This is a genomic window from Enterococcus columbae DSM 7374 = ATCC 51263 (assembly GCF_000406925.1).
Classification (GTDB): domain Bacteria; phylum Bacillota; class Bacilli; order Lactobacillales; family Enterococcaceae; genus Enterococcus_E; species Enterococcus_E columbae.
This window is the reverse complement of sequence record NZ_KE136348.1, coordinates 60,172-117,842: the sequence shown is the minus strand read 5'-3', so window position 1 is coordinate 117,842 and position 57,671 is coordinate 60,172. Positions and strand designations below refer to the sequence as shown.

The following is a 57,671-nucleotide window of genomic DNA, read 5'->3' as shown; positions in this document are numbered from 1 at the left end:
CTGCTTTTTCTTTGACATCTGGTTCAATTCTTGCATATAAATTTGCTGATTTCGTAGCCATATAAACCATCTTCTTTCGTGAGTAGTATTTCAATCTACATATATTATACGCAAATGTCCGGACAATCGCAATGCTAATTACGTACATTAATAATTATATTGAATCCGTGATCAACGATTCTGTCTAGCGTATGTCGTCACGATACCTGGATAAAATGTCTTTTTGCTTGTGGTTGGGCACTATAACTTTTTCAAATAATGATTTTGAATACTTTATTTTGGGAGAGTGAGAGAGATGAAACATAAAGAAACGTTAATGGAAAAAATGATTAAGCGCTTTTATGGCATTTCTGGAGTACTTGATGAATATCGGTTACAAGAAATTAGACGCATTGGCAATAATGCTTTTATGTTTTTGTTTTGGTATTTGTTATTGTCGAATTTTATCGTAATCCATCTAATTGATAGACTGGATCCAGAAATCATTTTACTTGGCTACTGCACAATAAATATCCTTGTATTAGTTTTTGGAGTGTGTGGTTATGTGACGTATCAGGTCTTCAAATTGAAATTAGCTAAAATTGAAGCTAGTGATAGTCAACGTAAATCACTAAAAAGAAAGTCTGTTTTGAAATGTGCCTTATCTGGGATTTTTTTTGCAGCTATAGTGACTGTGATGAGTGCCTTTGATTCAAAAGGTAGCTTTATGGCAGAATTGTTTTCCCCTTATAGTCTATTCTCGTTTTTATTTGAAGCAATTTTTTTCGGTGGTGCGATGTATTTGCTAGTTCGTTATCAATTGAAAAATGAAAGAGAGAAAGAATAAATGATGAAAATATGGAAGAAGATGACTGTTCGATGGAAAATTGATTTTTTAATCGATTGCAATATACTTTTGCTAATCTTATTTTTATTGCTTTTACTCAAATTCTTAGGTATTTCCATTTCACCATTTTTACCAATTATCCCGCCGATGATTGTAGGTCCTAATTTGTTTCGTCGAGGAAGGATGTTTAAAGAGGTTGCCTTGATTATGGAATTACTAGACATCCCGCTTTCAGAATTACGTATGGTATTAAAGGCTGGCCGTTATGATATACTTGAATGGAATGAAAAAAAGACAAGCATCACTCTGTCTAAATTATATCAAGCGATCGCATACATGGAAGATCAATATTTCTTAACCTTTCATGAACATTACAACAAAGAAGCAGCTACAAAGAAATTAGCTGAAAAGAAAGCAGGCACAAAGGCATCGCTTGCTACCTATAACTAAAAACTAGAGAAAATTTTGTTTAGCGACAAGGTTTTCTCTTTTTTTGCGTATTTATAAAATAGAGGTGAGAAGGATGTTTTTGGCGATGAATGAACAGCATGAACTGATTAATGCTAAAGAGGCAACGCGTAACCAAAAATTTTATTGTCCTGCTTGTAAGCAAAGCGTTCAATTAAAGCGTGGGCGACATAAAATTGCTCACTTTGCCCATTTACAGAATCAAGCTTGTGATAGCTTTAGTGAAGGTGAGACTCTCGAACATTTGCATGCAAAAGAGCTATTATTTAATTGGCTGAAAAAGCAAAATTATCCAGTAGAATTAGAGGCTTATTTACCGAATTTAAAGCAAAGACCAGATTTATTAGTTGCTCATTTAGCTATAGAAATGCAATGCTCACCACTTACCATTAGTCGTTTTATAGAAAGAAACCAGGGCTATTTGTCCCACCATTATTCTCCTTGGTGGTTAATTGGTAGCAAGCTACAGCCAAAAAAGCACCAATTTCGCTCTTTGGTTAAGAGTATGATTTGCTATCATCCGTTAGCTGATTTTTATTTTTATGGCTTTGATGAAAAACAACAGGCCATTATTTATTATGGTAATATTTGCTGGCATTATCGTAAAGGATATTATTATCAGTCTTATTTATTTCCCCTTCAGTCATGTAGCTTGACGACTGTTCAACTGTTTTGTCCAAAGAAGCTTGCTCCATTTACTTGGAAAGAGATAGAGTATCGTTTTTATTTGCAGCATCAATTAGTGAATCAACGACCTTATTTTATTTCGTTACAAGAATTTTGTTACCTGCATCATCAAAATCTCCTTAATTTACCGGCATGGTGCTATCAAGCAAGCTGCTATCAGGTTTTATTTGGGCATGATTTGCTGATTTTACGTATGCTTTATTTACAAAGTGTGAATTTTAAACAGTGGCTACAGTTACTAAAATCATTTCCGTTTACTTGGGAATATATATTTTTAAACCAAGCGAAGTTTTTGGTAAGTATTTACGAAGAATGTAAAAAATTAAGTGAAAAAATCAGGGATTAGCTAAATAAAAAAGCTTACTCTAACCTAAAAGCAGTTAAAGTAAGCTAAAATCAAATCACTTAGAATATTTCTTGCATGGTGCTGATAATTAATTGAATGTTTAAAATAGTTAACACGATGGTACTAATCCAGCCTAACCAGGTAATAATTGGTTTATTTTTAAAGCGTTTGCCCATGATTTTTTCAGAGCTAGTAAAATAGACCAATGGAATCATTGAAATAGGTAAAGCGATACTTAGAAAGACCTGCGAATAGATTAATAATTGATCTAAGGTGGTTTCATTATCGCCAAATAGCAAGGCACAGATAATAACCGGTGTAACAGATAATAATCTTGTCAGCAAACGGCGCACCCAAGAAGGGAGTTTAATGTGCAGAAAGCCTTCCATGACAATTTGTCCAGCTAATGTACCAGTAATAGTTGAATTTTGCCCAGAAGCCAATAACGCAACAGCGAAAAGGACACTTAATACAGGACTAGCAACCTTGCCAGCAATGTTTGGATCTTGTAACGCATCATAAAGAGCAGTAAAGGTTCCCAAATCTCCTTGATGGCCAAAGAATAGGGCGCTTCCTAAGATTAGCAACAAGCAGTTGACTAAAAATGCCATGGATAGCTGTAAATTAGAATCCCAAGTGGCAAAACGAACGGCTTGCGCAATTTCCTCTTGATCCTTGCGACTATATTTTCTTGTTTGCGAAATAGAAGAGCCTAAGTATAAATTATGTGGCATGACCGTTGCTCCGACAATTCCTAAAGCCATAGTTAGTTGTCCATGATGTAAGATTTGTTTTTGCGGGATAAAGCCACCAAAAACATCGCGAATCACTGGATCAGCTTGGAAGACTTCATATAGAAAGACTCCTAAAATGACTAAGATTAACGTCATGACAATCGCTTCGATTTTGCGAAAGCCTAACTTCATCAAGAGCAACAATAAGAATACATCAAAAACAGTTAGTACGACACCATAAACTAATGGGATACCAAATAATAGGTTTAGCGCGATAGCACTCCCAATAACCTCGGCAATATCCGTTGCCATTACTGCAAGTTCGGTGATGATCCATAAACAAATGCCCATAGGCTTATTCGTGAATTTACGTGTTGCTTGGGCTAAGTCCATCTGAGTTACGATTCCTAATTTAGCAGCCATATATTGTAATAACATGGCGATGAGGCTAGATAGGAATACAACTGAAAGGAGCAGATAGCCATACTTGGCGCCACCACCAATTGAAGTAATCCAGTTACCTGGATCCATATAACCAACGGCAACCAGTGCGCCTGGACCTGAAAAAGCTAATAAATTTCGCCAAAAGCTTTTTGTTTTGGGTATAGCGACCGTTCCGTTAATTTCTTCTAAGCTTGCTGTATGTGTAGGAGTGATTACTGAATGTTGTCTTTTTTGCTTCATTCATCTCACCTCGTATATAATTTTTAGGTATGCCTAAATTTAATTTTATGGTACACTTATTTTGTTGAAAATTCAAGTGAAAAAACTGTTTTTTTAATAAAAAAAAGCTTGATGTCAAATTTTTTTGACATCAAGCTTAAGTTAGTCAATTTACCCTTTAACCGATCCAGCTGTAATTCCTTCGACATAGAATTTTTGCATGTAGATGAATAAAAGTGTAATTGGAATGGCAATCATTACACAGCCGGCTGTAAAGGACATAAATAATGAGTTGGCGGTTGTCTTGGTCATCATTGAGTAAAGACCAATCGCAACGGTGTAATTTTCCACCTTATCTCCCATGATGACCTTAGCAAAGATAAAGTCCATCCATGGAGCCATGAAGGCCATTAGAGAAGTATAGACAATGATTGGCTTGGATAAAGGCAAGGTAATTTGGGTAAAGATTTGCCATTTATTTGCACCATCAATCATCGCTGATTCATCCAAAGTCATTGGAATGGTATCAAAGAAACCTTTAGCGATATAAAAGCCAAGCGCAGCACCTGAAGAATAGACAATGATTAAGGCTAATAAACTTTCAGTTAGGTTCATTGCTTTTAGGATATAGTAGATGGCAATCATACTCATAAACCCAGGAAACATATTTAAAACTAAGGCTACCTTTAAGAATGGTTTGCGCATTTTGAAGCGTAATCTTGATAATGCATAAGCCATTGCAATGGTAATGAGTGTGGATAAAAGACAGCTAAAAATCGCAACGATTAAGGTATTAAAAAACCAACGAACGAAAGGATAAGTGCCACTTGAATTGGTTAATAACCGTGTGTAATTTTCTAAGGTAAATTGCTTAGGAATGATGTAAGGAACAAAGGCACCACCTTCTGAACGAAAGCTTGTAAGGACGATCCAAATAATCGGAAAGACCCAAATACAGGCTAAAATAGTAAGCGTTACATAGACTAAGCTTAAATTTAATTTGCGTTTTGTACGATAATTCATGATGTTTAGCCCTCCTTAAATGAATTGGTTCTGGTGTAGGCTGCTAAACTAAAGATAGCAGAAAGAATAAAGATTAAAATACCGATGACAGAAGCTAAGTTATAATCCATTGTATCAACGGTCAATTTATACAACCAAGTAACAAGTAAGTCTGTATTACCTGCACCATAGAAGTTAGAATTCGTTGGGCCACCACCAGTAAGTAGATAGATAACGTTAAAGTTATTAATATTGCCGACCAATTGTTGAATTAAAGATGGCATCATTACAAATAAAATTTGAGGGAAAGTGATACTTCTAAAGATTTGGAAACTGTTTGCACCATCAATTCTAGCGGCTTCAATTTGATCGGTTGGTAAGTTTTGTAAGATACCTGTTGTGATAATCATCGTTACCGGAATCCCAATCCACATATTCACAAAAATAATTGAGACCTTCGCCCAGGTAGGATCCGTTAAAAATGGAATTGCTGAGTGAATCCAACCTAGATTTAATAAGGTAGAGTTGATTGGGCCTGCATCGTTTAATAAATTACGCATGATTAATAGTGAAACGAATTGTGGCACAGCCATAGTTAAAACAAAAAGTGTACGCCAGATTTTTTTGCCTTTAATGCCTTTTGTATTAATCAATAAGGCTAGGATAACGCCAAAAATAAAACAAGTTACCGTAGCTAGCACTGCCCAGATCAAGGTCCAAATTAAGACCGGGAAGAAGGTTGATGCCATATCACCAGTAATTACATTCCCAAAATTTTTAAACGCCACCCAAGTAAATAATTGCTTAGGAGGTAAATGGTTATGATCATAGTTCGTAAAGGCGATTGAAATCATGTATAGTAACGGTAAAATAGTAAATAATAGCACACCAAGTAAAGGAATGGTCATCAATGTTGCATGAAAACGTTCATTTAGTAGGGATTTCAAATCGTCAAGGGTTGTAGGAATTGGTTTGTTCTCTTGTTTTAACACATAAAGTTTGCGTGCGCTCTTTAAATTGATTACGTATAAATAAATCATCAAGGCACAGGTAAGGATTGCAGCGATACCAAAAAGAAGGATGAGCATGGAATTGTCACCTTTTTGTAGGACCTCAATGCCAAGCTTTTCATCAAACATCAACCCTTGTTTTTTGGTACCAAGAGTTTGTAGCATTGCAAGAGCCGTCACTCCATTACGAATTAACCAAAAGAAGAAAAGCAATTCGGATAATAAAAAGATGAGTCCTTTTGGAATTTGTTTGTTGCATAGATTGGCTGTTCCCATCAGGAAGAACGATAATTTTGTTGGTAAGTCACCCTTAACAAACAATGTACGGAAGGTTATTTTGTTAGGATGAGTATTCGCTTTTTGAGCCATAATATTCACACCTTTAGAGAAAGTAGTTGGGAAAGTAATGTTAATTTTCCTTATAATATAAGGTTATCTGTGGGAAATTTTTTCCCACAGATAACACCGCATTTTTTATTTATTTTCTTTAGAAATATCAGCTACAAATTTATCTAATTTTGCTTGATATTGGTCAGCTTTGATATTTCCTTTGTAAGTATCGTTAATCAATGCATCCATTGCTGGCCAGAATGATACCATTTCAGGTAATTTAGGCATTACAACTGAATGTTCATCATCAGACATAGCTAAAACCGCTTTGGCAACTGCATCATCTTGCACTTCTTGCACCTCTTGATCGGCTTTGTTTGATGGGATGATTCCGTGATTTTCAAATAATGTTAATTGTGCTTTTTCACCAGTAATATAGTTGGCTAAAGCCATAGCAGCTAACGGATGTTTCGTTTGTTGGTTCACACCGATTAATTTCACACCTAAGAATGCTTTCATTGGGACTTCGCCGTTACCAAAGTCAACAGTAGGGTAAGCAGCTACCCCCATATTATCGCCTAATGCTTTTTTCACATCATTTTTAGACCATGGACCAGAAAGAAAGGCACTAGTTTCGCCAGAAGTAAGCTTAGCAATGGCAGTTGCACTAGATTGTACTACGCCTGGATTTGATTTTTGTTTAGCAATCCAATCTAATACTTGAATACCTTTTTCATTGTTAAAATCAGTTCCCTTTAAATCTTCGCCACTTTTACCGAATAACACATCACCGTTACTCATAAATAATGGGGCAAAGATATAGTTGGCACCTTCTTCAGCAAAGTTGGTTCCCATTTTGCCTTTAGTTGTAATACCAGTCCAAGATTTAACATCTTCTTCAGAAAGGACAGATTTATTGTAGTAAAGAACTTGAGTTTCAACACCGTATGGATAAGCGTATAAATCGCCTTTCCAAGTAGCCCCTTCAACGGCTGAAGGAATATTGTTTTTCTTCACTTCATCGGCATATTTGGTATTTTTATATAACAGTCCAGCTTCGGCCATTTGACCAACTTGATCGTGTGGTAACATAAAGACATCGGCCGCTTTTTCTGGATCTTTTGAAACGTCTTTTTTCGCATCGGCTGATTGACCAACTTTAACATCAACCTTGACATCTGGATATTCTTTTTCAAAGTCTTTCACAATTTTTGTGAAGGTATCCTTTTGTTCAGTATCAATCCATAATTTAATGTTTCCAGATACCTTAGCGCTAGAGTCGTCTTTTGCAGCGCTTTCATTTTTGCTTGAATTGCCACAACCTGCAAGTAATAGTGTGCTTGCTCCCATAACTACAGCCCCTAGAGCAAATTTTTTAAAATTTGTTTTCATTCTCAAGACCTCCAATTTTATTTGAGAAAAATAATTACATGTTCATTATGCAATCGTTTGCGCCTTTTGTCAAATGTTTTTTCGTGAAAAAAGAAAATTTTTCTTTAGTTCAAAATAAAATAAAATGTTTTAAGTTGCTTTATATTGCAGAAATGTTGATATATCAATGGATATTGGATGGTATTTTAAATTGTTCAAAATCAATGTTTTTTTAAAGTGCAACCGATTGCTGATGAGTGCTTGATTGCGTTTGCAAAATATGCCATAATAGGGGCAAAGAAAAAAGGAGTTGAGTAATTGATGAATACTTCTGCAATCTATCATCGACCTGAAAGTGAATTTGCTTATCTATATAATGAATCGACAATGCATATTCGCTTACAAACGGCTAGAGAAGATGTTTTAGCTGTCTATCTTATTCATGGGGACCCTTATTTGGTGAATAAAGAAAACTGGTATCAAAAGAGAGTGCCTATGCAAAAATTATTGACCACTCAATTACATGATTATTGGCAAATTAGTGTGGGGGCAAAATTTCGACGAATCGCCTATGGTTTTATTGTCGAAGGAATTGATGGAACAGTAGCGTTTTATGGTGATCAAGGGATTTTTCCAGCAACTGAAGAATATCTCGCTTCGCCAAATCTTTACTATCGTTTACCTTATTTCCATGAAACAGATCGAGTGAAGGTTCCTGAATGGGTAAAGCAAACTGTATGGTATCAAATTTTCCCAGAACGCTTTGCCAATGGGGATCCAACTAATGATCCTAAAGGTACACTTGCCTGGGGGAGTGAAGAACCGACCCCGTTTAATTTCTTTGGTGGTGATTTACAAGGCGTACGCGACCACCTAGATCATCTCGTTGATTTAGGGGTGAACGGTTTGTATTTTTGTCCTATTTTTAAGGCGACTTCTAATCATAAGTACGATACCGAAGATTACTTTATGATTGATCCAGCTTTTGGTACGGCTGAAACTTTTAAAGCTTTGGTTCAAGAATGCCATGAACGTGGGATTAAAGTGATGTTAGATGCGGTGTTCAATCATATTGGCGACAATTCTCCGCAATGGCAAGATGTCATTAAAAATGGCGAAAAATCAAAATATGCTGATTGGTTCCATATTCATGAATTTCCAGTTAGCTATACAGAAGGCGAACACTTTGAAGATGCCAAAGATTTAACTTTTGATACATTTGCTTTTACGCCACATATGCCCAAACTAAATACTGCTAATCCAGAGGTACAAGAATACTTACTTTCGATTGCAAAATACTGGATTGAAGAATTTGATATTGATGCTTGGCGTTTGGATGTTGCCAATGAAGTAGACCATGCATTTTGGAAGAAATTTAGACAAACGTGTGATGCAGTGAAAAAAGACTTCTACATTTTAGGAGAAATTTGGCATTCTTCACAACGTTGGTTACAAGGCGATGAGTTCGATGCAGTGATGAACTATGCCTTCACGGATGCAATTAAAGCCTATTTTGTAAAAAATGAAATTTCATTATCCAAAATGGTTGCTCAAATGAATCGACAATTGATGTTATATCGAATGCAGACTAACCAAGTACAATTTAATGTTTTGGATTCACATGATACACCAAGACTTTTAACTGAGGTGAAAGGTGACAAGGACTTAGTTCGTCAAATCATGGCCTTTACTTATCTACAAATGGGGGTTCCTTGCATTTATTATGGTACGGAATATGCTATGGAGGGTGAATTTGACCCTGGTTGTCGTAAATGTATGGTTTGGGATGAAGCGGACCAAGACTTAGAAATGTATGCATTCATGAAATTATTGGTTAGCTTTAGAAAAGAATATCAACCGATTTTAAGTGAAGGTAGTGTGGAATGGTTAGCTGCAGATGACCATACAGGAATTCTTTCGCTTGCTCGACAATTAGGCGATAAGTTATTAGTTGCCACCTTTAATACTGGTGAGCAGCCTATCACGATGCCAGTAAGTGAAAAAATCGTATTAAGTCAAAAAACACAAGCCAATCAAATTTTACCTAAAGGATTTGTGATTACTTATTGGGAGGGTGTTGAATAATGCGTCAAAAACATTGGTGGCAAGAAGTCGTTGTATATCAAATTTATCCAAGGAGCTTCAAAGATAGTAATGGTGATGGCATTGGCGATTTACCAGGAATTATTGAAAAACTAGATTATCTTGAAAAGTTAGGAATTGGTGCGATTTGGCTATCACCGGTTTATCAATCTCCAAACGATGATAATGGTTATGATATTTCAGATTATGAAGCAATCATGACAGAGTTCGGGACAATGGAGGATATGGATCGGTTAATTCAAGAAGCGGATAAACGACAGATCAAGATTGTGATGGATTTGGTTGTTAATCATACCTCTGATGAACATGCTTGGTTTGTGGAAGCAAAGAAATCCAAGGATAATCCTTATCGCGATTATTATGTATGGGCCAATCCTAGCGCAGATGGCGGGGTTCCTAATGGTTTACGTTCTGCATTTTCAGGTTCAGCCTGGCAATTAGATGAAACAACGGGTCAATATTACTTGCACTTATTTAGTAAGAAACAGCCAGATTTAAATTGGCAAAATGAAAAAGTCCGTCAGGCTGTCTATCAAATGATGAATTTCTGGATTGATAAAGGAATTGGCGGTTTTCGTATGGACGTGATTGACTTAATCGGGAAGGTACCAGAACAAGAGATTACCGGGAATGGCCCACGTTTGCATGAATTTTTACAAGAGATGAATCAAGCCACTTTTGGTAAGCATGATTTATTAACGGTTGGCGAAACGTGGGGAGCCACCCCGGAAATTGCTAAATTATATTCTAATCCAGACCGGCATGAACTTTCGATGGTTTTCCAATTTGAACATATCGGCTTAGATCAACAAGCTGGTGGTGAAAAATGGGACTTGGCACCTGTTGACTTAGGCCAATTGAAACAGATTTTTGCAAAATGGCAGACTGAATTGGATAATCAAGGTTGGAATTCACTTTTTTGGAATAATCATGACCTGCCACGAATGATTTCACGTTGGGGCAATGACACTAACTATCGAGTAGAAAGTGCGAAAATGTTGGCTATCCTTTTACATATGCAAAAAGGTACGCCTTATATCTATCAGGGAGAAGAAATCGGCATGACCAATACGGCGATTACTGATATTACCCAAGCTAAAGATATCGAAACAATCAATATGTATCAGGAACGTTTAGCCAATGGGTTTACCAAAGAAGCAATTATTCAATCCATCAATGTCAAAGGGCGTGATAATGCACGTCGGCCAGTTCAGTGGAGCAATCAAGCCTATGCTGGTTTTTCAACTGTAGAACCATGGATTGCTGTTAATGAAAATTATTCAAGTATCAATGTAGAACAAGCTTTAGCAGATCCTGATTCCATTTTTTACACTTATCAAAAATTAATTGCTTTGCGTAAAGCCAATCCAATTATGATTTGGGGCGATTTCGAATTACTTGATACCAAAGAGGCCGTTTTTGCCTATTTACGTAAATATCAAGGAGAAACCTGGTTAGTGGTAACGAATTTTTCTGATGATTGTCATGAATTTCATTATTCTAATCCACAAGCTAAAGCAACTGAGTTAGTGATTGCCAACATGCCCATTGAATTAAGTGAAAGTCTTGACTTACAGTTAAAACCATGGCAAGCCTTTGTGGTGAAATTGGAGGAGTAACATGGAGAGAAAATGGTGGGAAACAGCAGTTGGGTATCAAATTTATCCACGCAGCTTTTATGATAGTAACAATGATGGAATCGGTGATCTTCAAGGCATCATCGCCAAATTGCCTTATATCAAAGCGTTAGGCGTAGATTTTATCTGGCTTAATCCGATTTACGCTTCACCAAATGTGGATAACGGGTATGATATTTCTGATTATCAGGCCATTCATCCAGATTTTGGAACGATGGCCGATTTTAAGGAATTACTCGCCAAGGCTCATGCTTTAGATTTAAAAATAATTATGGACTTGGTAGTCAATCATACGAGTGATCAACATCCCTGGTTTCAAGAGGCGTTGAAGGGGAAGGATAATCCATATCGTGATTATTATCTATGGGCAGATGCTACACCAGAGAGAATGCCTAATGATTGGCAAAGCTTTTTTGGTGGCTCAACTTGGCAATATGACGAAAAATCAAAACAAGCCTATTTTCATATCTTTGCGCCTGAGCAGCCTGATTTAAACTGGCAAAATCCAAAGCTAAGAGCAGAAATCTATCAAATGATTCGTTGGTGGTTAGATTTAGGGATTGATGGCTTTCGTTTAGATGCAATTAGTCATATTCAAAAAGCACCTTGGGATTTTAAAATTACGGACAATCCTTGGGCGCCATTTATGAATGTTGCTGGGATTGACGCGTACATGCAAGATTTGAAAGAAATTTTTGCTGAATATCCAATCGTAACCGTTGGTGAAGCAAGTGGCGTAACGAGTAAAAAAGCCGTGAATTGGACCAATCGTGATGGTTATTTAGATATGATTTTTGAACTAGAGCATCAGGTTAGAGAAGGAAAGCCCGGTCATGAACGAATCAATGTTTTAGGCTGGAAAAAGGTGGTTAGTCGTTGGCAAAAAGATTTAAATCAACATGGCTGGAATGCTTTATACGTTGAAAATCACGATAATCCACGAATCAATTCAATTTTAGGAAACGAAAGTGAACATTCAGCTAAAGCCATTGCTACTGCTTTCATGTTTATGAAGGGAACACCATTTATTTATCAAGGTCAGGAAATTGGTATGACGAATTTTCCTTTTACCTCGGTGGACCAATTAGATGCTAAAGATAGCTATAATCACTATCAAGAATTGCTTAAACAAGGCATCACCCCTGATGAAGCCTTGCAACAAATTTGCCATTGGACTAGAGATCATTCACGAACCCCTATGCAATGGGAAGCAAGTCATGCAGCAGGCTTTAGCCAAACGAAGCCTTGGTTAGCGGTTCATCCAAATTATCAAGAAATCAATGTTTCAGAGCAAGAAAAACGCCCAGATTCCTTACTAAATTTCTATAAACAGGCCATTGCCTTAAGAAAAACGGCGCTGTTTGTAGAGGGAAATTATGAGCTACATTTGCCAAAGCATCCACAAGTGATTGCTTACACTAGAAACACAACCAATCAAAGTGCGTTGGTCTTGGTCAATTTAAGTGATAAAGAGGTGGTAGTTGATTTACCTAATCGTGTAGTTCAATCAGAGGCTAAAGTTCTTTTAACTAATACAAGTTCTCAGCCTTTAGTAAAAAGGATGCACCTACAACCTTTCGCTGCATTTATTTACCAGTTGAATTGAGGCATAAAAAATACGTATATTTAGGGATTTTTCTATTGATTAGAAGGATCCCTATTTTTAGAAAGTGGGAAGAAAATGATTTTCACACAGGGTTCATTTAACGTGGTCATTCAAAATAGCAAAGTCTTAATGGTCAAACGTCGTGATTTACCACTATGGGATTTACCAGGTGGCAAGATTGAGCACTATGAAACGCCACAACAAGCGGCTATTCGAGAAATGCATGAGGAAACAGGGTATCAAATAAAGCTTATTTGTTGTTATGGACAGTATTACGATATAAAAAGAAAAGATTGCCAGCATCTATTTTTAAGCGAGATTATCTCAGGCAGTCCTCAAAATCAAACAACAGAAACTACGCAGCTTAAATGGTTTCCTGTCAATCGTTTGCCAATTAATACTGTTCCTTTTCGTAAACGACAAATTCGTACCGCTTTCAATGCACCACGTTATCAAACGTACGAAATTAGAGAAAATTTTTTGATTAGCTTATTGCGAAAAATTTTAGGGAAATAGGATTTGACAATGGATGGTTGATTCGTATATATTTTAAGTGAATAATCGTTCAATGAATATGTGTTCATTTAAAATGTGGAGGCGACTAATGAATAAACGAGAAAATGAAAAACTGAGAAAAATTCAATTGATTGAGCAATCAGCACTCGATTTATTTGTCACTAGAGGCTATTCAGCAACAAAAATTTCAGATATTGCACAAAAGGCGGATGTTAGTGTGGGGTTAGTGATGAAATATTTTCATTCAAAGGAATTTTTATATGAGCATCTGATAGAAAAGGGGGTACAATCTATCAATTTTTCTTTAGAGATTCCACATACTAACATGCTTGAATTATTTGAGAAAATTACACGATATATTTTTTCACAATTAGATACTAATCCAGTTGTGGCTAAAATGTTTATGCTATTGTCAGAAGCTAGAAAAAATGATCATGTATCTGAGAAAGTTAAAGCACTACTTGAAGCAATAACCATTATCGAGGATTGTTGTGAGTGGATTGTTACTGGTCAAGATGAAGGGAGTATAAGGGAAGGCAATCCGCATACCTTATCTTATACATATTGGTGTTGTATCCAAGGGATGGCAGAAGCAAAAGTGATCTTTGCTGATTTTAAATTACCAGAAGTATCTTGGATTCTTGCTATCTTAAGAAGGGAAGAAAATAATGGTTAAAGTTGCAATTATTGGTGGGGGCATAGCTGGCTTGACTGCTGGGATATATTTGCAAAAAGCTGGCTTTGAAACTGAAATTTATGAGAAAAATCAAAATGCGGGAGGTTTGTGTACAGGCTGGTATAAAAAAGAGGTATTGATTGATAACTGTATTCATTGGATTACGGGAACCAAACCTAAGTCTGATTTGAATCAATTGTGGCTAGAAATTGGTTTAATAAAGCAAGCGGATGATTTTGAAACAGCCGATTATCTATTTTTATCGAAATTTAAAAATGGTCAAATTACTTTTTGGAAAGACTGGCAAAGAACACAAAAGGAGATGCTTACACTTTTTCCGGAAGATAGTGAGTCCATTCTTCAATTTTTTTCAAACGTTTTATTGTTGACTAAGCTACAAATTCCAGCAAAAAAACCATTTCAGTTTTATCATCTATTTGATTTTTTATGTTTAATACCGACATTGGCTATTCAAAAAAAGATTCAATCCCTATACGGTGACCAGACCATAGCGGACTTTGCCAATCATTTTAAAAATTCCTATTTGCGACATGCTTTCTTAGACCATTTTCCATCGGTCTATCCAGCTTATATGTTGCTATCTACGTACGCTTCGTTTATTTCGGGAAATGCTGCAATCGCTCCATGCTCATCGCTTGAGTTAAGTAATCGAGTAGTGGATAAATATTTGAGCTTAGGTGGAAAAATCCATTATAGAAAAAAGTTAAAGCATTTAACAATCGTTGATGAAAATATTGCTTCTATATCTTTTGAAGATAATTATCAAATGACTGCGGATAAATATATCTTGGCCTATGATATTAATCAGATTTACCAAAAGTTGTTGTCTCCAGCTTATTTTTCTAAAAAAATAAATGATAAATTATCAAAATTAACGAATACTACTCATACTAGTTCTTTTCAAGTAGCCTATCAACTGGATAGCAAAGTTGACTTTCTCACTAATGCTACTTTTCCGATTCGTGAATTAAGCATTGCGACAAAATCAATTTCTAGAATAAGTGTCAAAATTAAAAAGGCAAAAAATTCTGAGCAAACAATTGTTTATGTGAGTATTTTTCAAGATCAAGATGATTATCAGTTTTGGCATAGCTTATCAAAAGAAGATTATAAACGATTAAAATTAGCATACGCCAATCAAATCAAACAATTAATATTTGCCGATTATACACATTTGATCAATGAACTATCGATTTTAGATATTTGGACTCCACTCACTTATTATCGTTACTGTAATGTTGTTGATGGTTCGTTTATGGGAGCGATTCCTAAAGAGCGTACGAATTCGCTTGTTTTACCGAACAAATTATCAAAAATAAAAAATTTATGGTTTGCTAATCAATGGCTGATGTCACCAGGTGGCTTACCCATAGCTGGCATAGTAGGAAAATTTGCTGCTTACGAAATAAGTAAAGAAAAACTGAGGTAGGATATGCTGAAATAAACAATGCACCAAAATTGGTGCATTGTTTGCTTTTGTGGTACAATGGAAGTACTAAACAGGAGGATTTGATCATGATTGGAGAAAATATCAAGACACTGCGCCATTCACTTCATTTAACGCAACTAGAGTTTGCTCAAATGATTGGCGTTTCTCGCAATAGTCTAAGTCGCTATGAAAATGAAACGAGTATGATTTCAACAGAATTAATTGATCGTATTTGTCAGAAATTTAATGTTTCTTATCTCGATATTGTGGGTGAAGAAAAACTGTTAACGCCAATTGAAGATTATCAATTAACTTTAACGATAGAAGTACTTAAAGAACGAGGGGCAGCGATTTTATCTCGCCTTTATCATTATCAAGATACACAAGGTATTGCTTTTGATGATGTTAGTAATCCTTGGATTTTGATGAGTGATGATTTGGCCAATTTGATTAATACTAAGCTTTATTTAGTAGACAGTTTTGGTGAGCTAGAACGATACAATGGTTATTTGGATGGTATTGAGAGAATGTTAATGATGGTCAGCCATCAAGGGGTTGCTTAATGGGAATCGAAGAATACAGTGAAGCTGAATTTCAAAGAGCGTTGAAAAGAAATATTCGCGCATTAACTCTAGGAAAACAAACTTCAAAACAGCCGCAAGCAATTATTTTAGGTGGGCAAAGTGGTGCTGGTAAGACAACGATTCATCGGATTAAACAAAGAGAATTTCAAGGCAATATCATTATTATTGATGGAGATAGTTATCGTTCATTACATCCTAATTATTTTGCATTACAAGAAAAATATGGTAAGGATAGTGTAGAATATACGAAGGACTTTGCTGGAAAAATGGTAGAATCGTTGGTAAACGAATTAAGCAACCAAGGGTACCACCTACTGATTGAAGGTACTTTACGAACCGTTCAAGTACCAAAAAAGACTGCAAATCTTTTAAAAGCTAAAGGTTATCAGGTTGCTTTAGCTTTAATTGCAACCAAACCAGAATTATCCTATTTAAGTACTTTGCTTCGCTATGAAGAGCTTTATGCACTTGATCCAACCAAGGCGAGAGCTACCCCAAAAGAACATCATGATTTGATTGTAGAGCATCTAGTTGCTCATTTACGTGAGCTGGAAACAGAACAAATATTTAATCGAATTCAAATTTATCAAAGAGATAGAAGTTGTAAGTATGATTCAAAAATAAATGCGGGATTAGCTGCTGATATATTACAAAATCTTTTGTTTGGCAAATGGACGATGGTAGAAAAAATTATGCTTAAGGAAGGACAAGAAAAACTAGCGCAGTTAAGGGCGAAAAATCAAGCGCATTCTTAATTGATGCGAAAAAATTTTGTTAAACAGCTCGTTTAAAAGTGAATACGCCAAAAATAAACCAGCAGTCTTTTAATAAGAGTTAAAGACTACTGGTTTTTCAGATATTCATACAGGTGTATTGCCAAGAAAGTGGCTATTTTATAGCTTTCTTTCAAATGGATCGCTACTGATGCCTTGATCTAATACTTGTTTGGCATATTCTTTGGCAGCGAATAATGAATGATCACGGTAATTCCCACATTCCTTAGCTGAAACAGCTGGGACAAAGTCTGTACCGATCACATGTTTTTCTAAAACCGTTTTTAATGCATCACGAATTTCTTCGGTAGAATGTTCGCCCCATACGATTAAATAAAAGCCAGTACGGCAGCCCATTGGTGATAAATCGATGACACCATCGATATAGTCACGTAAATTCACAGCTAATAAATGCTCTAAAGTGTGCAATGCAGCTGTTGGTAGGGCATCATGATTTGGTTGTAAGAAACGTAAATCAAATTTTTGAATAGTGACTCCTTCATTAGTTTCCAATCCAGCCATACGTACGTAAGGTGCTTTTACCTTATTATGATCTAAACTAAAGCTTTCAACTTTTGCCATTGCTTTCGCCTCCTTGCATTGACAACTATAACAAATAATGAGAATTGTTGCAATTATATCAACAAATAAATCTGCGAAAAATCAAGATTACTACTAGAAAAAAACAAGAAATATGGTAAAATGATTAAAAAATCTTAATCTTTAGTTACTCATTGCTCTTAGTCTAATTAAGGCGAGTGATGAGTGCGAATAAATAATCAATGAAGGATTGATTATTTGATTATGAAGAATTAAAGGAGTGTTCATGTTGGCAAAATCCTATACAGTAGCTGTCGTCGGTGCAACCGGTGCGGTAGGAACAAAAATGATTGAAATGTTGGAGCAATCGACTTTACCAATTAAGGCGGTAAAATTATTAGCTTCAAAGCGTTCAGCAGGTAAAAAAGCTTATTTTAAAGAGGAAGAATTGACCATTGAAGAATTGGTGCCAGAATCTTTTGAAGGCGTTGATATTGCCTTGTTTAGTGCAGGTGGTAGTATTTCTAAGGTCTTTGCTCCTGAAGCGGTGAAACGTGGTGCTGTAGTTGTCGATAATACGAGTTATTTTAGAATGCATGAAGGAATTCCATTGGTTGTGCCTGAGGTGAATAAAGAAGCCTTGAAGGAGCATAAAGGAATTATTGCAAATCCAAACTGTTCAACGATTCAAATGATGGTTGCTTTAGAGCCAATCCGTCAAAAAGCTGGGTTAGATCGCGTGATTGTTTCGACTTATCAAGCGGTATCTGGTGCAGGTGCTCGTGCGATTGAAGAATTGAGCAATCAAGTGAAGGCTTTCGCTAATGGCACACCATTAAACGAATTGACTGCCGAAATTTTACCTTGTGGTGGCGATAAAAAGCACTATCCATTAGCCTTCAATGCTTTAGCGCAAATCGATGTTTTTGCTGATGAAGGTTATACTTATGAAGAATGGAAAATGGTCAACGAAACGAAAAAGATTATGTCTGATAGCAGCATTAAGGTTTCTGCAACCTGCGTGCGTGTGCCAGTATTAAGTGGCCATTCTGAATCAGTCTATATCGAAACAAAGACTCCATTAACTGTAGATGAAGTTCGTAGCTTACTAAAAGAGGCACCTGGTGTTGTTTTAGAAGACGATCCAAGTCAACAAATTTATCCTCAAGCGCTAAATGCAGTGGGTAAGAAGGAAACCTTTGTTGGTCGTATCCGTAAAGACTTAGATGTCGAAACCGGGTTACATCTATGGGTTGTTTCAGATAATTTATTAAAAGGAGCGGCTTGGAATTCCGTGCAAATTGCTGAAACCTTGCATGAAATGGATTTAGTCCGCGTACCAAGTAAATAGTTAGGCAAAAAGATTACAATTCTCTTCAATGAGATTTGTAATCTTTTTTAGATAAAAAACTTCTTAATTCTTTTGGCTTTATCTAAAATTCATGTATAATAGGAATGTAATCATTCATATGTTTTGAATAAAAAAGAACGATATATACATAAAAAATGAATTTAGAGGTGAATTTTTTGACTAAAATAAATATTATTCCACTGAGCGGAATTCGTGAAAGTGGTAAAAATCTATTTGTTGTCGAGGTAGACAATGATATTTTTGTGCTGGATTGCGGGCTGCGTTATCCAGAAAACGAGTTACTAGGAATTGATACCATCATTCCTGACTTTACTTATTTGAAGGAAAATGCCAATCGAGTAGCTGGAGTCTTTTTAACGCACGGACATCCAGATGCGATTGGCGCGTTACCTTACTTCTTAGAGGAGATTCAAGCGCCGGTTTTTGGAACGAAATTAACGATTGAATTAGCCAAGTTGAATGTTCATCGTTATGAAGCAACCAAACGTTTCAAGGAATTTCATGTTATTGATGAATTTACTGAAATTGATTTTGGTTCAACTGTGATTTCTTTCTTTAGAACGACACATTCTATCCCAGATTCAGTAGGGATTAGTCTAAAAACAGCTGAAGGGAATATTGTTTATACGGGTGATTTTAAATTTGACCAATCGGCCAGTGCTTCGTATAAAACCGACTTTGCTCGTTTAGCTGAAATTGGTCGTGAAGGTGTATTGGCTTTATTAAGCACTTCTAGCAATGCGGAAAATCAGCAAAGTGTGGCCTCAGAATTACAGATTGCTGATGAAGTGTATGATACCATTCTTTATTGGGAAGGCAGAATTGTTGTGGCTTGTGTGGCAAGTAACTTGCAACGAGTGCAACAAGTAATTGATGCTAGCTACCGCTCTAATCGCAAAATCGTATTGACCGGTCAAGACTTCGGCAAGATTATTCGTACAGCGATGAAGCTAGGCAAATTGACTTTACCTGATGAAAACTTATTTATTACCCAAAAAGAAATGAAGAAATACCGTCCAGAAGAATTAGTCATTTTAGAAACAGGTCGGATGGGTGAGCCAATTCGTGCTTTACAAAAGATGGCTAAAGGGACTCACCGTACTTTAAAAATTCAAGAGGGCGATTTAGTCTATATCACGACTACGCCGACAATTGCGATGGAAACGGTGGTAGCAAAAACCGAGGATATTATCTATCGAGCAGGCGGAACGGTGAAAAATATTTCAGATAATTTAGTGGTTTCTGGTCATGCTAATGCCAATGATTTACAATTAATGCTGAATTTAATGCAGCCAAAATATTTAATCCCAGTCCAAGGGGAATATCGCCAGTTAGCTGCCCATGCAAATTTAGCTAAACAGCTAGGCTACCAAGCAAATCAAGTCATTATTGCTGGTAAAGGCGATGTTTTGAGTTATCAAAAAGGCGAGTTAGTACTAAATGGTGCGGTACCTGCCGAAAATGTGATGATTGATGGTAAAGGAATCGGGGATATTGGCAACATTGTCTTGCGTGATCGTAAGGTTTTATCAGAAGATGGTATTTTTGTCGCGGTGGTTACGATTAGTCGTCGTGAAAAGAAAATTATTTCTTCTCCACAGATTACCTCTAGAGGTTTTGTCTACGTGAAGGCTAGCCGTGATTTGATTAGAGAAAGTGCCGAGCTGGTTCAGTCAATCGTAGAAACGCATTTAGCTGAGGATGGCTTTGATTGGGGAAATTTAAAACAAGATATTCGCGATCAATTAAGTCGCTATTTATTTGAACAAACCCGTCGCCGTCCGGTCATTTTACCTGTGATTATGGAAGCAAGCGGCCGTAAAGGCAAAAAATATTGATTTAGTAATAACCAAGAAGTGCGCTTAGCCTTCTTGGTTATTTTAATATAGTTTGTAATAGAAATTCATTGTATAATAAAAATAGCATTATTAGGATTTAAAGAAGGGTGGGAAAGATGAACGAATCTCTAATTAAAAATAAAACAAGAGTTCAAAGACATGGTGAAGTATTTACACCGGATTGGATTATCGAAAAAATGCTTGCTATTCCAGAAATAACTGAGAAATTAAAAAATATTGATGCAACTTTTCTAGAGCCATCATGTGGAGAGGGAAATTTTTTAGTGGCTATTTTAGAAAAGAAATTGTCATATTTATATTCTTCTAAAAAAAATTGGGAAAATAAGGCTTTGAGAGTGTTAGCAAGTATTTATGCAATAGAATTATTAAGCGATAATGTTATAACTGCTCGATGGCGAATGGCAGATGTCATGTTAGAAAATTATAAACAAGTTTATCAAAAAGAAGCGAGTGAGAGAACCGATTTTTATAAAAGTGTTCAATGTATATTGACGACAAATATTGTTCATGGAAATACACTTACTAGAAAAACAGATTCAGGAGAGGAAATAATTTTTTCGCAGTGGAAAATTATTGATGAACAAAACGATACTGTGAAGCGAATTCCTTTTATATATTCTAGTCTGTTTAAAGATAAACCTACAATTGAAGAATATTATCATTCGCCTGCTGTGCAACTAGATTTATTTGCCGAAGAAGAATCTATTACTAAAAAAGAGTATAAAATTGTTCCTTTTAAAAAAATATATGAGGAGAAATTAGTGGATGAAAACAGTGATTCAAACGACTAAAACAATCAAACCAATAATTTATGCTTGGCGAACTCCGGATATTCCTAAGTATCAAGGATGGTTTAAAATAGGTTATACAACAAGAAGTGCTCAAGATAGGGTTGAGGAGCAAGCAAGCCAACTACAAATAAAAAAAGAATTAATCTGGAGTTATGATGCGAGATATTCAGATGCTAATTTATCAGAGGAGGAGAAATATTTTAATGATCATGATTTTCATAATTTTTTAACTCGAATCCGTAAAGTAGAACGTGAAAAAAATTCTGAATGGTTTAACTATCATGATGATGTTGCTCAATCAAAAAAGGATTTTAAGGACTTTGCATTTGGAGACTGGATGCAAAATAAGAAATCAAATAATCAGTCTGATTACATACTGAGAAAAGAACAAGCTGAGGCTGTTAACCAAGCGTTTCAATATTTTAATAATGGTGGAAAAGAATTTTTATGGAATGCAAAACCTCGATTTGGAAAAACGTTAGCTAGTTACGACTTAATTCGTAAGTTGAATGCTGTTAATGTGCTAATTGTGACAAATCGTCCAGCAATTGCTAATTCTTGGTATGATGACTATGAAAAATTTATCCAATGGCAAACAGAATATCTGTTTATTAGCGAAAGTGAAGCTTTAAAAAATCGTCCAGTTTTGAGTCGAGAAGAATACAAAGCTTTGGCAAATAAGGATGAAATGAGTACTAAAGGTCAAATTGCGTTTGTCAGTTTACAAGATTTGAAAGGATCGATGTATTTTGGTACGGGAGGATATGATAAATTAAAATGGGTAGCTAATACACAATGGGATATTGTGATAATAGATGAAGCCCATGAAGCTATTGATACATTTAAAACAGATGCTGCATTCAATGTATTAAAAGCTAAGCATTTCTTACACTTATCAGGTACACCGTTTAAAGCACTCGCGAATGATAAATTTTCCGATGAGCAAATATATACTTGGTCTTATGAAGATGAACAACAAGCAAAACAATCTTGGAATAGTGAAGATTATAATCCATATGAAAATTTGCCAACTTTAAATATGTTTACCTATCAATTGTCAAATATGATGATTGATAAAGCCTCTGAAGGAGTAGAAGTAGACGGAGAAGAGCATGCGTATTATTTTGATTTAAATGAGTTTTTTGCAACCAATGAAAATGGACGATTCAAGTATGAAGAAGAGGTACAGTTATTTTTAGATAGACTGACACAAAATGATAAATATCCATTTTCTACACCTGAATTACGAAATGAATTAAAACATACTTTTTGGCTTTTAGACCGTGTAGATTCAGCTAAAGCGATGGCAAAATTATTGGCAGAGCACCCTGTATTTAAAGAATACCAGGTAGTATTAGCTGCTGGAAATGGGAAAAAAGAGCTGGATAATCAAGGTGAAAGTACAGATTATGAGCGTAATGCAAAGAGCCTTGATTTAGTAAGAGAGGCAGTCCGAAAATCTGATAAAACAATTACTTTATCTGTAGGTCAGTTAACAACTGGTGTAACTATTCCAGAGTGGACAGCTGTATTGATGCTATCAAACATTAAATCTCCTGCACTATATATGCAAGCAGCATTTCGAGCGCAGAATCCATATCAATATGTGGAGGATAACAAGTTAAAACGTAAAGAAAATGCATATGTTTTTGATTTTGCACCCGAAAGAACCCTGATTTTATTTGATGAATTTGCCAATGATTTGAAAACTTCTACAACGGGTGGAAAGGGCACAAGCGGAAATCGTGAAGTGAATATTCAAACACTTTTGAATTTTTTACCTGTGATTGGTGAAGATGAATTTGGTAAAATGGTTGAATTGGATGCAGAAAAAGTATTAACCATTCCAAGAAAAATCAAAGCAACTGAAGTGGTTCGTCATGGATTTATGAGTAACTTTTTATTTGCCAATATTGCGAATATTTTCCGTGCACCTCAAGTAATTCAAGAAACAATTAATCAATTAACACCTGCAAAAGAAGACAAGAAGAAAAATAAACAAGTGGATACGTCACATTTGAACCTAAATGATAATGGTGAAATTGAAATTAGTGATGAATTGGTTATTAACACAACTAATGGTCTGTTTTCTGATGAGAAAATGACTGAGGTGGTAGAAACTTTAGAAACTAACGCACAAAATCTTGTTGAAAAAAATGATGATAAGTTTGTTGACAAAGTTGCCAAACAGCTTGCTTCTCAGATTATGCCTACGAAAAAAGAATTAGATAAACATTTTGATAATCCTACTAAATCAGATGTTAATAAGATGCAACAAACGATGAAAAATAAGGTTGCTGAAAAAATAAATGAAAATAGAATTGAATTAAATAAGAAAACAGCCTCTATTCATTTAGAATTTGCTAAAAAACAAGAAAACGCTAAGAACGAAGCTGAAAAACAACAACTTGAACATGAACAAATTAAGCAATTAGATGATTTGTTTAAGGTTCAACAAGAAAAGCTTGTTTCGGTTATCAATGAATCGATGGAAGAATTACAAAAAGATGTAATAAAGGAACAATATGAACGACAAGAAAAACGAAAAATGAAGATGGTGGAAAATGATGTACGTGACCACTTAAGAGGTTTTTCCAGAACTATTCCAAGTTTTGTTATGGCTTATGGGGATAATGGCTTAACTTTAGCTAACTTTGATGAATATACACCAGATGAGGTATTTTATGAGGTGACTGGAATTAGCGAAGAACAGTTTCGTATGTTACGAGATGGTGGAGAATATATAGATAGTGAAACTGGTGAAGTGAAGTATTTTGAAGGAAAGTTATTTGATGAAGTTGTCTTTAATGAATCGATTCAAGAATTTTTAAGACTAAAGCAACAATTAGGCAATTATTTTGATGAAAGTCAGGAAATAGATATTTTTGACTACATTCCTTTACAAAAGACAAATCAAAAATTCACCCCCAAAAAATATGTGAAGTTAATGGTTGAAAGTTTAGAAAAGGAAAATCCTGGAATTTTTGATGATCCAACGAAAACATTCTTTGATCCATATGTAAAATCTGGCTTATTTTTAACAGAGATTGCTAAAAAGTTATATCAAAGCGAGGGGTTGATTAAGGCTTTTCCTGATAAAACGGAACGGATACGTCATATTATGGAAAATCAAATTTATGGTGCTGCTCCAACAGAAATTATCTATCAAATTGCGAAAAATTTTGTATTTGGACCATTCCCAGAAATTTCTAGTAAAAATTTGAAACTTATGAATTTAGAACAACCAGCTAAGGATGGTACAATGAGAGAAACCATTCAAAAAGTATTCGGAGGTGACAAGATTGGAAGATAAATTTCAATTTGATGTAATCATAGGGAATCCACCTTATCAAGAAGAAGCAAAGGGTGATAGTACACAAACTCCACCAATCTATCATTTATTTATGGAAGAGGCATACAATATTTCGCCGATTGTTTCTTTTATTACGCCTGCACGTTTTTTATTTAATGCAGGCGCTACTCCAAAAAAATGGAATCAAAAAATGCTAAATGATCCTCATTTTAAAATTATCGATTATATTCAAGATTCTTCTGTAGTTTTTCCTACTACAGACATTAAAGGAGGAGTAGCAATTTCTTATCGAGATGAAAATAAAGAGTATATACCTATTGATGTTTTTACTACCTATACTGAATTAAATAGTATTTTACATAAAGTTACCCCTCAACTTAATCATACAATGAATGAGATTATTACTGGACGTGGAGTATACAGATTAAGCGATAAAGCGCTAGAGGATCATCCTAAAATAATAGATATTCAATCCAAAGGACACTCTAAAGATGTCGGCTCAAGTGCATTCAAAATACTTGAGAATATAGTATTTTTTAAAGAAAAACGTAATGACGACGATGTAGCTGTTATTGGTCGTATTAACAATCAACGTGAAATTTGGTGGATTAAGAGAGAGTATCTTTCAACGCCTGAAAGTTTTGATTATTATAAAGTAATACTTCCACAAGCAAATGGAAGTGGTGCATTTGGAGAAACTATTTCCTCTCCTTTTATTGGTAGCCCCAAAATGGGACATACTGAAACATTCAATTCGATTGGTTCGTTTGAAACAAAGAAAGAAGGTATAAATGCGCTAAAGTATATTAAAACTAAATTTACACGTGCAATGTTAAGTATTTTAAAGATAACACAAGCCAATACTAGGGAAAAATGGGCTAAGGTACCTATGCAGGATTTTACTGATTCTTCTGATATTGATTGGTCTAAGTCTATTTCTGAAATCGATCAACAACTTTATAGAAAATATGGATTGTCTGAAGAGGAAATTCAATTTATTGAAGAAAAAGTGCGTTCGATGGAAGACGAGGATTAAATAATAGATCTACATTTAAACTAAGAATTTTTTAGTTTAGATGTAGGTCTTTTTTTTATTTATCTAACAGACCGCTATTATTTGAAAATATGAGAAATTAGTTTAATACATATGAATGTAAAATATTGCCAGTGAAAATTTTTGGTAATCTTCTACATAAACAGTGCATAAATTTAATTATTTGTACACTGTTTACGTAGAAAGGAGCTACTTTTTTAAAGATGGTGATTTTTGCTTGGCATGAACGGTTTAAATTGTTTAATTGATACTGCTAGCTTTTTCTTTTCCTATCAGCGGCCAGTTGTTTCTAAGTAAAGGATCGTTTTTTCTATCTTCGTCGAAATCATAATTTTGAACAAAATCCGTTTCGTATAGATTTTGTGCTAGTTTTTGGATATGTAAAGTCAATGTTTCTTGTGTAGGATTGACTTCCAAAACAACGGTATTGCCTACTGACCAATGAAGCTGTTGGATGATTGCATCTGGTAATTGTATCGCGTGAAAATTTTGCAGCTGAATAATTTTTGTTTCCATAATCTGTACTCCCTAATGTTTATTGCTACCTTCAATATAGCGCTTGTCATTTGTTTTGTCGATAGGAAGAGATACATGGCAATTCTTGAACGCATCAATCTTTGACAATGGCTTTGAATGGTTAGATTTTATCGCTTTTAAGCGCATTCTCCTAGTAGTCTTCAAACGCTATGATATTGCAAAGTACGCATATAAAATTGCAAAAAATTAACAAAAAAATCGCGTTATACCAAGGCATAGAGCAATCATTCACTCATTTAACTGTAAAACTTGAAATTTCGCTATAAGGCAATCTTGTGAACGGCTAGTGTATAGTGGCTTTGTTGTTTTTACTTATGAAAAAGATTGATGGATTAGGCTTGTACTTATTTCAGAATCTGTTACAATAAACTTTGTAAGCTGTATTAGTTTGTTAAAAATTAAATAGAATGAAAACGTTAAAATAAAAGGCTGTATTATAATTTTTGTAACAGAAAATGGAGTGAGAAAATGGCGACGAAACACGACATTATTTTATCTTATATCGAACAATTACCGGTGGGTGAAAAAATTTCTGTCCGGGGAATTGCCAAAGAGCTAGGGGTAAGTGAAGGAACGGCTTATCGTGCAATTAAAGAGGCTGAAACAATTGGGCTAGTATCCACGATTCAGCGGGTGGGTACGATTCGGATTGAGAAAAAATTAAAGAAAAATATTGAAAAATTAACCTTTGCAGAAGTGGTCGAGATTATTGAAGGTGATGTGCTAGGTGGTGCGACCGGGCTTTCTCATGTATTAAATAAATTTGTGATTGGTGCGATGGAGGTTTCGGCAATTGAACGCTATGTGACACCTGGCTCTTTAATGATTGTCGGTAACCGGGTCAACGTTCAAAAGCTAGCCTTAGAAAATGGAGCAGCGGTACTGATTACTGGTGGTTTTGATACAACAAAAGAGATTGCTGATTTGGCGGATAAATACGAGTTGCCTATTTTACGGACGACCTATGATACGTTTACGGTTGCGACCATGATCAATCGTGCATTAAGCGATCAGCTAATCAAAAAAGAAATTATGCTAATCAGCGATATTTATATGCCATTAGAAAAAACGAACTATCTTACTATCAATGATACGGTCAGAGATTATTTGGCACTGGCAGAGGAAACCTCCCATTCACGTTTTCCTGTGGTGAATAAGAATATGCGCGTAGTGGGGATTGTAACGACTAAGGATATTTTGGAAAAAGCTGATCACCTATCCATTGAGCGTGTGATGACCAAAGAACCACGGGTGGTCAAAAAAGAGATGTCCATTGCTTCGGTTAGTCATCAAATGATTTGGGATGGGTTAGAGGTAATGCCTGTCGTTGCGGATGATTTATCTTTATTAGGAATTGTTACTAGACAGGATATTATGAAGGCGATGCATCTAGTTCAAAGACAGCCACAGGTTTCTGATACGATTGCTGATCAAGTGAATGCGCAAATTCACATGATTGAAGAAGATTATGAAGGTAATCCATTGGAACTGCCACATTTCCAATTTACGGTGACCCCACAAATGGTCGATGAATTAGGGACGATTTCTTTTGGGGTATTGAGCGGACTCATTGCGAATACAGCTAAACAAACGATGATGCTACATAAACGGAAAAATACTTGGATTGAGCAAGTGAATTTGCATTATTTTAAATTAATTCAATTAGAAAGTGAATTATTAATTAAGCCGCGGATTTTAGAGTTCGGCCGTCGTTCGGCAAAGCTTGATTTAGAGGTGTTTTTAGAAAACATGCTTGTTGCCAAAGCGATTATTACCTGTCAAATAATGGAACGGGCATAGAGAGGAAAAAAAGATGACCATTCAACAAGAAATTTTAGCAAAAATAAAAGCCTATGATACGATTATTATTCACCGTCACATGCGACCAGATCCAGATGCGATTGGTTCACAGGTGGGATTGGCTGAAATCATTCGGGCGAATTTCCCTGAAAAAAAGGTGTATCAAGTCGGTAAAAGCACGGAAGGATTAGAGTTCTTAGCTTCGATGCAAACAATTGAAGATCAACTATATCAAGGTTCATTAGTCATCGTTACCGATACCGCTAATAGCCCAAGAATTAGCGATGATCGTTATCATTTAGGTGATTTTCTAATTAAAATTGATCATCACCCTAATGATGAGCCGTATGGTGATTTGGTTTGGGTAGATACCAAGGCTAGTAGCTGCAGCGAAATGATTGCCCAATTTTGGTATGAACAAAAAGAAGAGCTGGTTTTAACCAGTCAGGCTGCTCGCTTATTATATGCCGGAATTGTCGGTGATACCGGTCGATTTTTATATCCGGCGACTTCTAGTCAAACCTTATTTTTAGCTAGCCAATTATTACAATATCCTTTTGAAATGGCTAAGTTAAATCGGCAATTGAGTCAAATCAGCTATGCCGTATCTCAGTTAGTTGGCTATGTGTATCAACATCTCACCATTGATGAAAATGGGGTGGCTAACGTTTATCTGCCTTTAGCAATTTTAAATGAGTATCAAGTTACTGATGCGATGACAGCAAGTTTAGTCCCTTTACCAGGTGAGATTGATTGTGTGCAAACTTGGGCCTTATTTGTGGAGCAACCAGAGGGCTATTATCGTGTTCGTTTACGTTCAAAGGAAAGACCAATCAATGAAATTGCCAAACGTCACCATGGAGGCGGACATCCATTAGCTAGTGGAGCGAATGCGTATAGTCTAGAAGAAACCAAAGAGATTTATCAGGAAATGCAAGCTTTATTTAGTTAATTAAAGAGCCAATTAGCAGCTAAGTACACTAGTTAGTACTCGTTGACTAATTGGCTTTTTATGTTGTCATTTAATTATTTGGAAAATATAGCAGCTAAATCTTCGTCCCAGATTTCTCCTTTAGCAATGATATTGGTATCACCGATTAGATAAAGCTGATTTTCTTCCACTCGAATGGTTAGTTGCCCACCTAATACATTGATTTTAACCTTAGGCTCACTCACTTGCTTTAATTGTTTTAATAAATAAGCCGTTGAGCCGCTACCCGTTCCACATGCTAGGGTGAAATCTTCCACTCCACGTTCAAACGTTCGCACGATGACTTCTTGATTATCTAAAAAATCATAGAAATTTACATTTGCGCCTTTAGGTAGGAGGGACCAATGTCTTAATTTTTCAGCTAAAGGCTTAATGGTAGCCAAATCAGTGTTCGCCAGGTTTTCATAATGGACGACTAAATGAGGAATGCCAGGATTACCTAATTCGACATAATCGATTTTACCGGCAAAATTTTCAAAGCTTAGATCAAATTGAGCATTTGTCGGTTCATTTAGCTGTACCTCATAACAGCGTTGATCGATTCTTCGAGCATAGACTTTACCAGCCACTGTTTCAATGACCATTTCTTCCTTAGCGAGTTGATTTTCATAAGCGTAACGGGCGATACAACGGGCACCATTTCCACACATTTCAGCTTCCGTTCCATCCGCATTGAAAAAAATCATGCGAAAATCGCCCCCCTCATGCGCTTGATCAACGGCCATTAAAGCATCTGAGCCCACCGAGATTTTTCGTTGACAAATTTGTTTGGCTAGTTGACTTAATTGGGGTTTGCTCAATTGTAATTGTAGGTTGTTGATGACAATAAAATCATTGCCTGTTCCTTGCATTTTAAAAAATGGAATCATCATGTGCGATTCAATCCTTTCTTAATTAAATGAAAGCTAGCGCTGAACATTCATTTTGAATCATTTGTTCATAGCTTTGGCGTTTAACAACTAAAGCATCTTGACCATCTTTGACAAAGACAACTGCTGGGATAGCAAGTTTGTTATAATTGCTAGCCATTGAATAACCATAGGCACCGGTAGAAAAGGTCGCAAAAATATCTCCAGTTTGCACTTTAGGTAAAGCGAGATCTTTGGTCAGAATATCTGTACTTTCACATGCCTTCCCAGAGATGGTTACGACTTCTTCATTTGGTAAATCTGCTTTATTGGCAAGTAAGCCTGTATATTTTGCTTGATAGAGTCCAGGGCGAATATTATCGGTCATCCCGCCATCAATGGAAGCATATTTACGAATCCCTGGTAGTTCTTTAATCGCCCCAATTGTATGTAAGCTAATCCCAGCCTCAGCTACAATGCTTCTTCCTGGTTCAATGACAATGGTTGGGCGTGTTAATTGATGCGCAGTACAAAAAGCTTCAGTTAATTCCATTAGCGGGGTTAAAAAGTAGCTATATGGCTGACGTAAATCGCTTGGAAGATACTTGACTCCAAAGCCCCCACCATAATTAAGCTCTTGTACTTCATAATGACATCTTTCTTTGACTGCTAAGACTAAATCCAAGGCAATCTTGGCTGCTGCTAGATGAGCGGCATTGTCAGCTAATTGACTGCCTACATGGAAGTGAAAGCCTAAAAAGTGAATATTTGGTGCATCGATGGCCTTTTGAATCGTTGGCCATAGAATCTCTTCGTCTAATGGAATACCAAATTTAGAATCCTTTTGGCCGGTTGAAATAAAATCATGGGTGGCCGCCTTGACTTCAGGGGTAATTCTAAATAGAATCTTGACTTGTTTATTTTTTTCTTGCGCAATTTTTTGTAGTAAATCAATTTCTTGTAGCCCATCGACGATAATCCGACCGACACCATATTCAAGGGCTAGGGTTAGTTCTTCGATAGATTTATTGTTCCCATTAAACTCGATACGCTCTGCTGGAAAGTTCGCAGCAATTGCTGTATACAGCTCGCCTCCACTGACGACATCTAAGCATAAGCCTTCTTTTTCAATAAGTTGAAGCATCGCAATTGTTGAAAAAGCCTTAGAAGCATAGGCGATTCTAGTATTTGGATATTTTTCAGTGAAGGCAGCTTTGATATTTTGACATTCCTTCACGATTTCATTCACAGAAAAGACATATAAGGGGGTACCGTATTTTTTTGCTAAGGCAACGGTATCACAGCCATCCCACATTAAATGATGATTTTGTACTGATTTGGTCATAGTTTCCTCCATTTTGGTTTAATTAAGCTTTTGAATTAATTGACGATAGCATTCAATGCCACCTAAGAGAGTTTCTTCGTCAAATTGCATTTTACTACTATGTAAAGGATGAACATAATTTTTACTCTCATTTCTTATCCCTACAAAGAAAAACAGGCTAGGAACTTTTTGTTGGTACATCGAAAAATCTTCGGCCAACATGTAAGGGGGCGTTGTTTGATAGCTGTCACCAACAATTTCTGCTAAAGCAGTAACCATTGCTGGATCATTTTCGACCACCCGATACATATGATTAAAGGATACTTTGGCCACACATCCATAGCCTTTAGCAATTTCTTCACTTAATAATTGAATTCTACGAGTCATTTCTTCATAAACTTCATCGCTAAAAGCGCGCATGGTTCCTTCTATACGAACTTGTTGGGCAATGATATTCATCGCATCACCACCAGTAATTTTGCCAAAGGTTAGGACGGCTGAATCAAGTGGGGACAGATTTCTTGAAATAATACTATGTAAGCCTTGAATAACGGCAGCACTAGCTAACAAGGCATCTGCACCGATTTGTGGTTGCGCACCGTGCGCACTTTTACCAATAATTTCAATGGTCACTTCTCCATTTCTAGCCATCATCGCACCGGGCTTACAGGCAATAATGCCTTCCTCAAATTCTGGAAAAACGTGCAAGCCAATCATTTGTTCAATAGGATATTGTTCAAATAACCCTGCATCGATTAAAAGCTGCGCGCCACCCGGTCCTTCTTCAGCTGGCTGGAATACTAATACAATCGTACCAATAATTTCTTCTGGATGTGTAGCTAAATATTCAGCAAACCCTAGCATTGTCGCCATATGGCCATCATGACCACAAGCATGCATACAATTTGGATGGGTGCTACTAAAGGCAACATTGGTCTCTTCGGTAATCGGTAAGGCATCAATATCTGTCCGAAAGCCCAAAGTTTTGCCTGGCTGCTTGCCTTTAAAAATGGCAATTAAGCCGGTATCTAAAATTTCATGAATGACTACATGAGGGAGCTTACTTAATTGCTCTTGTAAGTAAGCTTTAGTTTTATATTCAGCTAAGCCTAATTCAGGAATTTGATGAAGCGCACGGCGATGAGCAACTACATTTGGCAATAAGCGCCGTACATCAGCAGAAATTTGCATCTAAATCACTCCAATTCATCTACTTGCAATTACTTTTATTTAAAATTTTTTAGATTAATGATAAAAATCATTGATAATTATTAATATTATATAATATAATTCAAATAATCCATAAGAATTTGTTAGGGTTTTATCATTTTTTTGAAAAAAAGGTTGAAAAATTTGAAAGGAAGTGTCGAAAGTGGCAATTTTTGAAGGTGCAGGTATCGCGCTAATCACCCCAATGCATGCAGATGGGACGGTAGATTTTGCCAAGTTGAAGGAATTAGCTGAATGGCATGTTCAAGAAGGTGCTGACGCTATTATTGCTTGTGGTACAACAGGTGAAGCTTCGACTCTTGATGACAAAGAACACATTGCAGTAATTGAAGCTGTAGTACAACAGGTTAATGGACGTATTCCGGTAATTGGTGGAACTGGTTCAAATAATACGCAACACGGGATTGAATTGTCACAAGCAGCGCAAAAGGTTGGCGCGGACGCATTGTTGGTTGTGACACCATATTACAATAAAGCAACGAAAAAAAGTATTATCAAGCATTATCAAGCGATTTGTGCAAGTGTAACGATTCCTGTTATTCTCTATTCAGTAGCTTCACGTACGGGGATGAATTTAACTCCAGAGATTGTTGGTGAACTAAAGAAAATTCCAAATGTTGTTGGGATAAAAGAAGCAAGTGGAGATATTTCACAAATTGTTGAGATTGCACGATTGGTTGATGAAGATTTTGCCCTTTATTCAGGAAATGACGATCAGGTATTACCGCTATTATCAGTAGGGGGTTCTGGTGTCATTTCAACTATTGGCAATATTGCACCAAAGCAGACTTCGCAAATGGTTCATGATTACTTAGCCGGCAATCATCAAGCGGCTTTAGCAACTCAATTAGCACAAAAACCATTAATTGATGCGATTTTTTGTGAAGTCAATCCAGTGCCGATTAAAGCCGCGGTTGGTCTGTTAAAAGGGTATGAAACCCATTATCGTCTACCTTTAGACCAAGCAGAAGCGACAACGATCACTCGTTTGACCAATGAAATGAAAAATTACGGCTTATTGTAATAACTAAGGATAGCTAGTAGTCATTTGCTAGCCAATGAAAAAATATAAATGAGGTGTAACATGTTAAGAATAATCTTAAGCGGTTGTCATGGCAAAATGGGCCAGGCATTACAACGCCTGATTGCAGTCAAAGAAGGATTAACCGTAGTCGCTGGTGTAGACAAGCAACCAGAATTGCCAAGTGATTTTCCGGTTTACACTTTTTTATCGGAAGTGAAAGAAGCAGCCGATGTCGTTATTGACTTCTCACATTTTAGTGCAGTTGAGCGCTTGTTAACTGATTGTAAAGCTAAAAACTTACCAGTAGTAGTAGCAACAACGGGTTTGGATGAGCATTTAAAAAACTGTTTACAAGAGGCAAGTGAAGTCATTCCTGTCTTTTATTCAGCCAATATGTCTTTAGGGATTAATGTCTTGATTAAGGCCTTGCAAGCGGTGACGCCAATTCTTGAAGAAGATTTTGATATTGAAATGATTGAAAAACATCACAATCAAAAAAAGGATGCGCCAAGTGGAACCGCCTTGTTATTGGCTGATAGTATTAATGCAGTCTGTCAGGAAAAGAAAAGCTATGTGTATGACCGTACACCAAAAGATGAGGCCAGAGCAACCAGCGAACTAGGTATTTCGGTGGTCCGTGGGGGAACCATTCCTGGCGAACATATCGTCATTTATGCTGGGGAAGATGAAATTTTAGAATTTAAGCATACTGCTTTATCTAGAAATATCTTTGCTAAAGGGGCGCTGCAGGCCGCTGTCTTTTTAGCCAAGCAGCCAGCTGGTCAATATCAAATGGCTGATTTAGTCAATGCCAATAATCTTGAGTAAATAAAAAATAGATGAAAGGAAAAGAAGTGAAATGTCAGAATTACAATTTACCGATCCTTATGCATTAGCAAAATATATTAAAGATGCGACGAAACAAACACCTGTAAAAGCTTATGTCCAAGGTGATTTAAGTGGTGTAACCAGTGAAGAAGTGAAAATTTTTGGTGAAGGCAATTTTCACTTTGTTATTGGCGATGCTAAAAAGGTTCAGGCCTTTTTAGCTGAGCACCAAGAAAAAATTACCGATAGCTATCTAGAAAATGATCGTCGCAATTCAGCAGTGCCTTTATTAGATTTAACCAAAGTCGATGCAAGAATTGAACCAGGTGCCTTTATTCGTGACCAAGCCGTTATTGGCAAAAATGCGGTCGTAATGATGGGCGCGGTCATTAATATTGGGGCTGTGGTTGGCGAGGAAACCATGATTGATATGGGGGCAATTTTAGGTGCACGAGCAACGGTAGGTAAACGCGCGCATATTGGTGCCGGTGCGGTGTTAGCTGGTGTATTAGAACCACCTTCAGCAACGCCTGTTATTGTAGAAGATGATGTTTTAGTCGGTGCGAATGCAGTCGTTTTAGAAGGTGTGCGCATCGGGCAAGGAGCTGTGGTTGCGGCTGGCGCTGTGGTTACAGAGGATGTTCCTGCCGGTGCCGTGGTTGCAGGTAGCCCAGCGAAAATCATCAAAATGAAGGATGAAAAAACCATCGCAAAAACAGAATTTTTAGATGATTTGCGTAAATAACTAGTAGTTTCTTTTAGCCAAGTAGCGCTTGTTAGTAAAAAGGGGTTATCTTAAATAAGTAGCCAATGCAAAAATTTTACTGGCAAGTGGCTTACTTGGCTTTTTTGCTTAGCAAGATTATGTTAAGATAGAGCTTAGCTGAGGTTTTTGCTTTTCAAAAAGGCGAAAAATCAGTATGATAAAAGTATTAAAGATGTAAAGGAGAATTCAATGTCAACATTACCTCATTGTCCAATTTGTCAATCAAGCTATACTTACGAAGATCGCGGGCTTTTTGTTTGCCCTGAATGTGGTCATGAATGGTCAGGAGAAGTAAGTGAAGAAGCAGGCGGTTTAGTCGTTAAGGATGCAAATGGCAATATTCTACAAGATGGCGATGCTGTTACTGTAATCAAGGATTTAAAAGTAAAAGGAGCGAGTGGTTCCATTAAACAAGGAACTAAGGTGAAAAATATTCGCTTAGTTGAAGGCGATCACAATATCGATTGTAAGGTCGATGGTTTCGGTCCAATGAAATTAAAATCAGAATTTGTTAAAAAGCTTTAAAAATTTTTCAAAAGATCGATATATTTTTTTCATGTTTGTTTGTTAAATTGAATTAGTAAAGGAGTGAGATTTGAATGTACGGTATGTATCCAATGGGTTTCTTTTTTGATCCAACTTTTATTTTAGTGATTATCGGGATGGTACTTTCAATGGCAGCTTCTGGCTATGTCAATAGTACTTTCCGCAAATATGATCAAGTGTTAAGCAAAAAACATATTACCGGTACACAAGCGGCCCAGTATATTTTACAAAATCAAGGAATTCATAATGTAGGCGTGCAAGGCATTGCTGGTGATTTAACGGATAATTATAATTCGCATAACAAGATGCTCAGCCTATCGCAAGCAACAGCGCAATCCACTTCGGTTGCAGCAATCGGTGTGGCGGCTCACGAATGTGGTCATGCAGTGCAAGATGCGAAAAATTATTTTCCATTACGCTTAAGAGCAAGCATTGTCCCGTTGGCTAATATTGGTTCAACCATGTCGATTCCATTGATTTTAATTGGGGTATTAATGCGTGGTCAATTTTTAATTAATCTTGGGTTAATTGCTTTTTCGTTAGCTTTTATCTTTCAATTGGTGACCTTACCCGTTGAATTTGATGCGTCAAGAAGAGCCCTACGCATTTTAGCGGAAGGTGGTCTTTTAGATGAAGAAGAATTACCAATGGCACGCAAGGTACTAACCGCAGCGGCTTTAACTTATGTTGCGGCAGCCGTAAGTACCCTATTACAATTATTAAGGCTAATTATTTTATTCGGCGGGAATCGTCGAGATGAGTAAATTGAAACCAAGGAAGTTTTTCCTTGGTTTTTTTGACAAATGAAAAAAATTGTCAGGGATAGAAGGGTTCATCAATGAAAATGTTTTCTATTTATGTTATCATAAATGTATGATAATTAAAGGAGCTGATTTGTATGAAAACTTCAACTAAAATCGCTATCGGCTTGAGTACGACTTTAGTGGCTGGTGTCGTTACTTCTGTTATTGTTGCTGATAAAATTATGACTAAAGTAAAAAAAGTGTCCAACCGTAAAAAAGTGAAACGCTTTGTTGATGATAAGCTAAATGGTAATGCGGTATTATCTGATATGGTTGATCGCTTAAGTGATAAAGATATCGAATCTTTAGTAAATATTGGTCGCAAAATTGAAGAAGGCCAACAACAAGTTGCTGCATATGGTGCTAGCGTGAAAAAAGCAACGAATGGTGCTAAAACTAAAGTCAGCCAAGTTGTTCAACAATTAAAGAAATAAACTGAATAAAAAAGAGAATGACTGTAAACAGGAAACTAAACAGTGATTCTCTTTTTTTGAGAGAATATTTAGGGGGAAAAATGGAAAAGACGAGTCAGTTAACGCAAGCAGAAAAAAATTTTTTTATGCGTGAAGCCCTTCAAGAAGCCTTGCTAGCCAGAGAAAAAGCAGAAGTTCCCATCGGTGCGGTGGTGGTATTAGATGGACAAATCATTGGCCGTGGTCATAATTTAAGAGAAACCTTACAACAGGCCACTGCACATGCCGAAATATTTGCCATTCAAGAAGCGTGTGAAAAAGTTGGCAGCTGGCGCTTAGAGCGTAGTCAGCTTTTTGTCACTCTAGAGCCTTGTGTAATGTGTAGTGGGGCGATTCAATTAGCTAGAGTGGATGAAATTTACTATGGCGCAACCGATCCTAAAGGCGGTGCTGCCGGTTCTTTATTAAATATTGCGACAGATACCCGTTTTAATCATTGGAGCTATGTAGAATCAGGAATTTTAGCGGATGAATGCAGCCAATTACTATCTAGTTTTTTTAAAGAATTAAGAAATAAGAAAAAGAAACAAAAAAATGCTAGCAATTTAATTTAAAATATTATATAATAATATTTGCCGCAAGGCTAGGACAATGGGAAGCTTGTGAAGCGTGTCAGGTCTGGAAGGAAGCAGCACTAAGCATGTCTTTCCATGTGTCTGATTATAAGAGTGTTGATAAGTTGAGAGTGATCTCAGCTTTTTTTATTTTATCATAAATGTTTCATTTTATTTTTAAGCGTTTGTGATATAATAAATCGTCTTAGCGTTTACTTACGCTAGGTGAAAAGAATTAGGATTTGGAAGGATGTCGATGATGAAAGGGAAGAATCTAACCCTGAATTACAGTTTGTTACAAGGTAGTTATTGGATGAGTTATTGTGCCTTGTATAGTTTTGCTACGGTCTATCTGATTTCAAAAGGCTTCAATAGTGCCGTAATTGGGATGATTGTAGCAGGCAGCAACATTTTAAGTAGCTTCTTACAGCCTTATGTAAGTACCATTGCTGATCAAACCAAGCGATTAACGATTCGCCAGATTATTTTAATGGTCGTGGCCTGTTTAGCGCTATTTTTAATGGCGTTAGTCTTTGTTCCAAGCAACTTGCTTTTAGTTGGTTTGCTCTTTACAGTTGCCAATATTTTACTACAAGTTTTACAACCATTAATCAATGCACTTAGCTTTTATTATATTGGTCATGGTGCAAAAATTGATTTTGGGCTAGCTAGAGGAACTGGTTCATTAGCATTTGCTATTTTATCAAGTATTTTAGGTTATTTATTAACTAAGTTCCAGAGTTGGGTTATTCCTTTTAGTAGTTTTGTTTGCATTGCAATTATTGCTTTATTAATGCTAAGTTTTCCAGCTATTAAGAAATTAAGCCAAGAGAAAAGTCTAAATGAGGCTGAAAATCAAGCGACAACATCTAGTGGTTCTTTTGCTTATTTCTTTAAAGAATATCCAAGTTTTTGTTTTGTCTTAGTTGGTAGTGTTTGTCTATTTATCTACCATAATATGTTTAATAGCTACTTAATTAAAGTGGTAGAATACTTACATGGTAACTCGCAAAATCTAGGAACGACGATGTCATTAGCTGCTATGGTGGAGATTCCAACAATGTTTTTATTCTCCAAAATTGTCAAACGATTTGACAGTCATAAGCTGTTAATTTTCTCAAGTATCATTTTTACGGTGAAGGCTGCAGTGACGATTTTTGCGATGAATATTCCGATGCTTTATGCTACCCAAATTTTCCAAATGGGTGCTTTTGCTTTGTTTACACCAGCCTCAGTTTATTACACCAACCAAATGATGAAACCGCAAGATCAATTTAAAGGTCAGGCCTATCTCACGATGAGTATTACGATTGGTGGGGTAGTCGGTAGTTTATTAGGTGGCTTTATTTTGGAATATAGCAATGTTATCGTTATGCAAATTGTTTGTGCGATTATTTCATTGATTGGTACATTTTTTGTAGTAAAATTCGCCAAAGCGATTAAAGCTTAATTAAAGATGAATTATGCGAATGAAAAGCTTCTTATTGGATTAACTAATAAGAAGCTTTTTTTGTTGGTTATTTTTTATAAAATAAAGCTTGTAATTAAGTAGGAAGTCTTCTATGATAAGAAGGTGCATTCTAATCAAGTATCATACTTGGACTGGTTCGGAAACTTCCCAGGTTAAAAAACTAAGAATCTCTATTTTAAAGGAGGTAGGAAAAATGCATGAAGTGATTATTGACTGTGATCCAGGAATTGATGATTGTCTAGCTTTACTCTATGCCTTAAAATCACCTCATTTACAGGTGAAAGCAATTTGTGTGGTTTGTGGAAATGTGCCAACTAAAATCGGTGTTCGCAATGTTTTTCACTGCCTAGCTAAGTGTAATCGATTGGACATCCCTGTTTATGTGGGGGCTGACCAACCTTTAGTGGTTGATTTCACTAGTGCACAGGATACACATGGTATGGATGGTTTAGGTGAAAGTCAATTAGCTAGTGATGTGGTGGATATGCCTATCCAATCAGAAACAGCACCAGCTTTTTATGCTAGAATTTTTGCCCAACCAACCCAGCTTTCGGTGATTGCTTTAGGACCACTCACTAATATTGCTTTGGCCTTAGAGTTAAATCCTTCAATCGGTAGCAATATGCAACGCTTTGTCAGCATGGGTGGCGCTTATTTGAGTCATGGTAATTGTTCGCCAGTTGCTGAGTACAATTATTGGTGTGATCCGCATGCAGCTAGAGCTGTTTATCAAAATTTAAATCAAACAATTGAAATGGTTGGTTTAGATGTCACTAGAGAGATTGTCTTTACGCCAAATTTATTAAGCTATTGCCAATATGTTCAGCCGGAAATGGGGACATATCTAGCTAGACTAGTACAATTTTATTTCGATTTTCATTGGCAGCAAGAGCATATTCTAGGCTGTGTAATTAATGATCCACTAGCTGTAGCGTATTTTATTCAACCGCAATTATGTGAAGGCTTCACCACTTTTGTAGATGTGGAGACACAAGGGATTGCTAGAGGACAGACCTTAGTAGATCGCCACCATTTTTGGCAAAAAAAAGCGAATGCTAAAGTTTTGACCAAAGTTTTGCCAGATCAGTTTTTTATCCAATTTTTATCCGTTCTATTAGATGCACCCGCTTCAGTGATTGCTGAAGATTTAAAATTATGGAAGATAGGATGAGGATAAATGCGACGTTTTTCAGTAAAAATTTTAGCTTTTTTGGCAGTTGGAGTTGCCTTAAATTATGTAGGCGCGAATATTGCGCTTTTCTTACGTTTACCTGTTTATTTAGATAGTATTGGTACCATTTTTTGTGCCTTTTTACTTGGTCCGCTTTATGGGATGTTGACAGGTTTAGCTAGTGGTCTATTAAGTGGGATTACCACAGATTTGTTCTCCTTGTATTATATTCCAGTAGCAATGTGTACAGGATTAGCTGCCGGCTGGGTTTACTCACGGTTCCAACGGGTATTTCAGGTGCCTTTACAAGCCTTAGTCATTATGATACCAGGTACGATTCTCTCTTCTTTGATTACTTATTTCTTATTCGGAGGAATTACTTCATCAGGTTCAAGTATCATCGTACAAATGATTTATGGACTAGGTTTGAGCAAATTTACTAGCGTTATTTTGGTACAGATTGTAACAGATTATTGTGATCGCTTATTAGCTGTTATTGTTGCAACCTTAGTATTGACGGCATTACCAAAGCGATTAAAACAAACATTCAATAAACAAGCATTCATTCATAAATCATAGATGTTTACTCAGCAGTGGCAGATGTCCTGCTGAGTTTTTTTGGTTTGCGTTTTCGCTAGATTGCAGTAAGATAAATTTATCAACGAAAGGAATGAGTGGCTTAATGGAAAAAATACATTTTTTACATACCAATGATATTCATTCACATTTAGAAAATTGGCCAACCATTCAAGCGTTTTTAACTAAGCGTAAGCAGCAGCTTAAAGCAGAAAATGAGACAGTTTTAACGATTGATGTCGGTGATTTTTGTGATCGCTGGCATCCTTTAACTGACGCAAGTGCTGGCTTAGCGAATACTGAATTATTAAATGCGGCCAGTTATGATCTAGTAACGATAGGCAATAATGAAGGCCTTGGGTTTAGCCAAGAACAATTAAATCAGCTTTATCAACAGGCAAATTTTAAAGTGATTTTGACCAATCTTTTTGATCAAAAGACGAAAAAACGACCTACCTGGTGTGTGGATCATTTCATTATACAAACAAAGATGCAGACTAGGATTGCTTTTATCGGTTTGACTGCGGCTTTTGAAGCTGGTTATGCTGCCAACGGATGGTTGATTCAAGATCCTTTAGAGTGTCTTGCTGCTTGTTTACCAGCAATCAAAACGCAGGCAGAGGTAATTGTTTTAATTAGTCATTTAGGCGTTAGTTTGGATCAGAAAATTGCGCAGCGTTATCCAGAGATTGGGGTAATTATTGGCGGACATACGCATCATTTATTCGCCAATGGCAAGCTGGTAGGGCAGACCTTGTTGACTGCAGCTGAAAAATATGGTCATTTTATTGGTGAAATTACCTTAACTATTGAAAATAAACAAATAAAAGCTAAAAAAGCTGTAACCTATGATGTTGCAGCGCTGTTGCAGCCTGCTGAAAATGAGTTAAAATCAAAAGAGTTATTTGCCGTTGGTCAAGAATTGTTGGCCCAACAAACGCTGGCTAAGCTGCCATTTGATTTATCGATGGAACCGTTCAATCAACCAGCCTTTTCAATGATTGATGCGATACAGGAATGTTTAAAAAGTGTACGAGATTGTGAGGTTGTTTTATTTAATACTGGGTTAGTTTGTAAAGAATTGAAGGCAGGAATGGTGAATAAATATGATTTGCACCAATGCCTACCTCATTTAATGCATCTGGTCAGCATTGAGCTAAGTGGTGAGAATTTAGTTCGTTTAGCTGGTGAGATTCATAAAAATAAGGGCTTTTTATTATACTATCATCCTAGGGGCTTGGGCTTTAGAGGGTCAGAATTTGGCAGGATTATCAGTAATGATTTAAGTTATGATCCGTTAAGTCAACAAGGCTTTTTGCAAGGGGAAAAAATCGATTTGTCTAAAAAATATACCATTGTTACTTTAGATTATTTGGTCTATCTGCCTTTTTTCCCGACCTTAGAGCTAACTGGCAAAATTGAATTAATCTATCCTAAATTATTACGTGAATATTTTGGTGCCTATTTGGCTAAAAAATATCCGGTGAAATGAGTTTTCAGGAAGTTTACCAAACTTTACATACACAATCACTAAAAAACAAGGTATAATCAAAGCTAGGTGATGAAAAATATGGAAAAACAACAAGAGACAACAACTCAACTTGAAGATAGTCAAACACTAGCGGCAGCTATTGAAGCTGAAACCAAGAATAGTGAGCTTACAAAAGGGGAGCTAGTGACAAGAATTGCTGAAAATGAATATATGATTGGTAATCGCCAATATGTGTTAGTTGCGAATCATCGTGATGGTTTTGATGCGCAAAAATTAGGCGAGCGCTATAGCGATGTGTTAGCTCGTTATGATTATATCGTTGGCGACTGGGGCTATGATCAATTGCGTTTAAAAGGCTTTTTTGATGTAGACAATAAAAAAGCACTGCCTGAACAGCGTATTGATACCCTAGAAGATTATTTATATGAATATTGTAATTTTGGTTGTGCTTATTTTGTTATTCAACGTGTAGGGACTAAAAAAGAAAAGGCTCAGCATCGTAAAAATAAAAAGAAAAATAATTATAGTCAAAATGCTTATATCGATGAAAAGACTGAAGTAGTCAAAAATAAGAAAAAAATCAAGCCTACAATAAAAAATCGTAAGGTAACAGCGCCAAAAAATGAAAAAATCAAAGAAGAACAAGCCACAGATAAAAAAGGCTTTGTGATTAGAAAAAGGGAGGAAGCATGAGCTACAAAGGTTATTTAATTGATTTAGATGGCACGATTTATCGAGGAAAAGAATTAATTCCTGCGGGAAAACGTTTTGTTGAGACGTTACAAGAAAAAAATCTTCCCTTTTTATTTGTAACCAATAATACAACTAAAAGTCCGCAAACCGTTCAACAGCGTTTGGCCAATGAATTTTCCATTTTTGTTGATAGCCAAACCATTTATACAGCGACACTTGCTACGATTGATTTTATGAACGAAAAGGCTTTGGGAAAAAAAGTATTTGTCATTGGGGAAGCTGGGTTGATTGATTTAATTTTGGCAGCAGGCTATGTTTGGGAGGAAGAAAATCCAGATTATGTGGTGGTTGGTCTAGATAGTCAAGTTACCTATGAAAAATTTGTTCAAGCAACGTTAGCTATCCAAAAAGGTGCTTTTTTCATCGGTACCAATCCGGATAAAAATATCCCAACAGAGCGTGGATTAATGCCAGGAGCAGGCTCTTTAATTGCTTTAATCGAGACTGCAACCCAAAAAAAAGCGACTTATATCGGCAAGCCTGAAGCCATCATTATGGAAAAAGCCTTAGCACGTATTGGGCTAAAAAAAGAAGATGTGATCATGGTAGGCGACAACTACGAGACGGATATTAAATCAGGCATCAATAATGGGATTGATACGTTGCTAGTTTTAACCGGTTTTACTAAAAAAGAAGATGTTGACTCCTTACCGGTTGCGCCAACTTTTGTCTTAAATGAGTTGGATGAATGGACGTTTGAGTGATGAAGCTAAAATTATATCCATACTTTGAAGGGGTAATGCTTGCACTGGTATTATTGACCATTCTAAGCTTCTGTATTGCTTTTACGATTAATTTTACGCCACTTTATGCTTGGAATGTTGAAAAATATCAGCTTGCCCAAATAGCCAATCTATCAACGAAAGAATTGTTAGCCAATTACAATCAGCTTTTGGCTTACTTAAACTTTCCTTGGCAAACCAAGCTAGTCTTACCGGATTTTCCGATGTCATCTTCAGGTTTAAAGCATTTTTATGAGGTGAAACGATTATTTCTTCTCGATTATATTGTTTTCATTCTAGGGCTTGTGCCAAGTATCTTGTATTTAAAAAAATTGTGGCAAAAACGCCAATTATGGAAATTCCTTCAACCGATTCAACTCCTTTTAGCCAGCTTAGTTATTTTATGCGTGCTGATGCTTTTTGGATTTGATCAATTTTTTGTTTATTTCCATCAAATTTTATTTAGAAACAGCGACTGGTTATTTGATCCAGCGACTGATCCAATTATCAATGTACTGACTGAGCAATTTTTTATGCAATGCTTTTTGCTATTCTTTCTCCTACTATTGATTAGTTTAGCTATATTGTATACAATAGGCAGAAAACAATTAAAAGAAAAATAAAGAGGTGTTCCTTTTGGTTGATTTAACAAAGAAATTTAATCCCCAGGTTGGCAAAATTGCCGTATCTTTAATTCGTCAGTTTGATGAGCGAGTTTCATCTATTCCTGATATTTTAAAATTAACTTTAGGTGAGCCTGATTTTACGACACCTGAGCATGTGAAACATTCAGGAATGCAGGCGATCACAGACAATCACACGCATTATACGGGCATGTCTGGCTTAGCTGATGTTCGTCAAGCGGCGAGTGCTTTTTTAAAACAAAAGTATCAGGTTGAATATAACTGGGAAAATGAAATTTTAGTCACAGTTGGTGCAACTGAGGCCATTTCAGCAGCTTTACTTTCTATGTTAGTTCCAGGTGATGAAGTCTTATTGCCAGCTCCAATTTATCCAGGCTATGAACCGGTGATTACTCTAGCTGGTGCAACACCTGTTTATATGGATACTAGCGATAATGGCTTTGTCTTATCGCCAGAAACCTTAGAACAAGCCTTGATTCAACACCAAGACAAGGTAAAGGCTGTGATTTTAAATTATCCAAGTAATCCAACTGGAGTGACTTATACACGTGAAGAAGTAAAGGCCTTAGCCGAGGTTTTAAAGAAGTATGAAGTATTTGTTATTAGTGATGAAATTTACAGCGAGCTAACCTATGATGGCACACATGTTTCGATTGCTGAATATTTAAGAGAACAAACGATTTTAATCAATGGTTTATCTAAATCGCATGCGATGACTGGTTGGCGAATCGGCTTTATCTGTGCGCCTTATGAATTAACGAAAGAAATGATTAAGGTGCATCAATATTTAGTAACTGCCGCTTCAACCATCTCACAAAAAGCTGCGGTTGAAGCCTTAGTAGCAGGGATTAATGATGCAGATGAAATGAAGGTCGAATACCAAAAACGTCGTGATTTCTTATTTGAAAAAATGTCAGCGTTAGGCTTTGAAATTGCTCGACCATCTGGTGCTTTTTATATTTTTGCCAAAATTCCAGCTGGCTTAAACCAAGATTCTTTTGAGTTTTGTGTCGATTTAGCGCAAAAACAACAATTAGCGATTATTCCAGGGATTGCTTTTGGTAAAGAGGCAGAGGGTTATGTTCGTTTAAGCTACGCTGCAAGTATGGAAAAACTAACCGAAGCGATGCAACGCTTAGAAAAATATGTTGCTAACGAAAAAGCCTAAGTTCGCTTGTCGTCTTGTCAATCAGCCTACTTTGATGATCAAAGTGGGTTGATTTTTTTTGTTTGAATGATTGGAAAAGCTTGATTTATTGGTCGCAATTTCCAATTGTATCATGCTAAAATATAGAAAAAGTAGTCGAGGTGAGCTAGATGAAGTCTTTTTGGAATCGATTGAATATCTATTTTAAGCAACATCCGTATCAAGAGGTGCTTCTTCCTGCTTTAGTGGGCTCGATCCTTGGTATTACCATCGAATTTCTTTTACATGGCGATTTTTTAATTGAGAATATTTGGTTCGTACTTTTCATTAATCTTGTCCTTTTGTACAAAGTGTATCGCAAGCAAAAGAAAATAAAAGCTAAGAAAAAATAAGGATTGGTTTATTTACTTAACCTTTACAATCTATGAGAAACTTTTACATAGAATCCATTAAGTTTTTACATCCAATTGTTATGATAATCCTGTAAGAGCTAAGCAAAGCTAACTACAAAAAATAAAAAATTGAGCATTATTAAAGAGGAGCGAAATTTTAAATGAAAAAATTAGCAGCAGTTTTACTTTTATCAGGATTATTTTTAGCCGGATGCGGCAGTAATAAAGGAGCAGAATCAAGCACGGCTAAAAGTGATGAGCAAGTGAGCATTGTGGCAGTAGGTTCAACTGCTTTACAACCATTAGTCGAATCAGCCCAAGAGCAATTTGTTGCTAAAAATGCGAATTATCAAATTACCGTGCAAGGTGGCGGTTCAGGTACAGGGTTAAGCCAAGTAATGAATGGTTCTGTACAAATTGGTAACTCTGATGTGTTTGCCGAAGAAAAAGATGGAATCGATGCAAGTAAATTAGTCGATCATCAAGTGGCTGTTGTTGGTATGGCACCTGTGGTTAACCCTAATGTTGGTGTGAAAGATGTGACTCAGGCCCAACTGATTGATATTTTTACTGGTAAAGTGACAAATTGGCAAGAACTTGGTGGGAAAGATCAAGAAATCGTGGTAGTCAACCGAGCAGCAGGCTCAGGTACTCGTGCAACCTTTGAAAAATGGGGCTTAAATGGAGCAACGACTATCCAAGCCCAAGAACAAGATTCTTCAGGTACTGTGAAAAAGATTGTCTCAACAACTCCTGGTGCAATTAGCTACCTAGCATTATCTTATATTGATGATAGCTTGCAAGCTTTATCAGTTGATGGGGTTGAACCAACTGCTGAAAACATTGAAACAAATGATTGGAAAATCTGGTCATATGAACACATGTATACAAATGGTAAGCCAAACAAACAATTAAAAGCTTTCTTAGATTACATGGTTTCTGATGAGGTCCAAGATTCTTTAGTAAAAGACTTAGGTTATCTACCAATTACTAAAATGCAAGTACAACGCAGTGCAGACGGCATTGTGACACCAATAAAATAAGTGTAAATCTCCCTTTTAGCCTATCTGTTTAACAGATAGGTTTTTTTGAGGATAAAAAAGATTGATTTTTCATGGCTAACTAGTTTAAAAAACTAGTAACTACTGGTTGAAAAATCAATCTTTTAAAATTCTATCGTTTCAAATAAGGAATGGTGATGATAAAGGTAGCGCCTTTGCCAAGCTGACTTTTAATGGCGACTGTGCCGCCTAATTTTTCAGTATAATCTTTGACAATTGCTAAGCCTAAGCCAGTCCCACCAGAATGGCGGGCTCTAGCTTTATCCACTCGATAGAAGCGTTCAAAAATACGCTCGTGTTCTTTTGGATCGATACCTAATCCATTGTCTTTCACTATGAATTGATAATGGTTTTCTTGTAGGCACCACTGAATTTGAATTTGGCTGTTTAATGGTGCATATTGAATCGCATTTTCAATGAGATTTTTACAAATAGGCTGTAACAATTCTTTTTTTGTTAGCACCTTTAAATTTGATTGAGCAACAAAGTCAATTTGCAAATGCTTATTTTGAATACTTTCTTGATAGTTAGTTAAAATCTGCTGACAAAGCAAGCTTAAATCAACCTCTTGTGATTCATATGCAAACAATTCGTTCGTTTTTGAGAGCTGTATGATTTCTTGAATTAAGGCTTGTAAACGTAAGGCATCTTTTTGCATAATTTGTAAAAATTGCTCGGTAAGTTCTGGATCATCTTTCGCACCATCTAATAAGGTTTCGGTAAAACCAATTAAAGAGGTGACTGGTGTTTTTAATTCGTGTGAAACGTTGCTGACAAAGTCTTTTTGCATTGTTTCTAAGTGCCGAATTTTGGTTAAATCATAGCTGACACCTAGAATTTGATGATCCTCAGTAAAAAAGCGAACGGAAATATCAAGACGACGTTTCGTCTGGGCTGTGGTGATTTCTTGATGAATAAAGCCCTGTGTTTGATGGACTTGATAGATCATTTGAATCAGCTGAGGATCATTAATAACTTTGGCAAAGGCTTGATTTTCCTTGATAGGTGGGACTAAGCCAAGTTGCTCGCACATCGCATGATTCATCAAACGTAAATTTCCATCTGCTTGAATCATAAAAATACCAATCGTCAATTCCTTTAGCAAAGCTTGAAATTGTTCTTCGGTATCGGTATATGCCTGATAGGTATCTCTTAAGGTTTCGTTTAGCTGGTTAATTAATTGATATAGCTCAGAACCATATTTAGAATCGGTTAGAATCAGTTCGGTTTGATTGGGCTGCTTGGTCATTTTACGCAAAATCGGTAGAATGGTTTGGATGGGTTGGTTTCTTTTTAGAATAATTCTGAGTAAAAACAGTGTAATCAAGCCGTACATGATGAGATAGACCAAAAAGATGGAATGCTTCATCCCTTTAGCCTGCTGAATAAACAGGCTAGTCGGTTCAGCAATTCGTAAAATCATTGAAAGCTGTTGATTTTCCTTAATGGGTACTGTGACATAGATTAATTCTTTTTTTAAGGTTTGGCTGTAGCGAATGGCCTGAGCAGTAGTGTTACCATCCATAATCGCTTTAACCTCAGGGCGTGTGGTACGTAAATCATTGATTAATTGTTCATTAAAAGTATCATAGATAATCTTACCGTTTTTAGCATCGATTAAGGTAATCCGCTCATTAGCTGATTGTACATAGTCATCACTAAGTGCGATTAATTGCTCTTTTTGACCATCAGCGATACGGATTAGCGTTTGTGCTTGTTGCTTTAGATAATTCGCTTGCTGTAAAGTGACTTGTTGATTATAAAAATAACTAATCACCTGCCAGCTAAGTAAATAGAGAGCTAATAAGCCGATTGCCCATAAGATGAATTCATGCTCTTTTATTTTTTTCATTTGCTAGGCTCCTGAAATTTATAGCCAAAACCACGGACGGTGACCAGATATTCAGGATGTTTAGGATCTTTTTCAATTTTCTCCCGTAAATGACTAATATGCACATCGACAATCCTTGTCTGCCCATCAAAATCAAATTGCCAAATTCGATCGAGCAAGGTATCTCGACTGATGACCCGATCTTTTCTTTGCATAAAATAAACCAGCAATTCAAATTCTTTTGGGGTCAAGGTAATTAATTTTTGCTTAACAAACACTTGGTAGTTCGCTAAATCTGCCGTAATATCTCCAATTTGTAATTTTTCAGTCTGATTGATATCAAGTGTATGCGTGCTTACAGTTGGCACTTCAACAGGCTCCATTCGTCTAAAAATCGCCTTCATTCTGGCTAAGACTTCACGTGGACTAAAAGGTTTTGTTAGATAGTCATCGGCACCGATTTCTAAGCCTAAAATTCGATCAATCGGATCATCTTTAGCGGTCAAAATTAAAATCGGGGTTTTTTTCTTTTCTTGACGCAATTTTTTCGTGATATCCATCCCATCTAAGCCTGGCAGCATAATATCAAGAATAATAAAATCAAATGTTTCATTTAAGGCTAATTTAAGTGCTTCGTTTCCATCATCAGCTAAGATGACCTCATAGCCTTCTTTTTGTAGATTAAAACGTAATAAGGTTTGAATAGACGGTTCATCGTCAACTACTAATACCCGTTTCATAACTTCTCCTTTATTATTTACATTCTCCGTTTTATTTTAACATGAATTTATCATCAGGACTATTGTAATTACTTAATCAATGATATAATGTAAAAGACTTTACGTAGAAGGGAAAATCATCTTGATGATAGGCATTAGTGCATGTTTAGGTGGCATTTGCTGTCGGTATGATGGTAAAATGCAAAAGGTCAACCTGCTAGAAGAATTACTTGAAGCAGAAAAAGCTGTTTTAATTTGCCCAGAAGTGCTGGGAAACTTGCCAATTCCTAGAGTGCCAGCAGAAATTATTGGTGGCGATGGCTTTGCTGTTTGGCAAGGAAAAGCTAAAGTGATTAATCGAGACGGTGAAGATGTGACGGAAGCTTTTAAGCAAGGAGCCAAGCTTGCTTATCAAAAATTAAAAGCACAAAATATCCAGATAGTCATTTTAAAAGAACGTAGCCCTTCATGTGGCAAGTCGATGATTTACGATGGTAGCTTTTCTGGCGTAAAGGTTAAAGGCTATGGTGTGGCAGCCGCATATTTTTCTATGCAGAAAATTCAGGTTTATTCTGAAGAAGAAGTACCGGAATTAAAAAGACAAGGGGTGCTTTAATTGGAAATTGAAAAAACCAATCGCATGAATGCGTTGTTTGAATTTTATTCAACGCTTTTAACTGAAAAGCAGATGAATTATATGGAGCTTTATTATGCGGATGATTTTTCATTAGGTGAGATTGCTGAGGAATTTGAAGTCAGTCGTCAAGCGGTCTATGATAATATTAAGCGGACTGAAAAAATTTTAGAGGACTATGAAAAAAAACTCCATATGTATTCTGATTATATGGTTCGTCGGCAGATTTTTAGCCAACTACAAGCATATCTTGATGAGAAATATCCACAAGATGAAACCTTACGTAGTTTTATGACTGAATTACAAGAAATTGATGAATAAAGAAAGGATTATTGATAAATGGCATTTGAAAGTTTAACCAAACGATTACAAGATGCGATGGGTAAATTACGTCGCAAGGGTAAAGTAACCGAAGCGGATGTAAAAGAAATGATGCGCGAGATTCGTCTGGCTTTATTAGAGGCCGACGTAAACTTACAAGTAGTAAAGGAATTTACTAAAAACGTTCGTGAACGCGCCGTTGGAGTAGAGGTTTTAGAAAGCTTATCACCAGCACAACAGGTAGTAAAGATTGTTGATGAAGAGCTAACGAAGATGTTAGGTGCTGAAACTGTTGAATTAAATAAATCACCAAAAATTCCAACAGTTATCATGATGGTTGGTTTACAAGGGGCTGGTAAAACGACTTTTACCGGTAAGCTAGCGAATCATTTAATCAAAAATGAAAAAGCACGTCCCTTGCTTATTGCCGGTGACGTTTATCGACCAGCTGCGATTGATCAGTTAAAAGTTTTAGGTGAACAGTTAAATGTACCAGTCTTTGATATGGGGACCAATGTTAGTCCGGTTGAAATTGTTCGTCAAGGGATGGCTTTGGCACATGAGAAGAAAAATGACTATGTCTTAATCGATACGGCTGGTCGTTTACACATCGATGAAACCTTGATGGATGAGTTAAAACAAATCAAAGAAATCGCTCAACCTAATGAAATTCTTTTGGTTGTCGATGCAATGACCGGTCAAGATGCGGTGACAGTCGCTGATAGCTTCAATCAACAACTAGGAATTACCGGGGTGATTATTACTAAGCTAGATGGGGATACTCGTGGGGGAGCTGCCCTATCGATTCGTTCGGTCACAGGTGCGCCGATTAAATTTACCGGTACTGGTGAAAAATTAACCGATCTTGAAGTATTCCATCCAGATCGTATGTCTAGTCGAATTCTAGGCATGGGGGATCTATTAACCTTAATTGAAAAAGCGCAGCAAGATTATGATGAGAAAAAAGCAGAAGAGCTTGCGCGCAAGATGAAGGAAAATAGCTTTGACTTTAATGATTTTATTGAGCAGCTTGACCAAGTTATGAGCATGGGGCCATTAGAAGATTTGATGAAGATGATTCCAGGAATGAGCCAAATGCCGGGAATCGAAAATATTAAGGTTGATCCAAAACAAATTGCTAGACAAAGAGCCATTGTGATGTCGATGACCCCAGAAGAACGCGAAAATCCTGATTTGTTAAACCCAAGTCGTCGTCGAAGAATCGCGGCTGGTTCAGGAAATAGCGTGGTGGAAGTTAACCGCATGATCAAGCAATTCAAAGAGTCTCAAAAAATGATGCAGCAGATGACGAATGGCAACTTTAATATTCCAGGTATGGATCAAATGTTTGGTGGCGGCATCAAAGGAAAGCTTGGTAAAATGGCGATGAATCGCATGATTAAAAAGAATAAAAAGAAAAAGAAAAAACGTAAATAAATGAATGGCACTCCACTATTTGGCTAGATAGTGGAGTGAATTTTTGCTTTGCATTGAGAATGGTTATCAGTTAAAATGAGATTATATTGTCAGAAAAGGAGTTTTTTTATGCAGCAATTAAAAATACAGCATTTAATTTCGACAGGGATTTATACGGCATTATATTTTATGATTATGGCCCTATGTCTTTTGGTCTTACGTTTTACGATTCCAGGCTTTCATAATCTGATGATTCCAGGTGTAACGGCTTTGTTTACCGGTCTTATTTATTTGATTTTAATTGCTAAAGTTCAACGCTTTGGTGCTATTACGATTATGGGAAGTGTGATTGGCTTACTATTTTTAATGACGGGGCATTTTCCATTGGCATTTTTACCTAATATTATCGCCGCGCTTTTAGCAGATGTAATTCAATTTAAGACGGCCTTACCAATTAAATTAAAGACGATGCTTAGCTATACGATTTTTAGCTATGGGTTAGTCGGGCCTATTTTACCCCTTTGGTTTATGCGTCAGGCATATATCGATGCTTTGATTGCTAGAGGAAAGGATCAAGCCTATATTCATTTTGTTTTTGAACATGTGACCAAGCAGATGTTTGTAGTTAGCCTAGTGGCGACTTTCATCGGTAGCATCGTAGGGATGCTGATTGCCTTTGGATTGTATCAAAAGCATTTTGCCGCACGTTTTGGTCGAATCTATGAATAAAAAACATTTAGCAATTGATCCTAGAGTTAGTTTAGTGTATTTATTGTTTGCTAGCTTGTTGCTGATTTTTCCTTTTGATTTTAGGATCCAAACCGCTTTTTTAGTGACGGTTTTTATCATGCTATTATTTGTTGGTAAATACAGACAATTTATCGTTTATTTGGTGCTTGTTTGCCTTTTTAAAGTAGATTGGCTAGTAGGGAATACCTGGCTACAAGTGCTTTTAGATTTTTTAGCGATAGGTCTTGCTCGCTTGCTTCCATTATTAATGACGATGAGCTTGGCGATGAATTTAAAATCAATTGGCCAATGGCAGGCTGCATTAGCTAAAATGAAGGTACCACAGTTTATTTTGATTCCATTAATCGTCTGTATTCGCTTTATCCCCACACTTATCATTGAAGGCAAGCAAATTTGGCAATCGTTGAAATATCGTGGATTAGCGCCAAATAAACGGAGTGTCCTTTTTCATCCTTGGCGTTTTTTTGAATATTTTATTATTCCTTTACTTTCCTCTAGTGAACAAGTGATTATGGATTTATCTAGTAGCAGTTTGCTAAGAGGCATTCAAAGCACGCATCAAAAGACTAGCATTTATCCCTTGCAATTACGTCTAGCGGATTATCTTTGGTTTGGAATCGTGCTTGGTTTATTAGGAGGACAATTATGGATGCGTTGATTGATTTAAAGCATCTTCATTATCAGACTGTTAGTGAAGAAACCTTATTAACAGATATTGCCTTTAAGCTTTATCCCGGTGAGTGTGTCTTACTTTGTGGAAAAAGCGGTAGTGGCAAAACAACGCTATTAAACATCTTGACTGGTTTAATTCCTGAATTATTTGAAGGAAAGCTCCGAGGAGAAGGACAGTTATTTGATCAACCGTTTCCACTAACTGATTTTCAAAGTCATGCAGCTAAAATCGGTCGTGTCTTTCAAAATCCAAAATCACAGTTTTTCACGAGTGAGGTTTTAAGTGAGTTAGCCTTTAAAATGGAAAATTTTGGTTTTTCTCGTGAGGAAATGCAAGAAAAAATCAAAGCGTCTGCTAGTTTTTTTCAAATTGACGAATTATTGGCGCATTCTTTGTACCAATTATCAGGAGGGCAAAAGCAGAAAGTCGCGCTAGCAAGCAGTCTATTACCAGAATGTAAAATCTTATTTTTAGATGAAGTGACCAGTAATCTAGATCAGCAGGCAATTGAGCAATTAAAGCAGACCTTACAACAATTAAAACAAGCTGGAGTAGCCGTTGTCTTAATCGAGCATCGTTTAGACTATTGTCTTGAGTTATTAGATCGTATTTATGTTTTAGAAAAGGGGAAGTTAAAGCAAGAGCTATCAGCATCAGAATTAAAAGCTTTGTCAGGCACTCAATTATTATCCTTTGGTTTACGTCACTTAAAAGAGCCTACTGCTTTAGGGACAATGCCAGCAATCGCTCAAGCTGCAAGTGTTCATCTGCAAATTGAAAAGCTACAATTTGCCTATCATAAGCAAAAACAGCCGCAGCTATCCATTGAATCACTGGCTTTAAATAATCAGCAAATCATTGGACTAATTGGTGAAAATGGAGCCGGTAAATCTACGTTTATTCAATTATTAACGGGATTGTTAAAGCCTAAAAGTGGACATATCCTTTTAAATAATCAAGCCATGAAACCCAAAGATTTACTAGCGCAGAGCTTCTTGGTTCGCCAAGAGGTAAGTCTGCAATTGTTTTTTGAAACGGTGGAAAAAGAGCTAACTTTTCAAGCCAAGCGCCTAGATTACTTTGAGGATATTGTGCAGGCTTTGTCTCTTCAAGCATTATTATCACGTCATCCCCAAAGCTTGTCTGGTGGGGAAAAACAACGAGTAGCCATTGCTAGTGCCATTCTTTCAGGAAAAACCTGTTTATTTTTTGATGAGCCAACTAGCGGATTAGATGCGATACAGATGCAACAAGTCAGTCAACAGCTAAGATATCTCCAACAAAAGTATCCCGTTTTAATTGTGATTATCAGTCATGACCAACCCTTTTTAGCTCAGGTCTGTGATGAGATAATTGAATTATCAGCAGGGCAAATTAAAATAGCTGAATAAAGTAAACGTTCTATATCAAAAAAATCCGTCGAAGATTTGATTTAATCAATCTTTGACGGATTTTTTAATTAACGATTAACTTACAAGTATCCAATCACCAACGTATTTTTGATGGGTAGCATCATATTTACGCTTATATTGTTTACCGTTTTCAAACTTATATCGCCAAGTATAATGAACTGATAGAATACTATAAATTTGCGAATCGTTACTAGAAATGCTATCTGCTTGAGTTATGGGTGCTTGACTAATAATTATACTTAAGAAAAGCACTATGGAAATTATTTTTTTCATAGATTATTGTTCCTTTCGATGTTCCAACTTATTATAGAAATAACTACTTTTTCTTATCCTTGCTGTTTGTTTGTTGGTTTTTTTCTCATAAAACCAATGTTCGCCATTTTTTTTATCTAATATATAGTAATTTTGAATAACTTGTTCCTCTGATAACGTGGTAGCTTTAGTGTGTTCGTCAATAGAATCAGGTTCAAACATGAAAGTAGGGAGAGCAATAAACGTGACAATGAGTGGAATGATAAATAGTAATTTTTGCTTTTGTCTTTTTTGGGCTTCAAAATAAAACAATACCCGTTTTTTTAAAAGACTTTCTTTACGCATAGTAAACTGACTACTTGCTAGTAGATTAGTGAGTGCTGGAAACCTAGCTAGGCGCAAAGCAGTTGAAGTCAACGTTTGAAAATAAGCTAATATTTCTACTTCGCTATGTTTGCTATTTACTTGATAATCAACTCTAAGCTCAAGCAGATAGTTAATCATGGAAACTAAAAGATAAATAGGTAAGAACCACCAGTAGATGCACACTAGTAATTGTAAAACCAACTTAAAGTATAAATCATTATTTTTAATGTGCTGAACTTCATGTTTCAGAATATAGTTGAGTTCTTCTTGAGTATAACTATACCTTGGAAGAAAGATTTCCGGTTGAAGTGGATTGGTTACTAAGGGAGTAGATAGCCCTTCAATGAAATAAATACCTTTTATCTTTTCTAATTTTAAGTAAGCATATTTTTCTTGTAATTCCTCTTTATAATTTTTAGTAAAGTCACCTAGATAATTCAGTTTAATAGCTTTAACTAAAAATTTGAATAGGAAACCAATACTTCCAAAAAACCAAATCAATAGTAGTAGATGATAAACATAGATATGATTAGCTAACTGAATATAAGTTATATTGGTAATTGGTGGCAATAGCTTTTCAGAATAGATTGTATGTGTCCATGACCACTCAAAAGGAATCATCAAACGTAAGATGATGAGTAGACTAACAAAAAGTAGGTATTCAAACTTTACTGCAAAGCCTAGACGATTGACAGTGTGAATACCAAAAAGGACAAGAATTAAAATCGTTGCAATTAATAATGACGAAAGAATAGCAGGTACAGAGATAATCATAATTATTCCTCATTTAATTGTTCTAATTTTTTTTGCAGTAGTTCTGCGAGATCTTCTAACTCTTCTTTTTTAGCATCTTTTTGGATAAAAGCTGCAAATAGGTTTTGTCGTCCTTTTCTGGAAAATTGACTAGCAATGTATTCATCTTCACTCACATTTGCTAAATAATATTGAGCAAATGTTTTCCCTACCTTTTGCACTGAGCTAGGTTTTAAAAAGCCCTCATCTGCTAACTTTTTTATAACTACTGGAACAGTATTTTTATTTAACTTGGTTGCTGATTGTATGACATCTTTAACGTATAATTCTTTTGTGGGATTTTTCCAAAATACAGATAAAATTTCCAACTCTTTTCTTGTTAAACTTCGCATAAATTTCACCTCCAATATTCCCGCTTTTATTATATATTCTTACATTTTTAAAATCAATAAATATACAGATATAAAAAAATATTTCTAAAGTGTATTGATTTTTTTGAGTTGTATTAATATAATCGTTGTGTAAAATATTTTACAAAATATTAATATAAGGAGAAAAAATATGATTAAAAAAGTATTATTAGCGGGAGCAGCTAGTGTATTGTTATTAGCTGGAAGTATTCCAGTATTGGCAAATAATCACGCTGATACCAGTTGGTCTTTTTGGTTAAAGGCTAACCAAGGAAATTCTTATACTGCTTCAAGAGAAAAAACAGATGCTAGTTCAGCGTATTTAGCTCTACATAGTATGAGCAAGTCTGGTGGTGTTAATGGATGGTTGCAGATGGCCAATGGTACAGAAATCGGTTCACCAAAAACAAGAGTTTATTCAGGCGGAGCAGCTTATGTTATTAATTATGCGTATGAAAAATATGGACATAGTAATGTGAGAATGGCGATTGAAACTGCTAACAGTTTTTCTACTAGTACTCAAGCTTCGGGTGTATGGAGTCCAGATTCAGTTTAGGAAGAAGGTAATGTATAGCTACTTTTGACAAGTAGCTATACATTACTTATATGAGGTATCAAAATGAATTTAAGACTTGTAAAATCACAAATTGTTCGTAATATTTTTAGTTTTCGATTTCTTTTCGTGATTATTATTGGCTATATCTTAACTTATATTGAATTAAAATCGACTAACCATTGGGACGAAATGGGAAAAGATAATTTTTTATTGTATACCATGATATTTGATAATATTGGAGCAGTTTCAATGTATTTTTTAACCAGTTTACCCTTTATTGCCAGCTTAGTAGGTGGTAGTTTATATGGTCAGGAAGTCCGAAGTAAGCGTAATCTTTTTCATCTTGTACGACTTTCTAAAAGAACTTATCTAACTTCGTTGGCAGTAGCTAGTTTTATATTAGGTGGGATAGCGAGTGTCATTCCTTTACTAATCAATTTAGTGACAGCAGCTTTTAAAATGCCCTATTTAAAAGTTGATTTAGGGAGCTTTGCGATTTATGGCAAGCATTTTTTTGCTCAAAAATGGGCGGAAATCCATCCTTTTTCTATGATTGCCCTTGTTATAGGAATCTTTTTTATTTTTGGTGGTCTATTCGCTTTATTTAGTTTATCAATTAGTTACTTCTATGCTAATCAATTAATTGAAGTATTAGGAATGTTTATTATTTCTTTTGTTTTGAATCTATTTTTGATGTTAATTAGATTAAGTAGC

At 36.1% G+C, this 57,671-nt stretch carries 57 protein-coding genes, 1 other RNA gene and 1 riboswitch (2 of these 59 only partly in view); of the genes, 43 read left to right on the top strand and 15 right to left on the bottom strand.

What is annotated here, in order from left to right:
* Nucleotides 1-61 carry the 5' end (the start) of a type II toxin-antitoxin system RelB/DinJ family antitoxin gene (locus RK02_RS05540; RefSeq protein ID WP_016183265.1) on the bottom strand. It extends 248 nt beyond the left edge of the window, so 61 of the gene's 309 nt are visible here — the first part of the coding sequence; it begins with the start codon at nucleotides 59-61; its stop codon lies off the left edge, out of view.
* 234 nt (nucleotides 62-295) lie between these two features.
* On the opposite strand from RK02_RS05540, the gene RK02_RS05535 reads away from it, so the two are divergent.
* The 3 genes from RK02_RS05535 to RK02_RS05525 all read left to right on the top strand — a co-directional run bounded on the left by RK02_RS05535 (nucleotide 296) and on the right by RK02_RS05525 (nucleotide 2,327).
* Complete coding sequence (locus tag RK02_RS05535) at nucleotides 296-826, top strand: DUF6773 family protein (protein ID WP_016183264.1); 531 nt, start codon at nucleotides 296-298, stop codon at nucleotides 824-826.
* On the top strand, nucleotides 827-1,276 hold the full coding sequence (locus RK02_RS05530) for a hypothetical protein (protein WP_018451629.1): 450 nt from the start codon (nucleotides 827-829) through the stop codon (nucleotides 1,274-1,276).
* Between the two features lie 85 nt (nucleotides 1,277-1,361).
* The gene (locus RK02_RS05525) at nucleotides 1,362-2,327 is read left to right on the top strand and encodes a competence protein CoiA (protein WP_245555731.1); all 966 of its coding nucleotides are present in this window, start codon (nucleotides 1,362-1,364) and stop codon (nucleotides 2,325-2,327) included.
* Nucleotides 2,328-2,386: 59 nt separating this feature from the next.
* Here RK02_RS05525 and RK02_RS05520 read toward each other — a convergent pair whose 3' ends face one another.
* The 4 genes from RK02_RS05520 to RK02_RS05505 form a co-directional block, all read right to left on the bottom strand.
* A complete protein-coding gene (locus RK02_RS05520; RefSeq protein WP_016183261.1) occupies nucleotides 2,387-3,745 on the bottom strand; it encodes an Nramp family divalent metal transporter in 1,359 nt (452 codons plus the stop codon).
* A 150-nt stretch (nucleotides 3,746-3,895) separates the two neighbouring features.
* Nucleotides 3,896-4,747: a sugar ABC transporter permease gene (locus RK02_RS05515; protein ID WP_016183260.1), complete on the bottom strand. Its 852-nt coding sequence runs from the start codon at nucleotides 4,745-4,747 to the stop codon at nucleotides 3,896-3,898.
* 5 nt (nucleotides 4,748-4,752) lie between these two features.
* Nucleotides 4,753-6,105 carry a carbohydrate ABC transporter permease gene (locus tag RK02_RS05510; RefSeq protein ID WP_016183259.1) on the bottom strand — a complete coding sequence of 451 codons (1,353 nt, stop codon included), beginning with the start codon at nucleotides 6,103-6,105 and terminating at the stop codon, nucleotides 4,753-4,755.
* 105 nt (nucleotides 6,106-6,210) lie between these two features.
* On the bottom strand, nucleotides 6,211-7,458 hold the full coding sequence (locus RK02_RS05505) for an extracellular solute-binding protein (RefSeq protein ID WP_016183258.1): 1,248 nt from the start codon (nucleotides 7,456-7,458) through the stop codon (nucleotides 6,211-6,213).
* Between the two features lie 300 nt (nucleotides 7,459-7,758).
* Here RK02_RS05505 and RK02_RS05500 point away from each other — a divergent pair, with 300 nt between their 5' ends.
* The 8 genes from RK02_RS05500 (at nucleotide 7,759) to pezT (ending at nucleotide 16,764) form a co-directional block, all read left to right on the top strand.
* Nucleotides 7,759-9,522, top strand: a complete 1,764-nt coding sequence (locus tag RK02_RS05500; protein ID WP_016183257.1) for a glycoside hydrolase family 13 protein — start codon at nucleotides 7,759-7,761, stop codon at nucleotides 9,520-9,522.
* Entirely contained in the window at nucleotides 9,522-11,159 is a 1,638-nt protein-coding gene (locus tag RK02_RS05495) for a glycoside hydrolase family 13 protein (protein ID WP_016183256.1), read from the top strand. Before RK02_RS05500 ends, RK02_RS05495 begins: the two co-directional genes overlap by 1 nt.
* Before the next feature lies 1 nt (nucleotide 11,160).
* Nucleotides 11,161-12,783 carry a glycoside hydrolase family 13 protein gene (locus RK02_RS05490; RefSeq protein ID WP_016183255.1) on the top strand — a complete coding sequence of 541 codons (1,623 nt, stop codon included), beginning with the start codon at nucleotides 11,161-11,163 and terminating at the stop codon, nucleotides 12,781-12,783.
* Nucleotides 12,784-12,858: 75 nt separating this feature from the next.
* A complete protein-coding gene (locus RK02_RS05485) occupies nucleotides 12,859-13,299 on the top strand; it encodes an NUDIX hydrolase (protein ID WP_016183254.1) in 441 nt (146 codons plus the stop codon).
* Nucleotides 13,300-13,387: 88 nt separating this feature from the next.
* A complete protein-coding gene (locus RK02_RS05480) occupies nucleotides 13,388-13,975 on the top strand; it encodes a TetR/AcrR family transcriptional regulator (protein WP_016183253.1) in 588 nt (195 codons plus the stop codon).
* Nucleotides 13,968-15,425, top strand: a complete 1,458-nt coding sequence (locus RK02_RS05475; protein WP_016183252.1) for a phytoene desaturase family protein — start codon at nucleotides 13,968-13,970, stop codon at nucleotides 15,423-15,425. Before RK02_RS05480 ends, RK02_RS05475 begins: the two co-directional genes overlap by 8 nt.
* A gap of 86 nt (nucleotides 15,426-15,511) precedes the next feature.
* A complete protein-coding gene (pezA, locus tag RK02_RS05470; protein WP_016183251.1) occupies nucleotides 15,512-15,988 on the top strand; it encodes a type II toxin-antitoxin system antitoxin PezA in 477 nt (158 codons plus the stop codon).
* On the top strand, nucleotides 15,988-16,764 hold the full coding sequence (gene pezT / locus RK02_RS05465; protein WP_016183250.1) for a type II toxin-antitoxin system toxin PezT: 777 nt from the start codon (nucleotides 15,988-15,990) through the stop codon (nucleotides 16,762-16,764). Before pezA ends, pezT begins: the two co-directional genes overlap by 1 nt.
* 138 nt (nucleotides 16,765-16,902) lie before the next feature.
* Here pezT and RK02_RS05460 read toward each other — a convergent pair whose 3' ends face one another.
* Nucleotides 16,903-17,364, bottom strand: a complete 462-nt coding sequence (locus tag RK02_RS05460) for an S-ribosylhomocysteine lyase (RefSeq protein ID WP_016183249.1) — start codon at nucleotides 17,362-17,364, stop codon at nucleotides 16,903-16,905.
* 244 nt (nucleotides 17,365-17,608) lie between these two features.
* Between RK02_RS05460 and RK02_RS05455 the strand changes: the two genes are divergently transcribed.
* The 5 genes from RK02_RS05455 (at nucleotide 17,609) to RK02_RS05435 (ending at nucleotide 25,693) form a co-directional block, all read left to right on the top strand.
* The gene (locus tag RK02_RS05455; RefSeq protein WP_016183248.1) at nucleotides 17,609-18,673 is read left to right on the top strand and encodes an aspartate-semialdehyde dehydrogenase; all 1,065 of its coding nucleotides are present in this window, start codon (nucleotides 17,609-17,611) and stop codon (nucleotides 18,671-18,673) included.
* 176 nt (nucleotides 18,674-18,849) lie between these two features.
* Nucleotides 18,850-20,532, top strand: coding sequence for a ribonuclease J (locus RK02_RS05450; protein ID WP_016183247.1), 1,683 nt, complete (start codon nucleotides 18,850-18,852; stop codon nucleotides 20,530-20,532).
* Between the two features lie 116 nt (nucleotides 20,533-20,648).
* Nucleotides 20,649-21,344: a DNA methyltransferase family protein gene (locus RK02_RS05445; RefSeq protein WP_016183246.1), complete on the top strand. Its 696-nt coding sequence runs from the start codon at nucleotides 20,649-20,651 to the stop codon at nucleotides 21,342-21,344.
* The gene (locus tag RK02_RS05440; protein WP_016183245.1) at nucleotides 21,319-24,657 is read left to right on the top strand and encodes a DEAD/DEAH box helicase; all 3,339 of its coding nucleotides are present in this window, start codon (nucleotides 21,319-21,321) and stop codon (nucleotides 24,655-24,657) included. Before RK02_RS05445 ends, RK02_RS05440 begins: the two co-directional genes overlap by 26 nt.
* Nucleotides 24,647-25,693, top strand: a complete 1,047-nt coding sequence (locus tag RK02_RS05435; RefSeq protein ID WP_016183244.1) for an Eco57I restriction-modification methylase domain-containing protein — start codon at nucleotides 24,647-24,649, stop codon at nucleotides 25,691-25,693. Before RK02_RS05440 ends, RK02_RS05435 begins: the two co-directional genes overlap by 11 nt.
* Before the next feature lie 258 nt (nucleotides 25,694-25,951).
* Here the strand turns inward: RK02_RS05435 and RK02_RS05430 are convergent, their stop codons facing one another.
* Nucleotides 25,952-26,227 carry an AbrB/MazE/SpoVT family DNA-binding domain-containing protein gene (locus tag RK02_RS05430; protein ID WP_016183243.1) on the bottom strand — a complete coding sequence of 92 codons (276 nt, stop codon included), beginning with the start codon at nucleotides 26,225-26,227 and terminating at the stop codon, nucleotides 25,952-25,954.
* A 489-nt stretch (nucleotides 26,228-26,716) separates the two neighbouring features.
* On the opposite strand from RK02_RS05430, the gene RK02_RS05425 reads away from it, so the two are divergent.
* Nucleotides 26,717-28,048 (top strand): DRTGG domain-containing protein, encoded by a 1,332-nt coding sequence (locus RK02_RS05425; protein WP_016183242.1) that lies wholly within the window; start codon nucleotides 26,717-26,719, stop codon nucleotides 28,046-28,048.
* A 13-nt stretch (nucleotides 28,049-28,061) separates the two neighbouring features.
* Entirely contained in the window at nucleotides 28,062-29,000 is a 939-nt protein-coding gene (locus RK02_RS05420) for a DHH family phosphoesterase (RefSeq protein WP_016183241.1), read from the top strand.
* A gap of 74 nt (nucleotides 29,001-29,074) precedes the next feature.
* On the opposite strand, the gene dapF is transcribed toward RK02_RS05420, so the two are convergent.
* The 3 genes from dapF to RK02_RS05405 are packed head-to-tail and all read right to left on the bottom strand — an operon-like array spanning nucleotide 29,075 to nucleotide 32,402.
* Nucleotides 29,075-29,911 (bottom strand): diaminopimelate epimerase, encoded by an 837-nt coding sequence (dapF, locus tag RK02_RS05415; RefSeq protein WP_016183240.1) that lies wholly within the window; start codon nucleotides 29,909-29,911, stop codon nucleotides 29,075-29,077.
* Nucleotides 29,912-29,933: 22 nt separating this feature from the next.
* Complete coding sequence (gene lysA / locus RK02_RS05410; protein ID WP_016183239.1) at nucleotides 29,934-31,232, bottom strand: diaminopimelate decarboxylase; 1,299 nt, start codon at nucleotides 31,230-31,232, stop codon at nucleotides 29,934-29,936.
* Between the two features lie 18 nt (nucleotides 31,233-31,250).
* Entirely contained in the window at nucleotides 31,251-32,402 is a 1,152-nt protein-coding gene (locus RK02_RS05405; RefSeq protein WP_016183238.1) for a M20 metallopeptidase family protein, read from the bottom strand.
* 181 nt (nucleotides 32,403-32,583) lie between these two features.
* Here RK02_RS05405 and dapA point away from each other — a divergent pair, with 181 nt between their 5' ends.
* The 17 genes from dapA to RK02_RS05320 all read left to right on the top strand — a co-directional run bounded on the left by dapA (nucleotide 32,584) and on the right by RK02_RS05320 (nucleotide 46,846).
* A complete protein-coding gene (gene dapA, locus RK02_RS05400) occupies nucleotides 32,584-33,465 on the top strand; it encodes a 4-hydroxy-tetrahydrodipicolinate synthase (RefSeq protein WP_016183237.1) in 882 nt (293 codons plus the stop codon).
* Between the two features lie 60 nt (nucleotides 33,466-33,525).
* On the top strand, nucleotides 33,526-34,293 hold the full coding sequence (gene dapB / locus RK02_RS05395; protein ID WP_016183236.1) for a 4-hydroxy-tetrahydrodipicolinate reductase: 768 nt from the start codon (nucleotides 33,526-33,528) through the stop codon (nucleotides 34,291-34,293).
* Between the two features lie 31 nt (nucleotides 34,294-34,324).
* Entirely contained in the window at nucleotides 34,325-35,038 is a 714-nt protein-coding gene (dapD, locus tag RK02_RS05390; protein WP_016183235.1) for a 2,3,4,5-tetrahydropyridine-2,6-dicarboxylate N-acetyltransferase, read from the top strand.
* Nucleotides 35,039-35,248: 210 nt separating this feature from the next.
* Nucleotides 35,249-35,584: a zinc ribbon domain-containing protein YjdM gene (locus RK02_RS05385; RefSeq protein ID WP_016183234.1), complete on the top strand. Its 336-nt coding sequence runs from the start codon at nucleotides 35,249-35,251 to the stop codon at nucleotides 35,582-35,584.
* A 74-nt stretch (nucleotides 35,585-35,658) separates the two neighbouring features.
* Nucleotides 35,659-36,369 (top strand): zinc metallopeptidase, encoded by a 711-nt coding sequence (locus RK02_RS05380; protein ID WP_016183233.1) that lies wholly within the window; start codon nucleotides 35,659-35,661, stop codon nucleotides 36,367-36,369.
* Between the two features lie 134 nt (nucleotides 36,370-36,503).
* Nucleotides 36,504-36,842, top strand: a complete 339-nt coding sequence (locus RK02_RS05375; RefSeq protein ID WP_016183232.1) for a hypothetical protein — start codon at nucleotides 36,504-36,506, stop codon at nucleotides 36,840-36,842.
* 80 nt (nucleotides 36,843-36,922) lie between these two features.
* Nucleotides 36,923-37,435 carry a tRNA adenosine(34) deaminase TadA gene (gene tadA, locus RK02_RS05370; RefSeq protein WP_016183231.1) on the top strand — a complete coding sequence of 171 codons (513 nt, stop codon included), beginning with the start codon at nucleotides 36,923-36,925 and terminating at the stop codon, nucleotides 37,433-37,435.
* 27 nt (nucleotides 37,436-37,462) lie between these two features.
* An RNA gene (gene ffs / locus RK02_RS12115) (signal recognition particle sRNA small type) lies at nucleotides 37,463-37,547 on the top strand.
* A 144-nt stretch (nucleotides 37,548-37,691) separates the two neighbouring features.
* On the top strand, nucleotides 37,692-38,885 hold the full coding sequence (locus tag RK02_RS05365) for an MFS transporter (RefSeq protein ID WP_016183230.1): 1,194 nt from the start codon (nucleotides 37,692-37,694) through the stop codon (nucleotides 38,883-38,885).
* Between the two features lie 146 nt (nucleotides 38,886-39,031).
* Nucleotides 39,032-39,076: riboswitch (PreQ1 riboswitch) on the top strand.
* A 23-nt stretch (nucleotides 39,077-39,099) separates the two neighbouring features.
* On the top strand, nucleotides 39,100-40,077 hold the full coding sequence (locus tag RK02_RS05360) for a nucleoside hydrolase (RefSeq protein WP_018451631.1): 978 nt from the start codon (nucleotides 39,100-39,102) through the stop codon (nucleotides 40,075-40,077).
* Between the two features lie 6 nt (nucleotides 40,078-40,083).
* Nucleotides 40,084-40,656 carry an ECF transporter S component gene (locus RK02_RS05355; protein ID WP_016183228.1) on the top strand — a complete coding sequence of 191 codons (573 nt, stop codon included), beginning with the start codon at nucleotides 40,084-40,086 and terminating at the stop codon, nucleotides 40,654-40,656.
* Between the two features lie 103 nt (nucleotides 40,657-40,759).
* A complete protein-coding gene (locus RK02_RS05350) occupies nucleotides 40,760-42,145 on the top strand; it encodes a bifunctional metallophosphatase/5'-nucleotidase (RefSeq protein ID WP_016183227.1) in 1,386 nt (461 codons plus the stop codon).
* A 78-nt stretch (nucleotides 42,146-42,223) separates the two neighbouring features.
* A complete protein-coding gene (locus RK02_RS05345) occupies nucleotides 42,224-42,838 on the top strand; it encodes a YutD family protein (protein ID WP_016183226.1) in 615 nt (204 codons plus the stop codon).
* Nucleotides 42,835-43,602, top strand: coding sequence for a TIGR01457 family HAD-type hydrolase (locus RK02_RS05340; RefSeq protein ID WP_016183225.1), 768 nt, complete (start codon nucleotides 42,835-42,837; stop codon nucleotides 43,600-43,602). The genes RK02_RS05345 and RK02_RS05340 overlap by 4 nt, the downstream gene beginning before the upstream one ends.
* Nucleotides 43,602-44,243: a TIGR01906 family membrane protein gene (locus RK02_RS05335; protein ID WP_016183224.1), complete on the top strand. Its 642-nt coding sequence runs from the start codon at nucleotides 43,602-43,604 to the stop codon at nucleotides 44,241-44,243. The genes RK02_RS05340 and RK02_RS05335 overlap by 1 nt, the downstream gene beginning before the upstream one ends.
* A gap of 13 nt (nucleotides 44,244-44,256) precedes the next feature.
* On the top strand, nucleotides 44,257-45,432 hold the full coding sequence (locus tag RK02_RS05330; RefSeq protein ID WP_016183223.1) for a pyridoxal phosphate-dependent aminotransferase: 1,176 nt from the start codon (nucleotides 44,257-44,259) through the stop codon (nucleotides 45,430-45,432).
* Nucleotides 45,433-45,964: 532 nt separating this feature from the next.
* Nucleotides 45,965-46,846, top strand: a complete 882-nt coding sequence (locus RK02_RS05320) for a phosphate ABC transporter substrate-binding protein PstS family protein (RefSeq protein WP_016183221.1) — start codon at nucleotides 45,965-45,967, stop codon at nucleotides 46,844-46,846.
* A 130-nt stretch (nucleotides 46,847-46,976) separates the two neighbouring features.
* Here RK02_RS05320 and RK02_RS05315 read toward each other — a convergent pair whose 3' ends face one another.
* Nucleotides 46,977-48,716: an ATP-binding protein gene (locus RK02_RS05315; protein WP_016183220.1), complete on the bottom strand. Its 1,740-nt coding sequence runs from the start codon at nucleotides 48,714-48,716 to the stop codon at nucleotides 46,977-46,979.
* Nucleotides 48,713-49,435, bottom strand: coding sequence for a response regulator transcription factor (locus tag RK02_RS05310; protein WP_016183219.1), 723 nt, complete (start codon nucleotides 49,433-49,435; stop codon nucleotides 48,713-48,715). Before RK02_RS05310 ends, RK02_RS05315 begins: the two co-directional genes overlap by 4 nt.
* A gap of 124 nt (nucleotides 49,436-49,559) precedes the next feature.
* Here RK02_RS05310 and RK02_RS05305 point away from each other — a divergent pair, with 124 nt between their 5' ends.
* The 6 genes from RK02_RS05305 (at nucleotide 49,560) to RK02_RS05280 (ending at nucleotide 54,599) form a co-directional block, all read left to right on the top strand.
* The gene (locus RK02_RS05305; protein WP_026231334.1) at nucleotides 49,560-50,030 is read left to right on the top strand and encodes a 2-thiouracil desulfurase family protein; all 471 of its coding nucleotides are present in this window, start codon (nucleotides 49,560-49,562) and stop codon (nucleotides 50,028-50,030) included.
* On the top strand, nucleotides 50,031-50,369 hold the full coding sequence (locus RK02_RS05300; protein WP_016183217.1) for a putative DNA-binding protein: 339 nt from the start codon (nucleotides 50,031-50,033) through the stop codon (nucleotides 50,367-50,369). It abuts the gene before it with no gap.
* Between the two features lie 18 nt (nucleotides 50,370-50,387).
* A complete protein-coding gene (ffh, locus tag RK02_RS05295) occupies nucleotides 50,388-51,806 on the top strand; it encodes a signal recognition particle protein (RefSeq protein ID WP_016183216.1) in 1,419 nt (472 codons plus the stop codon).
* A 108-nt stretch (nucleotides 51,807-51,914) separates the two neighbouring features.
* Nucleotides 51,915-52,514 carry an MptD family putative ECF transporter S component gene (locus RK02_RS05290; protein ID WP_016183215.1) on the top strand — a complete coding sequence of 200 codons (600 nt, stop codon included), beginning with the start codon at nucleotides 51,915-51,917 and terminating at the stop codon, nucleotides 52,512-52,514.
* Nucleotides 52,507-53,193 (top strand): energy-coupling factor transporter transmembrane component T, encoded by a 687-nt coding sequence (locus tag RK02_RS05285; RefSeq protein WP_018451633.1) that lies wholly within the window; start codon nucleotides 52,507-52,509, stop codon nucleotides 53,191-53,193. The genes RK02_RS05290 and RK02_RS05285 overlap by 8 nt, the downstream gene beginning before the upstream one ends.
* Complete coding sequence (locus RK02_RS05280; protein WP_016183213.1) at nucleotides 53,181-54,599, top strand: ABC transporter ATP-binding protein; 1,419 nt, start codon at nucleotides 53,181-53,183, stop codon at nucleotides 54,597-54,599. Before RK02_RS05285 ends, RK02_RS05280 begins: the two co-directional genes overlap by 13 nt.
* 75 nt (nucleotides 54,600-54,674) lie before the next feature.
* Here RK02_RS05280 and RK02_RS05275 read toward each other — a convergent pair whose 3' ends face one another.
* The 3 genes from RK02_RS05275 to RK02_RS05265 are packed head-to-tail and all read right to left on the bottom strand — an operon-like array spanning nucleotide 54,675 to nucleotide 56,383.
* Nucleotides 54,675-54,893, bottom strand: a complete 219-nt coding sequence (locus RK02_RS05275; RefSeq protein ID WP_016183212.1) for a hypothetical protein — start codon at nucleotides 54,891-54,893, stop codon at nucleotides 54,675-54,677.
* Nucleotides 54,894-54,896: 3 nt separating this feature from the next.
* A complete protein-coding gene (locus tag RK02_RS05270; RefSeq protein WP_016183211.1) occupies nucleotides 54,897-56,012 on the bottom strand; it encodes a M56 family metallopeptidase in 1,116 nt (371 codons plus the stop codon).
* Between the two features lie 2 nt (nucleotides 56,013-56,014).
* A complete protein-coding gene (locus RK02_RS05265; RefSeq protein WP_016183210.1) occupies nucleotides 56,015-56,383 on the bottom strand; it encodes a BlaI/MecI/CopY family transcriptional regulator in 369 nt (122 codons plus the stop codon).
* A 169-nt stretch (nucleotides 56,384-56,552) separates the two neighbouring features.
* Here RK02_RS05265 and RK02_RS05260 point away from each other — a divergent pair, with 169 nt between their 5' ends.
* Nucleotides 56,553-56,957 (top strand): DUF2712 domain-containing protein, encoded by a 405-nt coding sequence (locus tag RK02_RS05260; RefSeq protein WP_016183209.1) that lies wholly within the window; start codon nucleotides 56,553-56,555, stop codon nucleotides 56,955-56,957.
* A 63-nt stretch (nucleotides 56,958-57,020) separates the two neighbouring features.
* Nucleotides 57,021-57,671, top strand: partial view of a hypothetical protein gene (locus RK02_RS05255; RefSeq protein ID WP_016183208.1) — the 5' portion only. Its footprint extends 165 nt past the window's final position; the window shows 651 of its 816 coding nt (coding positions 1-651); it begins with the start codon at nucleotides 57,021-57,023; its stop codon lies off the right edge, out of view.

Excerpts from the sequence above, each read along its gene's own strand:
- RK02_RS05530 (WP_018451629.1), top strand. The coding sequence starts at position 827 with ATGATGAAAATATGGAAGAAGATGACTGTTCGATGGAAAATTGATTTT.
- RK02_RS05345 (WP_016183226.1), top strand. The coding sequence starts at position 42,224 with ATGGAAAAACAACAAGAGACAACAACTCAACTTGAAGATAGTCAAACA.
- RK02_RS05270 (WP_016183211.1), bottom strand. The coding sequence starts at position 56,012 with ATGATTATCTCTGTACCTGCTATTCTTTCGTCATTATTAATTGCAACG.
- RK02_RS05485 (WP_016183254.1), top strand. The coding sequence starts at position 12,859 with ATGATTTTCACACAGGGTTCATTTAACGTGGTCATTCAAAATAGCAAA.
- RK02_RS05440 (WP_016183245.1), top strand. The coding sequence starts at position 21,319 with ATGAAAACAGTGATTCAAACGACTAAAACAATCAAACCAATAATTTAT.
- RK02_RS05425 (WP_016183242.1), top strand. The coding sequence starts at position 26,717 with ATGGCGACGAAACACGACATTATTTTATCTTATATCGAACAATTACCG.
- RK02_RS05430 (WP_016183243.1), bottom strand. The coding sequence starts at position 26,227 with ATGGAAACAAAAATTATTCAGCTGCAAAATTTTCACGCGATACAATTA.
- RK02_RS05360 (WP_018451631.1), top strand. The coding sequence starts at position 39,100 with ATGCATGAAGTGATTATTGACTGTGATCCAGGAATTGATGATTGTCTA.
- RK02_RS05405 (WP_016183238.1), bottom strand. The coding sequence starts at position 32,402 with ATGCAAATTTCTGCTGATGTACGGCGCTTATTGCCAAATGTAGTTGCT.
- RK02_RS05445 (WP_016183246.1), top strand. The coding sequence starts at position 20,649 with ATGAACGAATCTCTAATTAAAAATAAAACAAGAGTTCAAAGACATGGT.
- RK02_RS05305 (WP_026231334.1), top strand. The coding sequence starts at position 49,560 with ATGATAGGCATTAGTGCATGTTTAGGTGGCATTTGCTGTCGGTATGAT.
- RK02_RS05375 (WP_016183232.1), top strand. The coding sequence starts at position 36,504 with ATGAAAACTTCAACTAAAATCGCTATCGGCTTGAGTACGACTTTAGTG.
- RK02_RS05385 (WP_016183234.1), top strand. The coding sequence starts at position 35,249 with ATGTCAACATTACCTCATTGTCCAATTTGTCAATCAAGCTATACTTAC.
- RK02_RS05265 (WP_016183210.1), bottom strand. The coding sequence starts at position 56,383 with ATGCGAAGTTTAACAAGAAAAGAGTTGGAAATTTTATCTGTATTTTGG.
- dapB (WP_016183236.1), top strand. The coding sequence starts at position 33,526 with ATGTTAAGAATAATCTTAAGCGGTTGTCATGGCAAAATGGGCCAGGCA.
- RK02_RS05535 (WP_016183264.1), top strand. The coding sequence starts at position 296 with ATGAAACATAAAGAAACGTTAATGGAAAAAATGATTAAGCGCTTTTAT.
- RK02_RS05495 (WP_016183256.1), top strand. The coding sequence starts at position 9,522 with ATGCGTCAAAAACATTGGTGGCAAGAAGTCGTTGTATATCAAATTTAT.
- RK02_RS05480 (WP_016183253.1), top strand. The coding sequence starts at position 13,388 with ATGAATAAACGAGAAAATGAAAAACTGAGAAAAATTCAATTGATTGAG.
- RK02_RS05365 (WP_016183230.1), top strand. The coding sequence starts at position 37,692 with ATGATGAAAGGGAAGAATCTAACCCTGAATTACAGTTTGTTACAAGGT.
- RK02_RS05510 (WP_016183259.1), bottom strand. The coding sequence starts at position 6,105 with ATGGCTCAAAAAGCGAATACTCATCCTAACAAAATAACCTTCCGTACA.
- RK02_RS05350 (WP_016183227.1), top strand. The coding sequence starts at position 40,760 with ATGGAAAAAATACATTTTTTACATACCAATGATATTCATTCACATTTA.
- dapD (WP_016183235.1), top strand. The coding sequence starts at position 34,325 with ATGTCAGAATTACAATTTACCGATCCTTATGCATTAGCAAAATATATT.
- RK02_RS05285 (WP_018451633.1), top strand. The coding sequence starts at position 52,507 with ATGAATAAAAAACATTTAGCAATTGATCCTAGAGTTAGTTTAGTGTAT.
- RK02_RS05520 (WP_016183261.1), bottom strand. The coding sequence starts at position 3,745 with ATGAAGCAAAAAAGACAACATTCAGTAATCACTCCTACACATACAGCA.
- RK02_RS05525 (WP_245555731.1), top strand. The coding sequence starts at position 1,362 with ATGAATGAACAGCATGAACTGATTAATGCTAAAGAGGCAACGCGTAAC.
- pezT (WP_016183250.1), top strand. The coding sequence starts at position 15,988 with ATGGGAATCGAAGAATACAGTGAAGCTGAATTTCAAAGAGCGTTGAAA.
- RK02_RS05460 (WP_016183249.1), bottom strand. The coding sequence starts at position 17,364 with ATGGCAAAAGTTGAAAGCTTTAGTTTAGATCATAATAAGGTAAAAGCA.
- RK02_RS05260 (WP_016183209.1), top strand. The coding sequence starts at position 56,553 with ATGATTAAAAAAGTATTATTAGCGGGAGCAGCTAGTGTATTGTTATTA.
- RK02_RS05455 (WP_016183248.1), top strand. The coding sequence starts at position 17,609 with ATGTTGGCAAAATCCTATACAGTAGCTGTCGTCGGTGCAACCGGTGCG.
- RK02_RS05490 (WP_016183255.1), top strand. The coding sequence starts at position 11,161 with ATGGAGAGAAAATGGTGGGAAACAGCAGTTGGGTATCAAATTTATCCA.
- RK02_RS05275 (WP_016183212.1), bottom strand. The coding sequence starts at position 54,893 with ATGAAAAAAATAATTTCCATAGTGCTTTTCTTAAGTATAATTATTAGT.
- ffh (WP_016183216.1), top strand. The coding sequence starts at position 50,388 with ATGGCATTTGAAAGTTTAACCAAACGATTACAAGATGCGATGGGTAAA.
- RK02_RS05355 (WP_016183228.1), top strand. The coding sequence starts at position 40,084 with ATGCGACGTTTTTCAGTAAAAATTTTAGCTTTTTTGGCAGTTGGAGTT.
- tadA (WP_016183231.1), top strand. The coding sequence starts at position 36,923 with ATGGAAAAGACGAGTCAGTTAACGCAAGCAGAAAAAAATTTTTTTATG.
- RK02_RS05280 (WP_016183213.1), top strand. The coding sequence starts at position 53,181 with ATGGATGCGTTGATTGATTTAAAGCATCTTCATTATCAGACTGTTAGT.
- pezA (WP_016183251.1), top strand. The coding sequence starts at position 15,512 with ATGATTGGAGAAAATATCAAGACACTGCGCCATTCACTTCATTTAACG.
- RK02_RS05515 (WP_016183260.1), bottom strand. The coding sequence starts at position 4,747 with ATGAATTATCGTACAAAACGCAAATTAAATTTAAGCTTAGTCTATGTA.
- RK02_RS05290 (WP_016183215.1), top strand. The coding sequence starts at position 51,915 with ATGCAGCAATTAAAAATACAGCATTTAATTTCGACAGGGATTTATACG.
- lysA (WP_016183239.1), bottom strand. The coding sequence starts at position 31,232 with ATGACCAAATCAGTACAAAATCATCATTTAATGTGGGATGGCTGTGAT.
- dapF (WP_016183240.1), bottom strand. The coding sequence starts at position 29,911 with ATGATGATTCCATTTTTTAAAATGCAAGGAACAGGCAATGATTTTATT.
- RK02_RS05380 (WP_016183233.1), top strand. The coding sequence starts at position 35,659 with ATGTACGGTATGTATCCAATGGGTTTCTTTTTTGATCCAACTTTTATT.
- RK02_RS05475 (WP_016183252.1), top strand. The coding sequence starts at position 13,968 with ATGGTTAAAGTTGCAATTATTGGTGGGGGCATAGCTGGCTTGACTGCT.
- RK02_RS05320 (WP_016183221.1), top strand. The coding sequence starts at position 45,965 with ATGAAAAAATTAGCAGCAGTTTTACTTTTATCAGGATTATTTTTAGCC.
- RK02_RS05335 (WP_016183224.1), top strand. The coding sequence starts at position 43,602 with ATGAAGCTAAAATTATATCCATACTTTGAAGGGGTAATGCTTGCACTG.
- RK02_RS05500 (WP_016183257.1), top strand. The coding sequence starts at position 7,759 with ATGAATACTTCTGCAATCTATCATCGACCTGAAAGTGAATTTGCTTAT.
- RK02_RS05315 (WP_016183220.1), bottom strand. The coding sequence starts at position 48,716 with ATGAAAAAAATAAAAGAGCATGAATTCATCTTATGGGCAATCGGCTTA.
- RK02_RS05310 (WP_016183219.1), bottom strand. The coding sequence starts at position 49,435 with ATGAAACGGGTATTAGTAGTTGACGATGAACCGTCTATTCAAACCTTA.
- RK02_RS05420 (WP_016183241.1), top strand. The coding sequence starts at position 28,062 with ATGACCATTCAACAAGAAATTTTAGCAAAAATAAAAGCCTATGATACG.
- RK02_RS05505 (WP_016183258.1), bottom strand. The coding sequence starts at position 7,458 with ATGAAAACAAATTTTAAAAAATTTGCTCTAGGGGCTGTAGTTATGGGA.
- RK02_RS05340 (WP_016183225.1), top strand. The coding sequence starts at position 42,835 with ATGAGCTACAAAGGTTATTTAATTGATTTAGATGGCACGATTTATCGA.